The sequence below is a fragment of the Streptomyces sp. NPDC096339 genome (assembly GCF_044762985.1).
GTDB lineage: Bacteria > Actinomycetota > Actinomycetes > Streptomycetales > Streptomycetaceae > Streptomyces.
In genome coordinates, this window is record NZ_JBIWFI010000041.1 from 7,286 (window position 1) to 61,537 (window position 54,252).

Consider the following 54,252-nt stretch of genomic DNA (forward strand, 5'->3'; position numbering starts at 1 on the left):
CGGCTGCGCCGGACTCCGTCCGTCGGACGGAGCCGGAGCGCACGTCTCAGCGCTTGCGCTCGACTCGCCGCTCGTCCCAGACGGGCTCCGCAGTCCGTTTCCCCACGCCCCCCTCGCACCCCTCGGCCCCGGAGGGCCTCACGGGCTTCGGGCGGCTGCGCCGGACTCCGTCCGTCGGACGGAGCCGGAGCGCACGTCTCAGCGCTTGCGCTCGACTCGCCGCTCGTCCCAGACGGGCTCCGCAGTCTCTCGTACCACCCCGTCCGAACCGAAGACCAGGTAACGGTCAAAAGTCCGGGCGAACCAGCGGTCGTGCGTCACGCACAGCACCGTGCCCTCGTACGACTCCAGGCCGTCCTGCAGGGCCTCGGCGGACTCCAGGTCCAGGTTGTCCGTCGGCTCGTCCAGCAGCAGCGCCGTGGTGCCCGCCAGCTCCAGCAGCAGGATCTGGAAACGCGCCTGCTGCCCGCCCGAGAGCTTCTCGAAGGGCTGCTCGGCCTGGCGCTCCAGCTCGTAGCGGCGCAGGGCGCCCATCGCCTGGCCCAGCGGCTTGGCCGCCTCCGTCCACAGGATGTCGACGAGGGTGCGGCCGAAGAGCTCCGGGTGCGCGTGCGTCTGCGCGAAGTGGCCCGGGACCACCCGCGCGCCCAGCTTCCAGTCACCGGTGTGCTTCACGTCCTCGCCGGCCAGCAGCCGCAGGAAGTGCGACTTCCCGGAGCCGTTCGAGCCGAGGACCGCGACCCGCTCCCCGTAGAACACCTCCAGGGAGAAGGGCTTCATCAGCCCCGTCAGCTCCAGGTTCTCCACGGTCAGCGCCCGCACGCCGGTCCGGCCGCCCTTGAGCCGCATCCTGATGTCCTGCTCCCGCGGCGGCTCCGGCGGCGGTCCGGCCTCCTCGAACTTCTGGAAGCGGGTCTGCATCGCCCGGTAGCGCGAGGCCATGTCGGGGCTGGAGGCGGCCTGGTTGCGCAGCCGCAGCACCAGGGCCTTCAGCCGGGCGTGCTCCTCGTCCCAGCGCCGCTTGAGCTCCTCGAAGCGCGCGAAGCGCTCCTTGCGGGCCTCGTGGTACGTCCCGAAGCCCGCGCCGTGCACCCACACGTCGCTGCCCATCGGGCTCGCCTCCAGGCTGATGATCTTCTGAGCGGCCTGGGTGAGCAGTTCCCGGTCGTGGGAGACGAAGAGCACCGTCTTGCGGGTGGTCTTCAGCTGCTCCTCCAGCCACCGCTTGCCGGGGACGTCGAGGTAGTTGTCCGGCTCGTCGAGGAGCAGCACCTCGTCGGGGCCGCGCAGCAGCGCCTCCAGGACGAGCCGCTTCTGCTCACCGCCCGACAGGGTGCGCACCTCGCGGAACTGCGCCCGGTCGTACGGGACGTCCAGCGCCGCCATGGTGCAGACGTCCCACAGGGTCTCCGCCTCGTAGCCCTGTACGTCGGCCCAGTCGCTCAGCGCCTGCGCGTAGGCCATCTGCGCGGCCTCGTCGTCCACGGTCAGGATCAGTTGCTCGGCCCGGTCCACGGCCTTCGCGGCCTCCCGGATCCGCGGCTGCGCCACCGAGACCAGCAGGTCACGGACGGTCGTCTCGTCCCGTACGGAACCCACGAACTGCGACATCACCCCGAGCCCGCCGCTGATGGTGACCCCGCCGCCGTGCGGCTGGAGCTCGCCGGAGATCAGCTTGAGCAGGGTGGTCTTGCCGGCGCCGTTCGCGCCCACCAGGGCCACCACCGACCCCTCTCCCACGCGGAAGGAGACGTCGGGGAGCAGGACCCGCCCGTCGGGAAGGTAGTACTCCAGGTGGTTGGCTTCGAGATGTCCCATGCCGGGCATTGTCCCCGCCCGGCACGGCCGGACCCAAACGGGTTAGCGGTCAGCAGCAGCCCTTGCCCGGCAGGGTCCGCATGTTGCGCGCTTCCTTGCTGCGGGCGGCCAGCAGCTCGTCCGCCGGGTAGCCGACCTCCTCCAGGGTCAGCCCGTGCGGCTTGACCACGTGCACGGAGGAATCCCGTACGGCCGCGTCCAGCACCTGCCCGGGCCACTCCACGGGCCGGTGCCCGTCGCCGACGTGCAGCAGGGCCCCCACGAGCGAGCGGACCATGTTGTGGCAGAAGGCGTCGGCCCGGACGGTCGCGGTGACGATCCCGTCCTCGGCCCGCTCCCAGCTGAGCTGCTGGAGCGTACGGATCGTCGTGGCGCCCTCGCGCTTCTTGCAGTACGCGGCGAAGTCGTGCTCGCCGAGCAGCGGGGCGGCCGCCCGGTTCATGGCGTCCACGTCGAGGGGCCACTGGTGCCACAGCACGTGCCCGCGGCGCAGCGGGTCGACCCCGCCCTGGTGGTCGCCCACGCGGTAGGCGTAGCGGCGCCAGATGGCCGAGAAGCGCGCGTTGAAGCCCTGGGGGGCCTCGGCGACCTTCCACACCCGGATGTCGTGCGGCAGGCGGCCCGCGAGCCGGCGCAGCAGCTTGTCGTGGTGCTCGGCCCACACCTCGTCGGCGATGTCGAACTGCGCGACCTGCCCGCGGGCGTGCACGCCCGCGTCCGTACGCCCGGCCACGGTCAGCTCGACCGGGTCCCCCAGTCGCATCACGGTCTGCAGCGCGCTCTCCAGCTCGCCCTGGACGGTGCGCAGCGTGCGCTGCTTCGCCCAGCCCGAGAAGTCCTTGCCGTCGTACGACAGGTCCAGCCGCACCCGGACGTGCCCGGGCTCCACCTCGTCACTCACCCATGAATCCTCTCAGACATGCAGAACGGGCCCGCCCCAAAGAGGGGCGGGCCCGTTCAGAGCCTTTTCAGCGTGATCCCGGGAGGGATCAGGCCTCCTCGGTCTCCTCGGCGGCGGGAGCCTCGGCGGCCTCCGCCTCCTTCACGGCGCGCTTGGTGGCGGCCTCGGCCTCACCAGTGGCCTGCTGGGCGACCGTCAGGGCCTCGACCAGCTCGATGACGGCCATCGGGGCGTTGTCGCCACGACGGTTGCCGATCTTGGTGATGCGCGTGTAACCACCGGGGCGGTTCTCGTAGCGCGGGGCGATCTCGGTGAACAGCGTGTGCACGATGCTCTTGTCCGTGATCGTCTGCAGCACCAGGCGACGGTTGTGGATGTCGCCCTTCTTGGCCTTGGTGACCAGACGCTCGGCGTAGGGACGCAGGCGGCGGGCCTTGGCCTCGGTGGTGGTGATGCGGCCGTGCTCGAAGAGCGCCTTCGCGAGGTTCGCGAGCAGGTGCTTCTCGTGCGCGGCGGAGCCGCCCAGGCGGGCACCCTTAGCGGGACGCGGCATTGTTACTCCTTCAAATCTGCACCGGCCGTGTCAGGTACCGGTGTCAGTTCCCCCGAGGCGGATGCCCCGGGAAAGTTCAAGCCCGGCCGGCGACCCAGGCCAAAGACCTCAGCCGCCGGCAACGGGAAGAATCAGTACTGCTCGGTCTCGACGAAACCCGCATCGGCGTCGTCGTCCGCGCCGAACGCGTCGGCGGCGGCGGTCGGGTCGAATCCGGGCGGGCTGTCCTTGAGCGCCAGGCCCATGCCGGCCAGCTTCGCCTTGACCTCGTCGATCGACTTCGCACCGAAGTTGCGGATGTCGAGCAGGTCGGCCTCGGAGCGGGCGACGAGCTCACCCACGGAGTGGATGCCCTCGCGCTTGAGGCAGTTGTACGACCGAACGGTGAGCTCGAGCTCCTCGATCGGCAGCGCCAGGTCGGCGGCCAGGGCGGCGTCCGTCGGGGACGGGCCCATGTCGATGCCCTCGGCGTCGATGTTGAGCTCGCGGGCCAGACCGAACAGCTCGACCAGGGTCTTGCCGGCGGACGCCATGGCGTCGCGCGGGCGCATGGCCTGCTTGGTCTCGACGTCGACGATGAGCTTGTCGAAGTCGGTGCGCTGCTCGACTCGGGTCGCCTCGACCTTGTAGGTGACCTTGAGGACCGGGCTGTAGATGGAGTCGACCGGGATGCGGCCGATCTCCTGGCCCAGCTGCTTGTTCTGGACGGCGGAGACGTAGCCGCGACCGCGCTCGACGGTCAGCTCCATCTCCAGCTTGCCCTTGCCGTTGAGCGTGGCGAGGACGAGGTCCGGGTTGTGCACCTCGACACCGGCCGGGGGCGCGATGTCGGCGGCGGTGACCAGGCCGGGACCCTGCTTGCGCAGGTACATCACGACCGGCTCGTCGTGCTCCGAGGAGACGACCAGCTGCTTGATGTTCAGGATGATGTCGGTGACGTCTTCCTTCACACCCGGCACGGTGGTGAACTCGTGCAGGACGCCGTCCACGCGGATGCTGGTGACAGCGGCACCCGGGATCGAGGACAGGAGCGTACGGCGCAGGGAGTTACCGAGGGTGTAGCCGAAGCCCGGCTCCAGCGGCTCGATCACGAACCGCGAGCGGTACTCGTCGACGACCTCTTCGGTCAGCGAAGGACGCTGAGCGATAAGCATGTCTGTGTTCCTTCATTCGTGGACGCCCACTATTTGACGCCCGACGGGACGCCGTACCGGAGTACGGCTACTGCAAGGGTACGGGCGGCACGGCCCCCGAAGGGGTCGTACCGCCCGGACACTCAAGAACGCACAGGTGCGTCCGCTGCGTCAGACGCGGCGGCGCTTCGGCGGGCGGCAGCCGTTGTGCGGGGTGGGGGTGACGTCCTGGATCGAGCCGACCTCGAGGCCGGTGGCCTGCAGGGAGCGGATCGCGGTCTCGCGGCCGGAGCCCGGACCCTTCACGAAGACGTCAACCTTGCGCATGCCGTGCTCCTGCGCGCGGCGGGCGGCCGACTCGGCGGCCATCTGCGCGGCGAAGGGGGTGGACTTGCGCGAGCCCTTGAAGCCGACGTGGCCGGCGGAGGCCCAGGAGATCACGTTGCCGGACGGGTCCGTGATCGAAACGATGGTGTTGTTGAACGTGCTCTTGATGTGGGCGTGCCCGTGAGCGACGTTCTTCTTTTCCTTGCGGCGCACCTTCTTGGCAGCGCCCTGACGACCCTTGGGGGGCATCTAAATCTCCTACGGGAGGTGGTCGGTCCTACAGCGCAAGACCGCTGAACAGGACTACTTCTTGCCCGGCTTCTTCTTACCGGCGATCGCGCGACGCGGGCCCTTGCGGGTACGCGCGTTGGTGCTGGTGCGCTGACCGTGCACCGGGAGGCCGCGACGGTGGCGGATACCCTGGTAGCACTGGATCTCGATCTTGCGGCGGATGTCGCCCTGGATCTCGCGGCGGAGGTCACCCTCGGTACGGAGGTTGGCGTCCACGTACTCGCGGATCTTGACGAGGTCCTCTTCGGCCAGGTCACGAACGCGGGTGTTCGGGTTCACGCCGGTGGAGGCGAGGATCTCCTTGGACCGGGTGCGCCCGATACCGAAGACGTAGGTGAGTGCGATCTCCACGCGCTTTTCGCGCGGGATGTCAACACCGGAAACGCGTGCCATTCAATGGCTCCTGTGTGTTCGGGGGTCTTCCGCAGAACCGATCCCGACCGCCGACCGCCCGAGTGGGAGGTGGTACGTCCGGGTCCCCGGCCCCCGCCGGAGGTGCCGCCGGCCCCTTGCAGGGCTGGGCGGGTTCTGCGTATGTACGTTTTTCTTACGTCGCGCGAAGAACTGCGGAAGGCAGGTCGGTCGGCGTGCGTCAGCCCTGGCGCTGCTTGTGGCGCAGGTTGTCGCAGATGACCATGACCCGGCCGTGACGGCGGATCACCTTGCACTTGTCGCAGATCTTCTTGACGCTCGGCTTGACCTTCATGTTGGTGAGGTTCTCCGGGTCAGTGCCACCACCCGCACCGGGACGGATGCCCAGGCAGGAGTGAGAGCAAGATCTACTTGTATCGGTAGACGATCCGGCCACGCGTCAGGTCGTACGGAGACAGCTCCACAACGACCCGGTCATCAGGGAGGATGCGGATGTAGTGCATACGCATCTTGCCGCTGATGTGCGCGAGGACCTTGTGACCGTTCTGGAGTTCCACCTTGAACATGGCGTTCGGGAGGGACTCGATCACGGTGCCCTCGATTTCGATGGCACCTTGCTTCTTGGCCACGCTTCGCCTTTCGAATCGGCTACCTTGATCGGTCTCGCGCTTCGCCATGCGGACATGGATGTGCACGAGAGCCGACGAGTCAGTCTACGTCAGGGCACCCAGAAAGACGAATCCGGAAAGTTTGCCCCAGAGTCTAGATCATTAACCGAGGGGGTCCGGAGCCGTCGTCACTCCGTACTCCGCCAGCTTCGCCTTGCCGCAGTCCGGGCTGGTCAGGACGATGGGGCCGTCCTCCGTCAGGGCGATGGAGTGCTCCCAGTGCGAGGACCAGGTGCCGTCCGTGGTGATCACCGTCCAGTCGTCGGACAGTACCTCCGTATGGGCGGTGCCCAGGGAGACCATCGGCTCGATCGCCAGGCAGACGCCCGGGACCAGCTTGATCCCCTTGCCCCGCTTGCGCGAGACGTAGTTCAGCAGGTGGGGGTCCATGTGCATCTCGGACCCGATGCCGTGGCCGCCGTAGTCCTCGATGATCCCGAACTTGCCGAGGCTGTGCTCACCGGTGGAGGGGCGGGGCTGGCGCTTGATGTACGACTCGATCGCCTTCGAGATGTCCACGAGGCGGTTGCCGAGCTTCATGGCGGCGATACCGGCCCACATGGACTCCTCGGTCACCCGGGACAGCTCCACCAGCTCCGGAGCGTGACCGGTGCCCACGAAGGCCGTGTAGGCGGCGTCACCGTGCCAGCCGTCCACGATCGCGCCGGCGTCGATCGAGATGATGTCGCCGTCCTTGAGGACGGTCTTGTCGTCGGGGATGCCGTGGACGACGACCTCGTTGACCGAGGTGCAGATCGTCGCGGGGAAACCGCCGTAACCGAGGAAGTTCGACTTCGCTCCGGCGTCGGCGATGACCTTCCGGGCCACCATGTCCAGATCCCGCGTCGTGGCGCCCGGCACGGCCGCCTCACGGGTCGCCGCGTGGATCGCGGCGACGACCAGCCCCGCCTCGCGCATCTTCGCGATCTGCTCGGGGGTCTTGATCTGGACCATGAAAAACGCCTTCCAGCTTCGGTACGAGTCTTCTCAACAGTACGGCCGCGATGCCCTGGGGACACCGCGGCCGTACCTGCAGAACAGGGGGTACTACTTCTTCAGAGCGTCCATGGCGCGCTGGGTGATCTCCTGCACCTCGCCGAGGGCGGAGATGGTGACCAGCAGGCCCTGCTCCTTGTAGTAGTCGATGATCGGCTCGGTCTGCGTGTGGTAGACCTCCAGCCGGTTGCGGACCGTCGACTCGGAGTCGTCGTCGCGCTGGTACAGCTCGCCGCCGCAGGTGTCGCAGACACCCTCGGCCTTCGGCGCCGCGTACGTGACGTGGAAGACGTGCGAGGAGTCGTTGCGGCAGATCCGGCGACCGGCGATGCGCTTGACGACCTCGTCCTCCTCGACCTCCAGGTCGAGGACGGCGTCCAGCTTCATGCCCTCGGCCTGCAGCATGACGTCGAGCGCCTCGGCCTGCGAGACGTTGCGGGGGAACCCGTCGAGCAGGAAGCCGTTCTCGGCGTCCTTCTGCTCCATCCGGTCCTTGGCCATACCGATGGTGATCTCGTCGGGGACGAGGTCACCGGCGTCCATGAACGCCTTGGCTCGGCGGCCCAGCTCGGTGTTCTGGCTGATGTTGGCCCGGAACAGGTCGCCCGTGGAGATGTGCGGGATCGACAGGTTCTTGGCAAGGAACGCGGCCTGCGTTCCCTTGCCGGCACCGGGCGGTCCGACGAGGACGATTCGCATCAGCGGAGGAACCCTTCGTAATTACGCTGCTGGAGCTGGCTCTCGATCTGCTTCACGGTTTCCAGACCCACACCCACGATGATCAGGATGCTCGTTCCCCCGAAGGGGAAGTTCTGGTTCGCTCCGAAGCCGGCCAACGCCATCGTCGGCACAAGAGCGATGAGACCCAGGTACAGCGAGCCCGGCCAGGTGATCCGGTTGAGCACGTAGCTCAGGTACTCGGCCGTGGGTCGACCGGCACGAATACCCGGGATGAACCCACCATACTTCTTCATGTTGTCTGCAACTTCCTCGGGGTTGAAGGAAATCGCCACGTAGAAGAACGCGAAGAAGACAATCAGGAGGAAGTACGCCGCGATGTAGTACGGGTGGTCGCCCTTGACGAAGTGCTTCTGGATCCAAGTGGCCCAGCCCGCCTGGGATCCGCTGAACTGAACGATCAGTGCGGGGATGTAGAGCAGCGACGAGGCGAAGATGACGGGAATCACACCCGCCTGGTTCACCTTGAGCGGGATGTAGGTCGACGTACCGCCGTACGCGCGGCGACCGATCATGCGCTTCGCGTACTGGACCGGGATCCGGCGCTGGGCCTGCTCGACGAAGACCACCAGGGCCACCATCGCGAGGCCGACGAGGATCACGACACCGAACTCGACCCAGCCGTCGGCGATCTTGCCCTGGAGCTTGATCTGCCAGAGGGCGCCGATGAAGCCGGCGGCGATCGAGATGAACATGAGGATCGACATGCCGTTGCCGATGCCGCGGTCGGTGACGAGCTCACCGAGCCACATGACGACACAGGTACCGGCGGTCATCGTGATGACCATGACGATCGTGGTGAAGATGGACCGGTCCGGGACGATCTGGCTGGCGACCTGGCAACCCTGGAACAGGGCGCCGGTGCGGGCGGTGGCGACGAGGCCGGTGCCCTGCAGGATCGCGAGTGCGACCGTCAGATAGCGCGTGTACTGGGTGATCTTCGCCGTGCCGGACTGTCCCTCTTTTTTGAGGTTCTCCAGCTTCGGGATGACCACGGTCAGCAGCTGCAGGATGATGCTCGCCGTGATGTACGGCATGATGCCGAGCGCGAAGATCGTGATCTGCAGCAGCGCGCCGCCGCTGAACATGTTGACCAGACCGAACAGCCCATTGCTGCTGCCTGCCTGGTCAACGCAGATCTGTACGTTCTTGTAGCTCACGCCGGGTACCGGGATGTGGGACCCGAGCCGGAACAGCACGATGATGCCGAGCGTGAAGAGCAGCTTCTTGCGCAGGTCGGGCGTCTTGAACGCCCGGGCGAACGCGGTGAGCACGGTGCCTCCTGCGACCCCCGCGCTACTGCGTCAGAGGTGACGGTCTGAGGGATCGACGTATACGACAAAGCAAAGGTGCACGCCACCTTACCGGCGAGTGTGCCCCCCGTGGAACGACCAACCGGGGATGCCCCATATGTGAGGCATCCCCGGTCGGGTTTCGAGCTATTTAGTCACTTGATCGTCTTAGACGAGCTCGGTGACAGTGCCGCCGGCAGCGGCAATCTTCTCCTTGGCGGAGGCGGAAACGGCGTCAACCGAAACCGTCAGCGCCACGGAGATCTCGCCCTGGCCCAGGACCTTGACGAGGCTGTTCTTGCGAACCGCGCCCTTGGCGACCAGGTCGGCCACCGTGACCTCTCCACCCTCGGGGTAGAGGGCACCGAGCTTGTCCAGGTTGACAACCTGGAACTCGGTGCGGAACGGGTTCTTGAAGCCCTTCAGCTTCGGCAGGCGCATGTGGAGGGGCATCTGCCCACCCTCGAAGCGCTGCGGAACCTGGTAGCGGGCCTTCGTACCCTTGGTACCACGACCAGCCGTCTTACCCTTCGACGCCTCACCGCGACCCACACGGGTCTTCGCGGTCTTGGCACCGGGGGCGGGACGGAGGTTGTGAGCCTTCAGCGGGCTGTTCTCAGCCATGATTAGTCAACCTCCTCAACCGTCACGAGGTGGCGGACGGTGTGCACCATTCCGCGGAACTCGGGGCGGTCCTCCTTGACGACCACGTCGTTCAGGCGCTTGAGCCCGAGCGAACGCAGGGTGTCGCGGTGGTTCTGCTTGCTGCCGATGTACGACTTCGTCTGCGTGATCTTGAGGCGAGCCATTACGCGACACCCGCCCCGGCACGCGCACGAAGCAGAGCCGCGGGGGCGACGTCCTCGAGGGGCAGACCACGGCGAGCCGCGATCTCCTCGGGACGCTGCAGGCCCTTCAGGGCCTCCACGGTCGCGTGCACGATGTTGATCGCGTTGTCGGAGCCGAGCGACTTCGACAGGATGTCGTGAACGCCGGCGCACTCCAGAACGGCGCGCACCGGGCCACCGGCGATAACACCGGTACCGGGGGAAGCAGGCTTCAGCAGGACGACGCCCGCCGCCTTCTCACCCTGGATCGGGTGCGGGATGGTGCCCTGGATGCGCGGAACCTTGAAGAAGTTCTTCTTGGCTTCCTCGACACCCTTGGCAATGGCCGCGGGAACTTCCTTGGCCTTGCCGTAACCGACACCTACGGTGCCGTCACCGTCACCCACCACGACGAGCGCGGTGAAGCTGAAGCGACGACCACCCTTGACAACCTTGGCGACACGGTTGATCGCGACAACGCGCTCAACGTAAGCGGTCTTCTCGGCGGCAGGGCCACCGTCGCGACCCTTCCGGTCCCGCCGCTCGCCGCCACCGGCACCGCTTCCGCGGCGCTGGGGTCCAGCCATTGGATTACCTCTCTCTGTTACGTCCGTGAGTCCCGGAACCGGGGCTTAGAACTTCAGCCCGGCTTCGCGGGCGGCGTCAGCCAGAGCGGCAATGCGCCCGGCGTATCGGTTGCCACCGCGGTCGAACACGACGGTCTCGACACCCGCGGCCTTGGCACGCTCGGCGACGAGCGCGCCGACGGCCTGGGCCTGAGTGCTCTTGTCGCCTTCGCCACCGCGGATCGAAGCGTCCAGGGTCGACGCGGACGCCAGGGTGTGGCCCTGGAGGTCGTCGATGACCTGAGCAACGATGTTGCGGTTCGAACGCGTCACGACGAGGCGCGGACGCTCCGCCGTACCCGAGACGTTCTTGCGGATGCGGATGTGGCGGCGAGCCTTGGCAGCGCGCTTGTACGCGTCGCCCTTGGCGATCTTCACACCGTATGCCATGGCTACTTACCAGCCTTTCCGACCTTGCGGCGGATGACCTCGCCGGCGTACTTGACACCCTTGGCCTTGTACGGGTCGGGCTTCCGCAGCTTGCGGATGTTGGCGGCGACCTCGCCGACCTTCTGCTTGTCGATGCCCTCGACCGAGAACTTGGTGGGCGACTCGACCTTGAAGGAGATGCCCTCGGGCGCCTCGATCAGGATCGGGTGGCTGTAACCAAGCTGGAACTCCAGACCGGAGCCCTTCGCGGCGACGCGGTAACCGACACCGCTGATCTCGAGAGCCTTCACGTAACCCGCGGTCACGCCGGTGATCATGTTCGCCACCAGCGTGCGGGACAGGCCGTGGAGGGCCTTGTTCTGACGCTCGTCGTTCGGGCGGATGACGTTCAGGACGCCGTCCTCACCCTTGGCGACAGCGATGGGCGCAGCGACGGTGTGCGTGAGGGAACCCTTGGGGCCCTTCACGACGACCGTACGGCCATCGATGGTGACGTCCACGCCGGCGGGAACCGGGATGGGGAGCTTGCCGATACGAGACATAGCTTTTCCTCCGTTCCCGACTACCAGACGTAGGCGAGGACTTCCCCACCCACGCCCTTCTTGCCTGCCTGCTGACCGGTCAGGAGACCGTGGGACGTGGAGATGATCGCCACGCCCAGGCCGCCGAGGACCTTCGGCAGGTTGGTGGACTTCGCGTACACGCGCAGACCGGGCTTCGAGATCCGCTTGATGCCCGCGATGGAGCGCTCACGGTTCGGCCCGAACTTCAGCTCGAGGACGAGGTTCTTGCCGACCTCGGCGTCCTCGACCTTCCAGCCGGTGATGAAACCCTCCTGCTTGAGGATCTCTGCGATGTGCGACTTGATCTTGCTGTGCGGCATCACGACAGAGTCGTGGTACGCCGAGTTAGCGTTACGCAGACGCGTGAGCATGTCTGCGATCGGGTCAGTCATGGTCATGAAGTGGCCTTCGGCCTCTCTCGCCGGGGTTTCCTGTATGCGCCATCCCTCTCCCCACTCAGTGGCGGGACGGGTGCGGTGCGGGGACCTACGGCGTAGTAAGTCGATAGGGCGGCGGACGCCCAACCCCACAAGCCTACGGCATGCGGGCAGGGCGGTCCGCCGACCTGATGCTTACCGAGAGCGTCTGGAAAACCTCAACACCCAAAGGGCGGGAGGATTTACCAGGAGCTCTTGGTCACGCCCGGCAGCTCGCCACGGTGAGCCATCTCACGAAGGCAGACGCGGCAGAGGCCGAACTTGCGGTACACGGAGTGGGGACGACCGCAGCGCTGGCAGCGGGTGTACGCACGCACACCGAACTTGGGCTTGCGGGCAGCCTTCGCGATGAGAGCCTTCTTCGCCATCTCGCTTACGCCTCCTTGAAGGGGAAGCCGAGGTGACGAAGGAGCGCGCGGCCCTCAGCGTCGTTGGTCGCCGTGGTGACCACGGTGATGTCCATACCCCGGGTACGGTCGATCTTGTCCTGGTCGATCTCGTGGAACATGACCTGCTCCGTGAGACCGAAGGTGTAGTTGCCACGGCCGTCGAACTGCTTCGGCGACAGACCACGGAAGTCACGGATACGCGGCAGCGCGAGCGACAGCGTACGGTCCAGGAACTCCCACATGCGGTCACCACGGAGGGTGACGTGGCAGCCGATCGGCTGACCCTCACGCAGCTTGAACTGCGCGATGGACTTGCGGGCCTTCGTGACGGCCGGCTTCTGACCGGTGATCGTCGTCAGGTCGCGGATGGCACCGTCGATCAGCTTCGAGTCACGGGCGGCGTCGCCGACACCCATGTTCACGACGATCTTGACGAGGCCGGGGATCTGCATGACGTTCTCGTAGGAGAACTCCTCACGCAGCTTGCCCGCGATGTCCTCGCGGTACTTCGTCTTCAGACGCGGAGTGGTAGCCATCAGATGTCCTCACCCGTGCGCTTGGCAACGCGGATCTTGTTGCCTTCGTCGTCGAAGCGGTAACCGACGCGGGTGACGACCTTCTTGCCGTCCTTCTCCACGACCAGCTGCACGTTGGACACGTGGACCGGGGCCTCGGTGATCACGATGCCACCGGCCTGGTTCTGCGCGGCCTTGGTGTGCTTCTTGACCCGGTTGACACCCTCGACGAGGACGCGGTTCTCAGCGGGGAAGGCAACGATGACCTTGCCCTGCTTGCCCTTGTCCTTACCGGTGATGACCTGAACCAGGTCGCCCTTCTTGATCTTCATGCTTACAGCACCTCCGGCGCGAGCGAGATGATCTTCATGAACTTCTTCTCGCGCAGCTCACGGCCCACGGGGCCGAAGATACGGGTGCCGCGAGGGTCGCCGTCGTTCTTCAGAATGACGGCGGCGTTCTCGTCGAAGCGGATGTACGAGCCGTCCTGGCGGCGGCGCTCCTTGACGGTGCGAACGATGACCGCCTTGACGACGTCACCCTTCTTCACGTTGCCACCGGGGATCGCATCCTTGACGGTGGCGACGATGACGTCACCGATGCCCGCGTAGCGGCGACCGGAGCCACCGAGAACACGGATGCAAAGGATCTCCTTGGCACCAGTGTTGTCGGCGACACGCAGTCGCGACTCCTGCTGGATCACGTCTATCTCCTGTTTGTCTGCCGGTTCCCGGCCGGGGCTTCAATGAAGCCCCGACCGAGCCTGGCGGAACGAATGCCGAGGGGTCCCTGACGGGAACCTCGACTAATTACTTGGCCTTCTCGAGGATCTCGACGATGCGCCAGCGCTTGCTCGCCGACAGCGGACGCGTCTCCATGATGAGGACGCGGTCGCCGACGCCGGCAGCGTTCTGCTCGTCGTGCGCCTTGAGCTTGTTCGTACGGCGGATGACCTTGCCGTACAGCGCGTGCTTCACGCGGTCCTCGACGGCGACGACGACGGTCTTGTCCATCTTGTCGCTGACGACCAGACCCTCACGGGTCTTGCGGAATCCGCGCTCGGTCTTCTCAGTCACGTTCTCGCCCATCAGACGTTCTCCACCGTCTCGATACCGAGCTCACGCTCGTGCATCAGGGTGTAGATGCGAGCGATGTCCTTACGGACGGACTTGAGCCGACCGTTGTTCTCCAGCTGACCCGTGGCCGCCTGGAAGCGGAGCTTGAACAGCTCCTCCTTGGCCTCGCGCAGCTTGGCAACGAGCTCCTCGTTGCCGAGCTCGCGCAGCTCGGACGCCTTCGTTCCGGCCGCCATCACGACTCACCTGCCTCGCGCTTGATGATCCGGCACTTCATCGGCAGCTTGTGGGCCGCACGAGTCAGAGCCTCACGCGCAATCTTCTCGTTCGGGTAGGACAGCTCGAACATGACCCGACCCGGGTGCACGTTCGCGATCCACCACTCCGGCGAACCCTTACCGGAACCCATGCGGGTTTCGGCAGGCTTCTTCGTGAGCGGGCGGTCCGGGTAGATGTTGATCCAGACCTTGCCGCCACGCTTGATGTGGCGGGTCATGGCGATACGAGCGGACTCGATCTGGCGGTTCGTCACGTAGGCGGGGGTAAGCGCCTGAATGCCGTACTCGCCGAACGAGACCTCGGTGCCGCCCTTGGCCATACCGCTGCGCTTCGGGTGGTGCTGCTTGCGGTGCTTGACCCTACGAGGGATCAGCATGACGGTCAGGCCTCCGTTCCGGTGCTCTCAGCCGGAGCGGCGGCGGGAGCCTCGGCCTTGGGGGCCTCGACACCAGCAGCCTGCTGCGGCTTGCGGCCACCACGGCCGCCGCGCTCGCCACCACGGCCACCACGGCCGGCGGGACGGTCGCCAGCGCCGGCACCACGGGCCGGGCGGTTACCCGCACGGGCCGCAGCGTTCTCGGCGCGAACCTCGGCGATGTTCTTGACGTCGCCCTTGTAGATCCAGACCTTCACGCCGATACGGCCGAAGGTGGTCTTGGCCTCGAAGAAGCCGTAGTCCACGTTCGCGCGCAGCGTGTGCAGCGGCACACGACCCTCGCGGTAGAACTCGGAGCGGGACATCTCGGCGCCGCCGAGACGGCCACCACACTGGATCTTGATGCCCTTGGCGCCGGCCTTCATGGTGCCCTGCATGCTCTTGCGCATGGCACGACGGAAGGAGACGCGGGAGGAGAGCTGCTCGGCAACGGCCTGGGCAACGAGCTGAGCGTCGAGCTCGGGGTTCTTGACCTCGAGGATGTTCAGCTGGACCTGCTTGCCCGTGAGCTTCTCGAGGTCACCGCGGATGCGGTCGGCCTCGGCGCCACGGCGGCCGATGACGATGCCGGGACGGGCGGTGTGGATGTCCACACGCACGCGGTCACGGGTGCGCTCGATCTCAACCTTCGAGATGCCGGCGCGCTCCATGCCGGACGTCATCATCCGACGGATGGCGACGTCTTCCTTGACGTAGTCCTTGTACAGCTTGTCGGCGTACCAACGCGACTTGAAGTCGGTGGTGATGCCGAGTCGGAACCCGTGCGGGTTTACCTTCTGGCCCATTACCGGGAACCTTCCTTGCTGCTGACGACCACGGTGATGTGGCTGGTCCGCTTGCGGATCCGGTAGGCACGGCCCTGGGCACGCGGACGGAACCGCTTCAGGGTCGGGCCCTCGTCCACGTACGCCTCGCTGATGACCAGCGTGGAGGCGTCCGGGTGGTTGTAGTTGTGCGCGGCGTTGGCAATGGCGCTGTCCAGCACCTTGCCGACCGGCACGCTCGCGGCCTGCGGGGCGAAACGCAGGACCGCCTGAGCCTCCGTGGCATCCATGCCACGGATGAGGTCCACCACGCGGCGGGCCTTCATGGGCGTGACGCGGATGTACCGCGCCTGGGCCCTGGCTTCCATGGTTGTCCCTTCGGTGTAAGTCATAGTCGTAACCACCCCGCGATTAGCGGCGCTTCGACTTCCGGTCGTCCTTGACGTGGCCGCGGAAGGTGCGAGTCGGCGAGAACTCGCCGAGCTTGTGGCCGACCATCGACTCGGTGACGAACACCGGGACGTGGGTCTTGCCGTTGTGCACCGCGATGGTGTGACCCAGCATGGCCGGGATGATCATCGAGCGACGGGACCAGGTCTTGATGACGTTCTTGGTACCAGCTTCGTTCTGAGCGTCCACCTTCTTCACGAGGTGGTCGTCGACGAAGGGTCCCTTCTTGAGACTGCGCGGCATCTAAACCCGCTCCTAGCGCTTCTTGTTCGTCTTGCGGCGGCGGACGATGTACTTGCTCGAAGCCTTCTTCGGCGAGCGAGTACGACCCTCCTTCTGACCCCACGGGGAGACCGGGTGGCGACCACCGCTGGTCTTGCCCTCACCACCACCGTGCGGGTGGTCAACCGGGTTCATCGCGACACCGCGGACGGTCGGGCGAACGCCCTTCCAGCGCATGCGGCCGGCCTTGCCCCAGTTGATGTTCGACTGCTCGGCGTTGCCGACCTCGCCGACCGTGGCGCGGCAGCGCGCGTCGACGAGACGGATCTCACCGGACGGCATGCGGAGGTGGGCCATCACGCCCTCCTTCGCGAGCAGCTGCACGGAGGCACCAGCCGAACGCGCGAACTTGGCGCCGCCACCGGGGCGGAGCTCGATCGCGTGGATCGTGGTACCGACCGGGATGTTGCGGAGCGCGAGGTTGTTGCCCGGCTTGATGTCGGCCGTCGGGCCGTTCTCAATCCGGTCACCCTGCTGCAGACCGCGCGGCGCGATGATGTAGCGCTTCTCGCCGTCGGCGTAGTGCAGCAGCGCGATGCGCGCGGTGCGGTTGGGGTCGTACTCGATGTGCGCGACCTTGGCCGGCACGCCGTCCTTGTCGTGACGACGGAAGTCGATCACGCGGTAGGCGCGCTTGTGGCCACCGCCCTGGTGGCGAACGGTCACACGACCGGTGTTGTTACGGCCGCCCTTGCTGTGCAGGGGGCGGACCAGCGACTTCTCCGGCGTGGACCGCGTGATCTCGACAAAGTCGGCGACGCTGGAGCCACGACGGCCCGGGGTCGTCGGCTTGTACTTGCGGATACCCATTTCTCAGTCCTCGTCCGATTCCGGACGACTAGACCTCCGTTAGGAGGCCTGGCCGCCGAAGATGTCGATACGGTTGCCCTCGGCAAGGGTCACGATGGCGCGCTTGGTGTTGGCGCGCTTGCCGAAACCGGTCTTGGTGCGCTTGCGCTTACCCTGACGGTTGATCGTGTTGACCCCGGTGACCTTGACCGAGAAGACCGCCTCGACGGCCTGCTTGATCTGGGTCTTGTTGGCGCCGGGCGCGACGATGAACGTGTACTTGTTCTCGTCCAGCAGCGCGTAGCTCTTCTCCGAGACGACCGGCTTGATCAGCAGGTCGCGCGGGTCGGTGAAGGTCTTGCTGGTAACGGTCGCCTCAGACATCAGGCGTCGCTCCCTTCGGTCTCATCGGCCTTGGGGCCAGACACGAAGGACTCGAAAGCGGCCTGAGTGAAGACCACGTCGTCAGAGACGATCACGTCGTACGTGTTCAGCTGGCCCGGCTCCAGGATGTGAACCTGGGGCAGGTTGCGGGCGGACAGCCACGAGGCCTCTTCGCTGCGGTCGACGACCAGGAGCAGGTTCTTGCGCTCCGAGATCTTGCCGAACAGCGTCTTGGCGGCCTTGGTGGAGGCGGCACCCTCGACCACGCCGGTGACGACGTGGATGCGGGAGTGACGCGCACGGTCCGAGAGGGCACCGCGGAGGGCGGCGGCCTTCATCTTCTTCGGGGTCCGCTGCGAGTAGTCACGCGGCACGGGGCCGTGGACGACGCCACCGCCGGCGAACTGCGGAGCGCGGGTCGAACCCTGACGGGCGCGGCCGGTGCCCTTCTGGCGGTACGGCTTGCGGCCACCACCACGGACTTCGCCACGGGTCTTGGTCTTGTGCGTGCCCTGACGGGCAGCAGCCAGCTGAGCGACGACGACCTGGTGGATCAGCGGAACGCTGGTCTTCGCGTCGAAGATCTCCGCGGGGAGCTCGACGGTACCGGCCTTGTCGCCTGCCGGCGAAAGGATGTCAATGGTGCTCATTACCTCAAGCCCCCTTGGCCGCGGTACGGACCAGGACGAGGCCGCCGTTCGGACCGGGGACCGCACCCTTGATCAGGAGCAGACCCTTCTCCGCGTCAACCGCGTGGATGGTCAGGTTCTGGGTGGTGACGCGCTCGTTACCCATGCGACCGGCCATGCGCATGCCCTTGAAGACACGCCCAGGGGTGGCGCAGCCACCGATCGAACCGGGGGAGCGGTGCTTGCGCTGCACACCGTGACCGGCGCCGAGGCCCCGGAAGTTGTGCCGCTTCATGACACCGGCGAAGCCCTTGCCCTTGCTGTTGCCCGTGACGTCAACCTTGACGCCGGACTCGAACACCTCAGCAGTGATCTCCTGGCCGAGCGTGTACTCGCTGGCGTCGGAGGTGCGGAGCTCCACCAGGTGGCGGCGGGGGGTCACGTCGGCCTTGGCGAAGTGGCCCTTGAGGGGCTTGTTCACCTTGCGCGGGTCGATCTCGCCGAAGGCGATCTGGACCGACTCGTAGCCGTCGATGTCGTTCGTACGGACCTGGGTAACGACGCAGGGCCCGGCCTTGACGACGGTCACCGGGACGACACGGTTGTTCTCGTCCCAGACCTGGGTCATGCCGAGCTTCTCGCCCAGGACGCCCTTGATCTGCTTTGCCATCTTCTCGACGCCTCTCAGAGCTTGATCTCGATGTCAACGCCGGCCGGAAGGTCCAGGCGCATCAGCGAGTCAACGGTCTTGGGCGTCGGGTCGAGGATGTCGATCAGGCGCTTGTGCGTGCGCATCTCGAAGTGCTCGCGCGAGTCCTTGTACTTGTGCGGCGACTTGATGACGCAGTACACGTTCTTCTCAGTGGGCAGCGGCACCGGGCCCGCGACCGACGCACCAGTGCGGGTCACCGTCTCGACGATCTTCTTCGCCGAGGAGTCGATGACCTCGTGGTCGTAGGCCTTGAGCCGGATGCGGATCTTCTGTCCCGCCATGGCTACTCCGTAGTCCTGTCTCTATGTGGAAACGCTCTGGCCCTCGGTCGGCTGCGGGACTTGATCCCGCGGCTTCTCTCCGACCCACGCGGTCGGGCGTGTCGCACACCCTCTACAGAAAATTCCCATACGGAAATTCCCTCATCCAAGGGGGTGCGGTCCCTGTGACCGCGTTTCGGGGGAGAAACACCCACCGAGTGCCTGGTGGGCACCGTGCTGACACTTCCCAGAAGATTCCCGTACGTCCGTCCTCATTGCTGCCCCGAGAGGCAGATTAAGGACGACGAGTACTGTGGGACTCGCTTCCGGTCCTCCCGGCGGGAGGCGCGCAGCATCGGCACTCAGCCGAGCAACTTGAGTAGTCTGCCATACGAGGCACGTACCTGGCCAATCGGGCCGAAGAGAATACCCCGCCACGCTGAGTGGTCAAACCGCCCCACCCATGTCCCCCGCGCGGGGTATTCCCCCGGGTCAGGACCGGGTGCTGGTACCGCACCCTTCGCGCAGGATGTCCTTGCTGCGGTCGTACGGATCCGTGGCGGGCCCCGTGGGCGCCGGACCGCTCGGCTTGTCCTGCGGGAAGTCCGGGTGCAGGAAGCCGTCGGCCGCCTCGCACTCGACGTTCGACCACTCCGAGAAGTACTTGCGCGCCTGGAGCCGGCCCGGCGTGGTCTCCCAGCGTGCCGGGTCGAGCAGGGCCAGGGTGACCTGGCGGCGCACGATGGTCCGCTGCACGCTCGCGCCGCCCTTCGTCACGGGGTGGACGAAGGTGTAGTCCGCCACCACGAGCAGTTCTCCGCGCTCCCCCGGCTCCGCGCGCATGCTGCCGCGCACCTTGACCACGTCCCCGACGGGCTTGATCTCGGCCGGGTCGAAGCGGGTGAAGAGCGTCACCGGGGTGTTCTCCGCGGTGGGGTTCGCCAGGGACCGCTCCAGCCGCTCCACGAGCTGCGGCTGCCGGGGATCCAGGATCGCCAGGGCGGCGGCCGGCCTCTCGCCGCGCAGGGTCGCCGGGTCGAGGTTGGACGCGATCAGGAACTGGCGCGTCTTCTCCAGTGCGCCCGCGACCTGCTCCTTGGACATCCCTCCGACGGCGGCCGCCTCCGGGACCTCGATGCCCGCGGCCCCGTCCGCCCACTGGAGGGCCGGGGAACCGCGGAAAGGTTCCTTCAGGGTCGGCCGGTCCGGGTACTGCTCGGGCGGCGGGGCGGTCGGACGGCCGGTCTCCGCGGCCAGAGGGCCCGCGTTCTTCGCGTCCTCACGGGCCTGGCTCCTGCCCGTGACGCGGTCGATGACCAGCTCCGGCCGTACGGCGATCAGCGCGACCCCCGCGATGACGACGACGGCCAGCGCGGCCTTCAGCCGCCGTCCGCGCCCGCCGCGGCCCCGCGCCTCCCGCGACGTCGGGCCGGTGCGCCAGCCCGGCGGCGGGTCCTGCTGGTGCCGCAGCCGCTCGGTCACCATCCGCGCCCGGGCGGACGGCTCCTTCGGCGCGTTGCCCGCCCCCGTGGCGGCCTGCTCCATGAACCGGGCCCACTCCTCGTCGGAAGGGCTCCGCCCGGCTCGCTGGTCGTCGTCGTTCCTGTTCATACCCCACCCCGTTCGTGAACGCCGGATCGCTTGATGAAACCGATCATGTGCCATCAGCGATCGGCCGGATGCTACTGGCAGCAGATGTCGGGGAGGCCGGCGGGGCATGTCGTCCCGGTGGTGGCTTACCGGGCCGCGCCGAGCACGACGGTGCCCCCGGCCACCCGGTTCGCCGGGGCTTTCATCCTCCGCGGCCCTCCCGGGCGGCTGCGGCCGGTGCGGTGAAGGCGGGGGTCGTGAGGGCCTCGGCCAGCTGCTCCCGCCAGTCGTCGAGCGGGGCGAGTCCCGCATCGGCCCAGCGGTCGTGCGCGAGCACGCTGAAGGCCGGGCGGGCGGCGGGCCGCACGAACGCCTCGGAGGTGGTGGGCCGGATCCGCTCCGGATCCAGTCCGCTCAGCCGGTACGTCTCGCGGGCCAGCCCCAGCCAGGTGGTCCGGCCGCTCGCGGTGCCGTGGTAGATCCCGCCCGGGGCGCGGCCGGCCAGTGCGGCCCGCCCGAGTGCGACGAGGCGGCGGGCCAGCGCGCGGGACCAGGTGGGCTGGCCGTGCTGGTCGTCGACCACGTCGAGGGTGTCGCGCCGGGCGGCCAGCTTGAGCATGGTGGCGACGAAGTTCGGGCCGTGCTCGCCGTACAGCCAGGCCGTCCGGACCACGTAGCCGTCCTGCGGCAACAGCTCGGCGACGGCCTGCTCGCCGAGCAGCTTGGTACGGCCGTAGGCGTTGACCGGGCCGGTGGCGGCGTCCTCGCGGTACGGCTCCGAGGCGTCGCCGGGCAGCACGTAGTCGGTGGAGACGTGCAGCAGCCGCGCCCCGGCGGCGGCGCAGGCCCCGGCGAGGACCCGTACGCCGGTGCCGTTGACGGCGGTGGCGGCCTCCTCGGCCGTCTCCGCCCCGTCGACGTCGGTCCAGGCGGCGCAGTTCACGACCACCGCGACGCCCTCGACGGCGCCCCGGACGGCGTCCGGGTCGGTGATGTCGAGATCTGCGCGGCGCAGGCCCACGGCCTCGACGCCGGCGTCCTTCAGGACGGCCAGGACGTCCTGGCCGAGCATCCCGGCGGCGCCGGTGACGAGCCAGCGCCCTTCTCGCGGTTCGGTGCTCACTTCCGCAGGGCCGCCTTCGCCTTCAGCGGCTCCCACCAGGCACGGTTCTCGCGGTACCAGTCGATGGTGGCCCTGATGCCGTCCTCGAACGTCACCTGCGGGGCGTAGCCCAGCTCGGCGCCGATCTTGCCGATGTCGATGGAGTAGCGCAGGTCGTGGCCCTTGCGGTCCTCGACCTGCTCGACCATGTCCCAGCCCAGGCCGGCGGCCTCCAGCAGGATGCCGGTGAGCTCCTTGTTCGTGAGTTCGGTGCCGCCGCCGATGTTGTAGACCTCGCCGGCGCGGCCCTTGCGCATGGCCAGGTCGATGCCGCGGCAGTGGTCGGAGACGTGCAGCCAGTCGCGGACGTTGCCGCCGTTGCCGTACAGCGGGACCTTCCGGCCGTCCATCAGGTTCGAGACGAACAGCGGGATGACCTTCTCCGGGAACTGGTAGTGCCCGTAGTTGTTGGAGCAGCGGGTGACCACCACGTCCATGCCGTGGGTGCGGTGGTACGCCAGCGCCAGCAGGTCGGAGGAGGCCTTCGAGGCGGAGTACGGGGAGTTCGGCACCAGCGGCCACTCCTCCGTCCAGGAGCCCTCGGCGATCGAGCCGTAGACCTCGTCGGTGGAGATGTGCACGAAGCGGCCGACGCCGTGCTTGCGGGCGGCGTCCAGCAGGACCTGCGTGCCCACCACGTTGGTCATCACGAAGGGACCCGCGCCGGCGATCGAACGGTCCACATGGGACTCGGCGGCGAAGTGCACGACGACGTCGTGCCCGGGCATCACCTGGTCGACGGCTTCGGCGTCGCAGATGTCACCTCTGACGAACGCGTAACCGGGATGCTCGGCGACGGGGGCGAGATTGGCCTCGACACCCGAGTAGGTCAGCTTGTCGAAGACGGTGATCCGGGCCGTGGCATCCGCACCGAGCTGCCGGCGGACGAATTCTGAACCGATGAAGCCGGCGCCGCCGGTCACGAGGATCCGCATGCCACGAAGACTAGTTGTCCGCAGGGGAGTTGGTGGCCGAACGTAACGCTCTCCCCTCCCTTTGGCATGCCCACGCGCATAGGGTGCCCCCATGCGCGGAATCCTCTTAGCAGGTGGCACCGGATCGCGACTGTGGCCGCTGACGCGGGCAGTCTCGAAGCAGCTGCTCCCCGTCTTCGACAAGCCAATGGTCTACTACCCGCTCTCCACCCTGGTGATGGCCGGCATCAGCGAGATCCTGATCATCACGACCCCGGACGACCGCGAGCAGTTCGAGCGGCTGCTCGGCGACGGCTCGCAGTTCGGGCTGCGGCTGGAGTACGCCGTCCAGGAACGCCCGGAGGGCATCGCACAGGCCTTCGTCCTCGGCGCCGACTTCATCGGCGACGAGTCCGTCGCACTGATCCTCGGCGACAACATCTTCCACGGCAGCGGCCTCGGCACCCGCCTCGCGCAGCACACCGACGCGAAGGGCGGCCGGGTGTTCGCCTACCCGGTGGCGGACCCGACGGCGTACGGCGTCGTCGAGTTCGACGAGATGGGCCAGGCCATCTCGATCGAGGAGAAGCCGGCCAAGCCCAAGTCCCGCTACGCGGTGCCGGGTCTGTACTTCTACGACAACCGCGTCGTGGAGATAGCCGGCGGGCTCAAGCCCAGCGCCCGCGGCGAGCTGGAGATCACCGCCGTCAACGACGCCTACCTCCAGGCCGGCGAGCTGAACGTGACCATCCTCGACCGGGGTACCGCCTGGCTCGACACCGGCACGTTCGTCTCGATGGTCCAGGCCTCCGAGTTCGTCCGCGTGATCGAGGAACGCCAGGGCTTCAAGATCGGCTGCATCGAGGAGGCGGCCTGGCGGGCCGGCCTGATCGGCTCCGCGCAACTGCGCGAACTGGCCGAACCGCTGACCAAGAGCGGCTACGGCGACTACCTGCTGCAGCTGCTCGCCGAGGAGGCCCCCCGATGAAGTTCCGCGAGCTCTCCATCGAGGGCGCCTTCGAGATCACCCCGGAGCTGCACGGAGACCCGCGCGGCCTGTTCACCGAGTGGTACCGCTTCGACCGGCTGGCCGAGGTCGTCGGGCACCCGCTGAACCTGGCACAGGCGAACCTCTCGGTCTCCTCGGCCGGCGTGGTCCGCGGCATCCACTTCGCCGACGTCCCGCGCGGCCAGGCCAAGTACGTCACCTGCGTGCGCGGCGCCGTACTCGACGTGATCGTGGACCTGCGCGTCGGCTCCCCGACCTTCGGCACCTGGGAAGGCGTCCGCCTCGACGACGTCGACCGCCGCGCGGTCTACATACCCGAGGGCCTGGGCCACGGCTTCTGCGCGCTCGGCGACGACGCCACGCTCTCCTACCTCTGCTCGGAGACCTACAACCCGACCGGCGAGCACTCCGTCCACCCGCTCGACGCCGACCTGGGCATCGAGTGGCCGGCCGAGGTCCCACTGCTCTCCGCCCGTGACGAGGCCGCCCCTTCGCTGGCCGACGCGATCGCGACCGGGCTGCTGCCCGACTACGCGGCCTGCGAGGAGTTCACCGCGTCGCTCCGCGTGAGCTGACCCGCCGGTTGACCCGTGCGAAGAGGGCCGCATCCCGTGCACCCGGGATGCGGCCCTCCGTCGTACCACCGTCCGACGGGCCGCTGTCCGGCCGATCGCTGTCCGGCCGACCGACCGCTGTCCGGCCGACCGCTGTCCGGCCGACCGCTGTCCGACCGGCCGCTGTCCGGCCGATCGCCGTCCGACCGACCGCTGTCCGGCCGCTGTCCGGCCGATCGCTGTCCGACCGACCGCTGTCCGGCCGACCGCTGTCCGGCCGCTGTCCGGCCGCCGTCCGACCGACCGCCGTCAGTGGACGACGGAGAAGCTGCGCCAGGGCAGACTGCCGGTGGCCGTCACGTTCGAGGTGGACTGCGGGACGTAGATCCCGGGCGCCTTCTCGCTCTTCTGGCAGTCCGGCGTCCGGTACATGATGACGTCGAGCAGGGTGTTGTTCTCGACGTGGGCCGCGCCGCGCGGGAGCGCGATCTTGTGGCAGCCCTGGACCGGCGTGTTCGAGTAGCTGAGCAGCACCGGGGAGTCCTCGGCCCGGAAGGTGAGCTGCCCGACGGTGGTCTTGCCGGTCGAGCAGGCCGTTGCCGTGAGCAGCAGCGCCGCCCCGGTGATGACGCCGACGTACCGGAGCCTGGCTCCTCCGATTTCACGCATGGTGCTCGGTCCTCGTCTGTGCGGTGGTGTCTGCCTCTACCGCAGCCTCACCCGCCGCGCGCCGTCGGGCATCCGCAGCGCACCCGAAGGGATGACCGGGAAGGTGGGGGGCGGTACGTCACGCACGGGCCCGGCCGGGCCGCCGGGGGGGTGGGTTGGTCGGTGCCCGGGCCGGTCGGCAGCCAGAGTGGGTTGGGGGGTTCCCGTCAGTCCCATCGTCCTTCCGCGTCGGGCCAGCCTGTCAAGGGCGCTCCCTTCGGTCGCGTCGCTGCGCGACGGCCTTCGGCCGCCCTTGACAGACCGTCCCGCCACGGAAAGACAAGGACTGCCGGGAACCCCCCAAAGGAACGGGCCGGGCGGAAGAGCCATAAACGGGCCGCCAGAGATGCCCGACCCGGCTCCGGCCCAACGGCCGGGCCCCGCCTCGGGCCCGCCCACCTCGCCCTCCGGCCCGGGCAGACGGCCACCCTCCCCGAAACCCCCACCACAAGCCCCCCGGCGGGTGGAAGGGCGCCCCAAATCGCTACGCGCTCCTCACGTCTCGGCGTCTGACGACCGCCTGGGGCTGGTCTCGCACCGGATCGCTGCGTGCTTCGCCCTGACGGCGTCCACGGTCGTCTTGGGGTGCTCATGGGGCGCCCGCGATCGCCACGCGCTCCTCGACGACGGCGTCCGGCCCCGCCTGGGGCCGTGGTGACCCCCACAACGCCGAAGGGCCCCGGCCCACCGCCGAAGCGGTGGGCCGGGGCCCTTCAGTGGAACTTGGTGCCCGCGTCAGCGAGCTACCAGGTCAGAACACGAATTACTTCGTGATCTTGGTGACCTGGCCGGCGCCCACGGTACGACCACCCTCACGGATGGCGAACTTCAGGCCCTCCTCCATGGCGACCGGCTGGATCAGCGCGACCGACATCTCGGTGTTGTCGCCCGGCATGACCATCTCCGTGCCGGCCGGCAGGGTGACGACACCCGTGACGTCCGTGGTACGGAAGTAGAACTGCGGACGGTAGTTGTTGAAGAACGGGGTGTGACGGCCACCCTCGTCCTTCGACAGGATGTAGGCCTGGGCCTCGAACTCGGTGTGCGGGGTGACCGAACCGGGCTTGATGATGACCTGGCCGCGCTCGACGTCCTCGCGCTTGATGCCACGGAGGAGCAGACCGACGTTCTCACCGGCCTGGCCCTCGTCGAGCAGCTTGCGGAACATCTCGATACCGGTGACCGTGGTGGTGGTCTTCTCTTCCTTGATACCGATGATGTCGACGGTCTCGTTGACCTTCAGGACACCACGCTCGATACGGCCGGTGACGACCGTACCGCGACCGGTGATCGTGAAGACGTCCTCGACGGGCATGAGGAACGGCTTCTCGGTGTCACGCGGCGGGGTCGGGATGGCCTCGTCGACGGCGTCCATCAGGCCGAGGAGCTTGTCGCCCCACTCCTTGTCGCCCTCGAGCGCCTTCAGCGCGGAGACGCGGACGACCGGCAGGTCGTCGCCCGGGAACTCGTACTCGGAGAGCAGCTCACGGACCTCGAGCTCGACGAGCTCCAGGATCTCCTCGTCGTCCACCATGTCGGCCTTGTTCAGGGCGACAACGATGTACGGAACGCCGACCTGGCGGGCCAGGAGCACGTGCTCCTTGGTCTGCGGCATCGGGCCGTCGGTGGCGGCGACCACGAGGATCGCGCCGTCCATCTGCGCGGCACCGGTGATCATGTTCTTGATGTAGTCAGCGTGACCCGGGCAGTCGACGTGGGCGTAGTGACGCGCCTCGGTCTGGTACTCGACGTGCGCGATGGAGATGGTGATACCGCGCTGGCGCTCCTCAGGAGCCTTGTCGATCTGGTCGAACGCCGAGGCCGCGTTCAGGTCCGGGTACTTGTCGTGCAGCACCTTGGTAATGGCGGCCGTGAGGGTCGTCTTACCGTGGTCAATGTGACCGATGGTGCCGATGTTGACGTGCGGCTTAGTCCGCTCGAACTTCGCCTTCGCCACGGGGTCCTCCTGAGAGTGGTTCTGTACGCCTTAACTCATCGGCGCCAGGTGATCTTTGCTGGATAGCCGGTTCCCCCGGGGCAACGGGAGTGTGACTCCTGTTGCCCCAGAGGCTCCGGTGGCAAGCCTAAAACGTGAACTCGGAAGAGTTACTCGCCCTTGGCCTTCGCGATGATCTCCTCGGCGACGTTCCGGGGAACCTCGGCGTAGGAGTCGAACTGCATCGAGTAGCTGGCGCGACCCGAGGTCTTGCTGCGGAGGTCGCCGACGTAGCCGAACATCTCCGAGAGGGGCACGAGGCCCTTGACGATCTTGGCTCCGTGACGGTCCTCCATGGCCTGGATCTGGCCACGGCGGGAGTTGATGTCACCGATGACATCGCCCATGGACTCCTCGGGCGTGGTGACCTCAACGGCCATCATCGGCTCGAGCAGAACGGGCGAAGCCTTGCGCGCGGCCTCCTTGAAGGCCTGCGAGCCGGCGATCTTGAACGCGAGCTCGGAGGAGTCGACCTCGTGGTAGCCACCGTCGAGAAGCGTGACGCGAACGCCCGTCATCTCGTAGCCGGCCAGGATGCCGAACTGCATGGCCTCCTGCGCACCGGCGTCCACCGAAGGGATGTACTCCTTCGGCACGCGGCCACCGGTGACCTTGTTCACGAACTCGTACGCCGGACCGTCGGCCTCGGTGATGGGCTCGATCGCGATCTGCACCTTGGCGAACTGACCGGTACCACCGGTCTGCTTCTTGTGGGTGTAGTCGTGACGCTCGACGGCCTTGCGGATCGTCTCGCGGTAGGCCACCTGCGGCTTGCCGACGTTGGCCTCGACCTTGAACTCGCGCTTCATACGGTCGACCAGCACCTCGAGGTGCAGCTCGCCCATACCGCCGAGGATGGTCTGGCCGGTCTCCTCGTCCGAGTGAACGTGGAAGGAGGGGTCCTCCTCCGCGAGACGCTGGATGGCGACACCCAGCTTCTCCTGGTCACCCTTGGACTTGGGCTCGATGGCGACCTGGATGACCGGAGCCGGGAAGTCCATGGACTCCAGGATCACGGGCTGCTTGTCGTCACAAAGCGTCTCACCGGTGGTGGTCTGCTTCAGGCCCATCACGGCGACGATGTCGCCGGCGCCCACCGAGTCGATCTCCTCACGCTTGTTCGCGTGCATGCGGTAGATCTTGCCGATGCGCTCCTTCTTGCCCTTGACGGAGTTCAGCACCGCAGTGCCGGCCTCCAGGCGGCCCGAGTAAACCCGGACGAAGGTGAGCTTACCGAGGTGCGGGTCGCTCATGATCTTGAACGCGAGCGCGGCGAGGGGCTCCTCGTCCGACGGCTTGCGCTTCACGACCGTCTCGGCGTCGCGGACGTCGTGGCCCTCGATGGCCTCGATGTCCAGCGGCGACGGGAGGTAGCGGACGACGGCGTCGAGCAGGGGCTGAACACCCTTGTTCTTGAACGCCGTGCCACAGAACACCGCGGTGATCGTGGGCTCGCCCTTGCCCTTGCCGGAGCCCAGGATGATGCGGCGCACGGCGGCGTGCAGCTGCTCCTCGGACGGCTCGTCGCCGTTGAGGAAGAGCTCCATGACCTCGTCGTCGTTCTCGGCGACGGTCTCGACCAGCTTGGCGCGCCACTCTTCGGCGACCTCGGTGTGCGAGGCCGGGATGTCGACGATGTCGTACATCTCGCCCTTGGTCGCCTCGGCGGACCAGACGAGCGCCTTCATGCGGACGAGGTCGACGACACCCTGGAAGTCGGCCTCGGCACCGATGGGGAGCTGCATGACGATCGGAACCGCACCGAGGCGGTCCTTGATCATGTCGACGCAGCGGTGGAACTCGGCACCCGTGCGGTCGAGCTTGTTGACGAAGCAGATGCGCGGAACGCCGTAGCGGTCGGCCTGACGCCAAACGGTCTCGGACTGCGGCTCCACACCGGCGACACCGTCGAACACGGTGACGGCGCCGTCGAGGACGCGGAGCGAACGCTCCACCTCGACGGTGAAGTCAACGTGACCCGGGGTGTCGATGATGTTGATGGTGTGGTCGACGTCCTCGAGCGGCCAGTGGCAGGTCGTCGCGGCAGACGTGATCGTGATGCCGCGCTCCTGCTCCTGCTCCATCCAGTCCATCGTGGCAGCGCCGTCGTGGACCTCACCGATCTTGTACGACACACCGGTGTAGAACAGGATGCGCTCGGTGGTGGTCGTCTTGCCCGCGTCGATGTGAGCCATGATGCCGATGTTGCGCACCTTGGCAAGGTCAAGCGAAGTGGTAGCCATATCGGCTCAGTCTTCTCTCGGTCTCGATGTGGGTTCGGACTACCAGCGGTAGTGCGCGAAGGCCTTGTTGGACTCGGCCATCTTGTGCGTGTCCTCGCGCTTCTTGACGGCCGCACCGAGGCCGTTCGAGGCGTCGAGAAGCTCGTTCATCAGGCGCTCGGTCATGGTCTTCTCGCGGCGGGCGCGGGAGTAACCCACGAGCCAGCGGAGGGCCAGGGTCGACTGACGACCCGGCTTGACCTCGACGGGAACCTGGTAGGTCGCGCCACCGACACGGCGGGACTTGACCTCGAGCGACGGCTTGACGTTCTCCAGCGCGCGCTTCAGCGTGATGACCGGGTCGTTGCCGGTCTTCTCGCGGAGGCCTTCCATGGCGCCGTAAACGATGCGCTCGGCGGTGGAGCGCTTGCCGTTCAGGAGGATCTTGTTGATGAGCGAGGTCACCAGAGGAGATGCGTAGACCGGGTCGATGATGACCGGGCGCTTCGGGGCGGGGCCCTTACGAGGCATTCTTACTTCTCCTTCTTGGCGCCGTAGCGGCTGCGGGCCTGCTTGCGGTTCTTGACAGCCTGGGTGTCAAGCGCACCGCGGATGATCTTGTAACGAACACCCGGCAGGTCCTTCACACGGCCACCACGCACGAGCACGATCGAGTGCTCCTGCAGGTTGTGTCCCTCACCCGGAATGTAAGCGGTGACCTCGATGCCGGAGGTCAGACGCACACGCGCGACCTTACGGAGCGCCGAGTTCGGCTTCTTCGGGGTGGTCGTGAACACACGCGTGCAGACGCCACGACGCTGAGGCGAAGCCTCGAGCGCGGGGGTCTTTGTCTTCTCGACCTTGTCCTGCCGGCCCTTACGGACCAGCTGCTGGATCGTAGGCACTACTTCTCCGGTTTCTGTGTGCCGTGTAGTGAAGCTAACCTGGAACTTTGCCGACCCACGCGGTCGGGTGTGTCGGATCCTGCACGCCTTCACCGAGGTGAAAGAGGGCGCGAATCGCGGTGTGGTCTTCTCGGCTCACCGCGGCGTCTCAAGCGCGCGCGGGAGCCCAGGGCACACCCCAGGCACAAGGTCAGAGCGTACCTACCTCACAGAGGTAGGTCAAAACAAATGCCCAGCACGAAAACACACCGGACGCAAGGTGTACGGACCGGCCAGTTCCGCCGGACCGCTCATCAGTGGCACGATGCCCGAACTCCGCAGGTCAGTCCCGGGGGCGTCGGCGGGCGTCCAGGCCGTACTGCCCGGCCGGCCGTGCGCGGAAAGGCCGTACGAAGCCCATCACGAACCCGCTTCGACGCCCTGGAACGCTCCCGCCGGCCACTCGCCGGTGTGACGGCGCTCGCGGCGGTCTCCGCGGTGGCCGTGACCGCCTGGCAGATCAGCGGCCGGTAACCCCCTCCAACCCGCGCACCGGGGCGGCCCGCCCGGCGGGCCGCCCCCCGCCCACGACCTAAACTGGCGGCTTGCCATCGAGGAGCAGGGAGCAGGGCATTGGGCACCGTGGCACCGGAGACGACCGCAGTCGGCTCTCCTCCCCCCGGCCCGAATGAGCGCTCCCCCCTCCGCTCCTCACGCCGCGCCGCCCGGCTCCGCGGGCCCCTGCTCGCCTTCCTCGTCACCTCGGCCGCGTTCTTCACGGCCTGGGTCGCGCGCGGCACCTTCCCCTTCGGCAACACCGGCCGGGCCATCAACGACCAGGCCAACCAGTACGTCCCCTTCCACCGGGCGCTGTGGGACCTGGTCCACGGCCAGGCCGCCGGTGACCTGCTCTTCACCTGGCGCGGCGGCTTCGGCCAGCAGTTCCTGTCCGACTACTACACGTACCTCGGCAACCCCTTCTCCTGGCTCGCCGTCCTCGTCCCCCGCGCCCACGTGGACCTGGCGGTCTTCGCGATCACCCCGATCACGATGGGCACCGCCGCCGCGGTGATGACGGTGTACCTCGGCAAGCTGCACTCCGGGCCGTGGTGGCAGCGGGGCGTGCTCGGAGCCACGTACGGCCTGTGCGGCTGGGCGCTGAGCGACGCCTCCTACATCCCGATGTGGCTGTGGGGCCTGGTGGCGCTGCCCATGCTCGGCATCGCCGTGGAGTGGTGCCTGGAGCAGCGGCGCTGGCCGGGCGTGGCCCTGCTCGTCGCGCTCGCCTGGTTCGGGAACTTCTACACCGCGATGATGGCGACGATGGCCGCCTGCGTCCTGCTGGCCATCCGTCTGATCACCCTCGACATGACGGGGGCCCAGCGGCTGCGCGCCCTGTGGCGCGCCGCGACAGCCGCCGCGACGGGCATCCTCCTCACCCTCCCGTTCCTCCTCCCCTCCTTCCTCTCCAGCGGCGCGGCGCAGCCCACCCGGGCCAGCGCCTTCGACCCGGTCCGGATCGAGCTCTTCCTGGCCGGCATGCTCCCGGCGACCCACCTGTGGGGCGGCCGCCCCCGCCTGTACGTCGCCTCCCTCGGGCTGATCCTGGCGGGCTCCTTCCTCCTCAACACGCGCATCGCGAAGAAGACCCGCCTGGTCTGGGCCGCGGCGACGGTCCTCGTGGTCGTCTCGTTCCAGTTCCCGCCCACCCAGTACGCATGGCACGGCCTGGCGGTCCCGAACGGCAATCCGTACCGCGAGACCTTCGTCTTCAGCGGCATGGTGGTGATCGTCGCCTGGCTGGCCCTGGCCAACCGGCCGCGCCCCCTCCACCTGGCCCTGGTCACGGCCCTCCTCGTCCTGGCCACCTTCGTGCTGCGGCGCGCCGACGACTTCGGCGGCTGGACCTGGCCCGCCGTCCTGGGCGGCGGCGCGGTGTCCCTCCTCGCCCTCGTCCTCCTCGCCCTGGGCCACAAGCGCCGGCGTCTCCTCCCCATCGCCGCGGCGCTGATGATCGTCGTGGTCTTCGCCGAATCCGCGGCCGCCGCCTACAACGCGGACGCCCGCCGCGCCCGCGAGCGCTGGGCGAAGCCCGTGGCCACCTCGAACCGGTCGGTCACCGAGCACTTCGACGCCGTCCGGCGCGTGGACGGCTGGCCCGCCTACCGGACCGACTCGGGCGCACCCCGCACCTCGTACAACGACGCCCTCGCCCTGCGCGCCGAGGGCCCGCAGTACTACAGCAGCTACCTGCCCGAGGCCACCTTCCAGGCTCTGGAACCCCTCGGCTACGGCTACAAGAACGACGGCCGGACCTTCTTCGGCGCGGACAACCCGGTGCTCGACGCGATCTTCTCCATCGGCGCCCGCGTCCGCCCCGGCGCCGCCCCCGGCACCTGGACGGGCTCCACCTTCCCCGCTCCCCCCCTCGTCACCGTCCGCACCACCCCCCACACCTCGACCAACCCGGCGGACAGCGTCTGGGCCCGCCAGGAGAACGTCCTCGGCGCGACCGTCTACCAGGTCCCCGAGGTCACCCGCGGCGGCAGCGCCACGGAGCAGACGTACGCCGCCCAGTGCACCCCCGGCTCCGAGGTCTTCTGGTACTCCCCCGCCCTCCACGGCACCCTCGCCACCGGCGGCACCGAGCAGCCCCTGGAGGACCTGATGACCGGGGTCACCCCCCTCGGCCCGGTCCCCGCCTCGGGCCGGCTCGACGTCACCGTCCGCACCCAGACCAAGGACGCCACGGCCGGCGCCCACCCCCTGGGCTGCCTGAACCGCGCGGCCCTGGACACGAGGGTCCGCCACCTCACCACCACGGGCGCGACCAAGGTCGACGTCAGCGGCCACGGCATCGAGGCCACCCTCCCCCACGGCACCGACGGCACCGCCGTCCTGGCGATGACGAACGTCCCCGGCTGGCAGTGCTCCGCCCCGATCCGCGACTTCCACGGCCTGGTCTCCCTGGACCTCCCCGCGGGCACGGACAAGCTGTCCTGCACCTTCACCCCGAAGGGCCTCGCCCCGGGCCTGGCGGGCGCCACCTTGGCCCTGCTCACGCTGGCCTCGGTCACGATCACGGCCCGGCGCCGCCGCCGCGCCTAACCGGCGGCCGCGGCCCGCGCTTCCAGCCGGAGCATCCGGGCGCGGGCGGATTCCAGCTGGGCGGCGTCCGCGGCGGGCTGAGCGGCCCAGAGCGCGATCAGCTCGCGGCCCATCCGCATCCCCTCGACGGGGTCGGTGACCTTGAGCCAGGCGGCAGCGGCGTTCAGCACGCTCGCCATGGCCTGCGGGTCGTCGCGGCCGCTGCGGATGCGGGCGATCTCGATGGAGCTCTGGAAGGCCCGGCGGCTGTCCCCGGCGACGAAGGCGACGTAGGCGTTCAGCTCGCGCAGCTGGAGCACCTCGGGCGACTCCCAGCCGAGGCGCTCGGCGGCGGCGTTCACGCTCTGCTGGGCGAGGGTCGCGGCCCACTCGATCCGCCCGAACCGCAGCGCCTCCTGGATCCGCGCCACGGGAGCGCCGACGAGGTCGTCGACGGGGTGCGCGGGCGCGGGGGGCGCCGGAGGCACGGGTGGGGCCGGGGGAACCGGCGCGGGCGTCGACTGCGGCGCAGGTACGGGCTCGGGTGCAGGTGCGGGTGCGGGTACAGGCACGGCTGCGGGCACGGGCTCGGGCGCGGGCGCAGATGCAGGCGCAGGTGCGGGCGCAGATGTGGGCACGGGCGTGGGCGCGGGCTGAGCAATCGGCTCGGGCGCGGTTTCCACCACGACCTCCGGCACCGGCACCGGCACCGGCACGGTTACGGGAGCCGGGACCGGCGTAGGCGCCGGTACGGGCGCGGGGGCCGGCACGGCCTCCACCACCGGCGCGGCATCCACCACCGGCACGGGAGCAGGCGTGGGCGCCGGTGCGGGGAGCGGCGCGGGCCCGGGCGGGACCGCGCCGGGAATCGGTTCGGGCTGGGCGGTGAAGGCGCTGGAGCCGTCCTCCCGCACCTGGATGCGTACGACGAAGGCGATGCGCTCGTCCCGTACGGTCGCCAGGACCGGCGCACCCGTGGACAGCACCTGCCGGTGGAGGTAGTCGAGGACGGCGTCCTGCGGTTCTTCCCCGACACCCGCGACGACGGGCCTGCCCGCCACCTCCGCGTACCCGGCACCGGTGATCCGTACGTCCACGGACACGGGGGCTGCGTAGCCGGGAGACGGGGCCGGCTCCGGCTTCCGGCCTCGGCGACTGAATAGGGACATGGGTTCCTCGGCTCTGCTCAGCGTGCGGGTGTGGAAGATGGGGAAGTGGACGTACCGGTCGGGACGGCGCCGGGCGGGACCGCGGCCGGGGTCACCGTGGCACCCGCGACCTTCCAGCCTGCCGGGCCGGCCACGGTCAGCTTCACCACCGCGGTCAGCCGTGGCCCGGGGCCCGTCCAGCCGTCACGGCCGTGCGCCGTGCCGTCGACGTAGAAGGTGCGGAAGGAGGCACCGGGCGTGCCGCCCGGCCCCTGCTCGTCGTCGTCCTCCGTGATGTCCAGGGTCATCCACGCCTTGTGCTCCGCCCACGTCGCCCAGTCCGAGCCGGTGCCGGCGCCGGGGCGGTAGTCGCGCTCGGCCTTCGCCTGTTCGTCGGTGAGGTAGGCGAGCGCCCGGAGGTTCGCGTCCTGCGGCCCGTTGTCGTACGCCGTGTCGTAGCCGTAGGCCGTCGCCAGCCAGGCCCTGGCCACGGCGTCCGGGTCGGACGGGTCCGGCGCGGGGACGGGCTGCACCTTCGCCTGCCCGTCGAGCGGCTTGCCCGGCGGGACCGGGGCCTTGGCCTCGAAGGACGGGAGCGCGGACGGGGCCGCCGGATCGGCGGCCTTGTCGTCCCGCAGGTCGCGCAGACCGCACCCCGTCAGGAGCGCGACGCCCGTCACCGCCGCGAGAACCGTGCCGAGTGCTCTGCGCACGGTGGTCATCCCCTCCTTCACCTGCCGCCCGCTCATTTGCCGATCCAAGGCGCGGGGTTCACGTATTCGCCGTTCTGCTGGACCTCGAAGTGGAGGTGGGCGCCGGTCGAGTAGCCCGTGGATCCGACGAGCCCGACCACGGTCCCGACGCCGACCTGCTGCCCGACACCCACGTTCAGGGCGGACATGTGGTTGTAGGTCGTTGAGATCTGCGCGCCGCCGATGCTGCCGTGCGAAATGATGACGCGGTTTCCGTAGGCGGGGTTCCAGCCCGCGAAGGTGACGGTGCCCTCCTTGGCCGCCAGCACCGGATTGCCTTCGCCGACGCCGAAGTCCATGCCCGAGTGCAGCTTGTAAACACCGGTCACCGGGTGGACGCGCATGCCGAAGGGAGAGGTCACCGGCGGGTTGCCACGGAGGGGCACGGCCATCTGCTGCCCTGGGGGGATGGTGCCCCCGCCGGGGTCCGTCGCGATCGCCGTGTACTTCGCCATGGCGTTCTTGATGGCGACGACGTAGCTCTGGGTCTCGCGGTAGGGGGGTATGCCGCCGTACTTCTCGATCGCGCCCGGTCCGGCATTGTAGGCGGCGAGGGCGAGGTCGAGGGTGGGGCCGCTGGCTATGCCGCGCTCCTTGTAGCGCTCGACATCCCGGGCGAGGGCGCAGTCGTAGCGCCCCTGGGCCATGATGGCGTCCCCGGGGTCGAACGGGTCTATTCGGCCGTTGCCGTCGTCATCGCGGCCCCAGGTCACCCAGGTCCCGGGCATGAACTGGGACAGCCCTTGCGCACCGACGGGCGACGTCAGACCGTTTCGCCAGCCGGACTCGGCCTCGATCTGTGCCGCGATGACGGGCGGTGTGATCTGCGGGCACATCGAGCCCGCCTTCAGTACCCAGGTCACGTACTCCGGGGGCACGTGCTTCGGGTTCAACGCCCCGCCTCCGGCGACCAGTCCGGTATCGGCTCCGCCGCCACTGACGCCCACGAAGAGGACGAATGGCATCATGACGGCCGCAACTGCGGCGCCGGCCACCCACATGGCCGCGCCGCCCCCCTCTTTTGACATCACTCCCCCGTCGACATGTTCCAATGCCGCTTACCGATGCGAGTCTCCTGGGGGGCCCGCGCGGTCGAGGGTCACGAGACTGTCACAAACAATCCCCAGAGATTCGCACTAAGTTGTCGACGCAGGACGCTACGCGAGTTGGCGTGCACTCGTCGACACGGGGGGAGTTGAAGCCATGAATCAGAAATCACCAGGTGGTCCGGAGATCTGGGTCCGGGGCCCGGTCGGCTCGGCGGCCACACCGGCGGACATCTCCACCGCATCCCCACAACCCTTTGAGAACAACGGACTTCCGGTCCCCGCACCCCTCCCGGACTCCTCCCCCATCAGCTGGATGAACGCCCACGGCGGCGCCGGAGCCACCACCCTGGCCACGGTGTTCGGCGGCTTCGACGCCGGATCCCGATGGCCCGACCTGGCGGCCGGAGCCCCCGGAAGGATCCTGCTCGTGGCCCGCACGCACGCCTCCGGACTCCAGGCGGTGTCACAGGTGCTGGATATGATCAGACGGAATGAACAGCCGTCAGGGACAGTGATTCAGGCGGTCGTTCTCGTCGCAGATGCCCCTGGCCGCCTGCCGCCGGAACTGGCCAAGCGCATCAAGGTGATCAGCTCGGTCGTAGAGATCCACCGGGTGCCGTGGATGTCGACCTGGCGCATGGGCGACCTGTCCGGCCCGGCTCCCAGGGAGACTTCGGCGCTGTCCAAATTGATCAACAGTCGATGACGGCCACCGAGAGGGGAAGCGCAGTGGAGTGGATGCTGGCGGTCGGTGCTAACGTCACCGACCCGCTCAACCAAGTGCTCAGCTGGATGGCCTGGCTCGTGTCGGCGGCCGGGGTCATGGGCGTACTGATCGTCGGCTCCCGCATGGCGATCGCCCTGCGCTCGGGCAACGGGGACGAACACCTCACCCAGCTGGCCACGGTCCTGGGCGCCTGCATCATCGGCGCCACGGCAGGGCCGATCGTCGCCTTTCTGCTCTCCGGCTGAGCCACACCGCCGACCGAACGCGCTCCGGAGTCGGCCACGAGCCGGACTCGACCGGTCACTCCGTGAGCCAAACCTGCCACGATGCGGTCGGCAATCGAATCTCAATACCGTTGACGTTTCGACCATTTGGTCGGCGCAGAAGATTACCCAGGGGGATTCCTCATGCTCAGCAAGGTCCGCGACGCTGCCGTCATTCTCGCGGCCGATGTCCCGAAGCCCGGAATGAACGCCCCGCCGGAGCTCACCAACAAGGTGAACAACGTGCTCGGCATCGTGGCCTGGGCAGGCACCGCGGCCGGCGTCGCCGGTGTCCTGATCACCGGCGCCATGATGGCGATATCGATGCGCCGCGGTGAGGGCTCCGAGCACATGGGCCGCCTCGGCATGGTCCTGGGTGGCTGTGTCCTGGTGGCCACGGCCGGTCCTCTCGTGTCCTTCGTCTTCAACTGACCCGGGAGGCTGACCGATGAGGGCTTCCCAGGGTTCCAGCGGCGAGTGGGAGAAACCGTTCTGGCAGCAACGCGGCTGGCTGATCTCGGCCGCGTTCCTGATTGCGATGGTGCTGATCGGCGGCTACGTCGCGCTCACAGGGAGCGACACCGACGACAACAGTGCATCGCCAAAGAGTCCGGCCAAGACGTCCGCGCCCGCGAACACGCCGTCGAGCCTGCCCTCATCGGGCACGGCAGAGGGACGTCCGGCCGGCTGCAGCACGAACGACGCCGATCAGGCCGTCCCGAAGCAGAGCCCGGCCGACCTGAAGTGGAAGCAGTCGGACACCGATCTGCTGCCGGTGTCGGAGTCGGCCGGGCCGCGCAAGTACGACGGTCCCCTCTGGAGTTGCTACGCCCACACCCCATTGGGCGCCGTATTCGCGGTGCACGGGATTTCCACCCACTTCGCCGGCCCCCGATGGCGCGAGGTGGCCGACCAGCAGATGGCGCGCGGCGCCGGCCGCGACGAGTTCGTCAAGCGGCGTGGAGCCCTGCCCGCCGACGAGGCCAAGAAGGGCGCCCCGGGGAGCAGCGGAACCTACGCCGGCTTCTCCATCCTCAGCTACTCGCCGACCCAGGCGACGGTCATGCTGCTGATGCAGTTGCCCGAGAAGGGCTACGTGTCGGGAACGGCTTCCGTGGTCTGGGAGGACGGGGACTGGAAGCTCCGTCCCACCCTCACCGGGTCACTCCTCGAAGGGGTGGCCGCGGTCGACGGTACGAACGGCTTCGTCATCTGGGGAGGCGGCAGTGCCGGTTAACCTGCCGAGTCCCGGCGATGTCAAGGACTGCGTGCTCCACCCGATCGACTGCGCGGGCAAGGGCGTCGAGAAGATCGGCGGCGCCGTCGCCGACGGCGCCGTCGGGGCCTTCGCCCAGGCGATCGGCAAAGCGGTCAGCGAGATCCTCAAGACCCTCAACGGCGTCTGGCTGAACATCGGCGACGGCAACACGCTCAACCCCCAGAAGGGCACCGGGCTCAACGCCATCATGGGCGAGACCAGCTGGATCGTCGGCTACGTCGCCGTCGCGTCCATCCTCTTCGCCGCGTTCCGGATGGCCTACGAGCGCAAGGGCCAGTCCATGCAGCAGGCGTTCATGGGGATGTGGAAGGTCATCCTGGTCAGCGCCATGGCCCCCTTGATCGCGCAGGCCCTGTACGCGGCCTCCGACGCCTATGCCAAGGAGGTCTACGCCAAGGCCAACCTCGGGGAGAACGCCGAGAAGATCGTCGGCTTCACCGCGCTGGAAAGCCCGGGCACGATCATCATCTTCGGCATCCTCGTCATGCTGTCGAGCTTCATCCAGATCATCCTGATGTACATCAGGCTCGGCGTGCTGATCATGCTGATCGGCACCCTCCCCATCGCCGCGGCGTCCTCGATGACGGGCTGGGGCGACGGCTGGTGGAAGAAGCACATCGGCTGGACCACGGCGTGGCTCCTCTACAAGCCCGCCGCCGCGCTGATCATCTACTCGGCGACATCCATGACGAAGGACGAGAAGAGCCTGGACAGCGTGATCGCGGGCATGGGGATGCTGATCCTCTCCGTCTTCGCGCTGCCGGCGCTGCTCAAGCTCGTCGTCCCCGCGACGGCTGCGCTCGGCAGCACCTCGGGCGGAACCGTCGCCCTGAACTTCGCCAACAGCATCGCGAGCGGCGCCATCAGCATCGCCAGTGGTGGCGGTGGTGGAGGCGGCGGCGGCGGAGGCGGTGGCGGCGGAGGCGGCAAGGGCCCCGAGGGCTCCCCGTCCGCCGGCGCCGGGTCCTCGGCGAGCGGCGCGGGCGGCGCGGGCGGTGGCGCTGCTGGTGGCGCCGCGGCCGCGGCGGGCCCCGCGATGGTCGCGGTCCAGGCCGCCGCGGTGGTCGCCCAGGCCGGTCTGAACGCCGCCAACGAAGTCGCCGGCTCGCTGGACGACAACGACGGTATGAAGGGTCACAACCAGTAGTCCCGTTGCCAGTGGGGTGGTACGCGTCCCGACGCGCACCACCCCACCGCCGTCAGCAGGCCCCTCGAAAGGAATCACCATGCCCGAGAAGCCCTCCCTGCGCGCCTACCTCAAGCGCTACGCCGAAGGCGGTATCCCCCGCGAGGAGATGATCGCCACCGTCTCGGCCTGGGACTTCGAGGAAGAGGACTGGGACGAACTCGTCATCGAACCGGTCCACCAGGACAACACCTTCAGCGTGCTCAGGGGCGGTGTGCTCCAAGGCCGCATCACTCAGGACGAGTACGAGCAGATCATGCTCCGTCGCGGAGCGTACGGCGCATGAACGACGAGTACGGGCAGCTGTACCAGGAGATACAGCGGCGCATGGCGCGAGGGGGTGACCTCTCCCCCGGACCACTGGACACGCTCGCCGCGTTCGGGCGCGACCTCGAATGGGACCGGGCCCGCATGCGCATGCAGAGCGAAGTCCTCGAGCGCTTCAAGGCGGAGAACGCGCACCGCCCGCAAGGTGGTCGCGCCGTCCTGATGACAGCCGGTGCGCCGGGAGCCGGCAAGGGGTTCACCCAGGAGAGGCTCGAGGCCTGGCAGCACGAGAACACCGACCTCGGCCGCGAACTGGCAGCCGCTCACGGCCTGGACCTCAACGACTACGTGGTCCTGAACCCCGACGACTTCAAAGAGGCCATCTTCGAGGCCGGCGGGCTCCCCCGGTTGGACCCTCAGTCGATGGCCCTGCCCTTCGGACGGGAGCTCACCCCGGCGGAACTCTCCGGACTCCTCCACCGAGAGGCCTCGGAGCTGCGGAACCAATTCGAGCAGTGGGCACGGGAGGGCGGCTACAACCTCCTCTATGACGCCACGCTCGCCAACCACACCGCCGCCGCGGACCTGCTCACGGGCCTGCGTAACGAGCAGTACGGGCATCGCGTCATCCTCTCGGTCGAGGTCCCACTCGAACAATCGCTCGCGCAGAACACGAACCGCTGGTACCAGGGGCGCGTCAAATTCGAGCGGGGCGAGGACGCCTACGGCGGGCGCATGTCACCGGATCAGATGATCAAAGCGCTCTACGCCAAGACCACCACCGGCTCCGGGCGCTCCATCGGCCGTGAGAACGCCGAGAAGCTCGCCGACACGGGCCTCGCCACCGCGCTCATCACCACCGACCGCGGCACGTTCCCCCAGGCCACCGCGAACAGCGCACAGGCCGCCGTCTTCCAGCAAGGCGACACCCGCTTGAGCATCGCCGCCGCCGGCCGCCTCCGCTCCACCCAGGGCACCGCCACCCGCGCCACGCCCACGGCCACGGCAAGCGCGCCGCAGGTACCCCGCCACACTCCCCCGGCCCCCGGCCGCACCCGCTGACGCACTCAACCGACGTACCCCGAAAGGAAACCCATGGCCACCGAATCCATGGCGCGGCCTACCTACGGAAACTGGCGGCGCCCCCGCAGGCCCGGCCTCGGGCCGCTCGGTCTGCTCGGGACCGTCGTCGCGTTCGGCGGGCTCGTGGTCGTCCTGCTCGCCTCACTGATCTCGCTCGCCGCCGCCATCGGGGTGCTCATACCCCTCGCGCTCTTCGTCGGACCGCTCGCGCTGCGCACCGCCGACGGCCGGAACGTCTACCAGATGATCGCCGTGCGGATCGGTTGGATGAAGCGCAAGGCCAACGGCTCGCACACCTACGTCTCCGGCCCGCTGTCGCGGCGTACGGGCGGGCACTTCTCCCCGCCCGGCATGCTCGCCCGCGTGAAGATGCTGGAGGGCAGCGACGCCTACGGCCGCTCCTTCGGCGTTCTGCACCACCCGGGCCGCAACCTCTACACCATCGTCCTGGCCTGTGAACCGGACGGCGGTTCCCTCGTCGACCCGCAGCAGGTCGACATCTGGGTGGCTTCCTGGGGCGACTGGCTGGCCCGTCTCTCCCACGAGCCCGGTCTGCGCGGGGCGCAGGTCGTCGTCGAGACCGCGCCCGACACCGGCACCCGGCTCGCCGCCGAGGTCCTGCCGCGGATCGTGCCCGACGCGCCGCCCGCTGCCCGCGCCGTGATGGAGGAGGTCGTGGCCCGCTACCCGTCCGCGTCCTCCGAGATGCACACGTACATCGCCCTCACCTACGGCGCCGTGCCCGGTCCGCGCCGCAAGCAGGAGGACGTCATCACCGACCTGTCGATGCGCCTGCCCTCCCTGCTGTCGGGTCTGGTCGCGGCCGGCGGCGGCTCCGCGTCCCCGCTGTCCGCGGAGCAGATCTCGGAGATCGTCCGCGTCGCCTACGACCCGGCGATCGCCCCGGACATCCTCAACGTCCGCGCGGAGCACGGCGTCACCGGCGTGCAGTGGCACGACGCGGGTCCGGCGGTCGCGGTGGAGACCGTGGACGGCTACAAGCACGACTCCGGGGTGTCACGGACCTGGATGCTGACGCTGGCGCCGCGCGGCACCGTCCGCTCCAGCGTGCTGCGCGGCCTGCTGGAGCCCGCGCAGGGCACCCGCCGCAAGCGGGTCTCGCTGGTCTACCGGCCCATCGACCCGGGCACGTCCGCCCGGATCGTGGAGGCCGACCGCCGCTCGGCCCACTTCATGGCCGGCTCCGAGCGCGGCCTGGTCCAGGCCCGCGCCGCGTCCGAGATGCGCGCGGCCGAGCAGACCGCCGCCGAGGAGGCGTCCGGCGCCGGCCTCGTCGAGTTCTCGATGATGGTCACGGTCACCGTTGCCGACGAGGACCAACTGGCCGACGCGGCGATCACCGTACGCAACCTCCAGGCGTCCTCCCGCATCCTGATGCGCCCCGCGGACCGCATGCAGGCGGCCGCGTTCACCTGCACCCTGCCGGTCGGCCTGCTGCCGTGGGAGCACACCCTCATCCCGTACCAGCTCAGGGAGACGCTGTGAGCAAGAAGCAGCCCCAGCCCCCCCGGCCGCCCCGCGCACCCGTCATCCCGTCGCGCGGCTGGCCCGGCCCGGGCGGCGGGCAAGTCGCCCACATGGACCCGCCGTCGATGTGGCGTTCCACCACCGTGCAGGCGTGTGGGCTGTGGCCGTTCGCCGCGGGTTCCGGCGCGCCCATGACGGGTGTGCCGCTCGGCCAGCACCTGCACACCGGAGCGACGGTGTGCGGGGACCCCATCTCCTGGTTCACCCGGGCCCGGTACATCTCCAACCCGTCGCTGTTCATGCTCGGCATGCCGGGACTGGGCAAATCCACCCTGGTCAACCGGATGCTCATCGGGATGACGGCGACCGGTGTGGTCCCGTTGGTCCTCGGCGACCTGAAGCCGGACTACGCGGACACCGTACGGGCCCTCGGCGGCCAGGTGATCTCCATCGGCCGCGGTGTCGGCGGCATCAACGTCCTCGACCCGGGCGCGATGGGCGAGGCGGCCGAGCGGATCGGCGGGGAGGCCGGGCGGGTGCTGCAGGCCGAGGCGCACGGCCGCGTTCTGAACATGGTCGCGGCGCTGATCACCATCATGCGCGGCCGCCCCATGGACGACCACGAGCAGTCGGTGCTGTCGGCCTGCCTTCACCACCTCAAGGAGCGGTCGACCCCTGGTAAGCCGCCGCTGCTGCCCGACCTCCTGCGCGTCCTCGACGAGGGCCCGGACCGGGTCCGCGCGGTCACCCTGGACCGCGGCAACCAGGAGCGGTACCAGGAAGCCGTCGACCCGCTGCACCGGTCCCTGATCGGCATCCTGGACGGCCCGCTCGGCGACACGTTCGCCACGGAGACGTCCACCCGCATCAACCCCAACGCCCCCGCCGTGTGCGTGGACATCTCCCGCATCGGTGAGGCCGACACCCAACTGACCGCGGCGGCGATGCTCGCCGCCTGGTCGGACGGGCTCGGCACCGTCGCCGCCGCGCACGCCCTGGCCGACGCGGGTCTGGCCCCGCAGCGCTGGTTCTTCACCGTCCTCGACGAGCTGTGGCGGCCGCTGCGCGCCGCCTCCGGCATCGTGGAACGCATCGACGCCCTGACCCGCCTGAACCGCTCGCTCGGACTCGGCGACGCCAAGATCACCCACACGCTCAAGGACGCCGAGGCACTCGGCAGCGAGTCCGACCGCGCGAAGGCCCGCGGCTTCGTGGAGCGCGCCGGGATGGTGGTGTGCGCGGGGCTGCCCCGTACCGAGATGGAGGAGCTCGGCAAGGTCATCGGCATGTCGGAGCGGGAGATCGACCTCGTCTCGTCCTGGTCCTCCCCTCCCGGCTGGGCCAACCCCACGGCCAACTCCGAGCCTCCCGGCCGCGGCCGGTTCCTGATCAAGGTCGGCGGCCGGCCGGGCATCCCCATCAAGGTCGCCATCACCGAGACCGAGAAGAACCTGCACAACACCAACAACCGCTGGACCGAGGCCGACAAGGTGCCGCTGATCAAGCCCAGGGACGGACAGTGACCGCACGTACCCCCCGCAAGAAGGGCGGCGGCTCCGCCGAGGACCTGCTGCCCTGGCTGATCGTAGGTGTCGCCGCCGTCGTCTTCCTAGGCTTCCTGTCCGCCTGGCTGGGCGGCACCCTCGGCGCGGCCGCCGCGGGCGCCGGCTGGAACCCTCCCCCGTTCGCCCTGAGCACCCTCGCCACCCTGGTCCAGGACGGCCCGGCGGCGCTCTGGCCCGGAGTGTCCGGTGCCGTGTCGGGCGCCGGGATCGCGGTGACGTTCGGCGTGCTCCTGGGCCTGGTGGTGACTCTGGTCCTGCTGGTACGCAAGGGTGGCGGTGGCTCCAACGGCCTGGCCGGCCGCAAGGAGCTCGCCACGATGCTCCCCAAGGGGGCGGCCGCCCGCGCGCTGGAGCTGCGCCCGCACCTGAAGAAACTCACCGACGGCGGCAAGCTCACCCCCGACGACACCGGCAACCTCCTCGGCAACCTGGAACCGAACGGCCCCGAGCTGCGCTCCAGTTACGAGGACGTGGAGCTGGACCTGATGGCCCCCCGGGCCGGCAAGTCCACCGGCATCGCGGTCCCCCGCGTCCTGCGCGCCCGCGGCAGCGTCCTGCTGACCTCGAACAAGTCGGACGTGTACAGCGTGACCCGCGCCGAACGCGAACGCGTCGGCCAGGTGTGGACGTTCGACCCGCAAGGCATCGCCCACACGCCCCGCGCCCTGTGGTGGGACCTGCTCGCCGACGCCCGCGACATCGAGGGCGCCCGCCGGCTCGCCGGCCACTTCGTCAGCGCGGTCAACGACGACGCCTCCAAGCGGGACTTCTGGATCTCCGCCGCACAGAACACCCTCACCGCCCTCTTCCACGCGGCCAGCAAGGGCGGCCGTCGTATCGACGAGGTCCTGGGCTGGCTCGCGGACCCCGCCGACCGCACCCCCATCGACCTGCTGCGCGACGCCGGCATGACGGCCCTCGCCGAGCAGCTGCGCGGCACGATCCAGGGCGCCGTCGAAACCCGCGACGGAATCTACGAGACGGCCCGCCAGTGCGTGGCCTGCCTCCTCGACCCGAAGATCGCGGCCTGGGTCAGCCCGGACCCGGTGCTGCCGGAGTTCCGCCCCGACCACCACGTCCTGGGCACCGACACCCTCTACCTGCTGTCCAAGGACGGCGGCGGCTCGGCCGCAGGCGTGATCGCGGCCGTCGCGGACTCCGTCCTGCGTGCCGGTGTCCGCGCCGCGGAACGCATGGGCGGCCGGCTCGAACCCCCGATGACCGCCGTCCTCGACGAGGCCGCGAACGTCTGCCGGATCTCCGACCTGCCGGACCTGTACTCGCACCTCGGCTCGCGCGGCATCAACATCGTGACCCTGCTGCAGAGCTACCGGCAGGGGGCCCGGGTGTGGGGCGAGGCCGGCATGGACGCCCTGTGGGGCGCCTCGACGATCAAACTCCTCGGCGCCGGCCTTGACGACGCCGACTTCGTGGAGAAGATCTCCAAGCTGGTCGGCGAGCAGGACGTCAGCACCGTGAGCGTCTCCCGCAGCAAGGACGGCCGCACCCGCTCGACCTCGTACCGGTTGGAACGGATCCTGCCCGCGGACCAGATCCGCGCCCTGCCCAAGGGCACCGCGCTCCTGATGGCCACGGGCGTCCGGCCCGCCCTGATCCGGCTGCGCCCCTGGTACCTGGAACCGGGCGCGGACCGCATCTCCGCGGCCGCAAAGGCCGAGGTTCAGGCCATCACCGCCCGCGCCGCGAGGGAGCTGTCCCGATGAGCACACCCGCCGACGCCGACCAGGCTCCGCCCTTCATCCTCTACCTCGACGGCAAGGCGTACGAGAAGGAGCTGGAGCTGCTCGTCACCTGGGTCCACGCCCTGCTGCTCCCCGTCTACGGCCGGGAGACGACCTCGTCCACTCCCTGGTGTCCGCGCTGGTGGGAGCACCTGGAAGCAGTGGCCCGGCTGCACGGCCTGTGGCTGGCCTGGCAGGAACACACGGACCCTGCCGCCGGGCCCAGCGGCCCCGCACTCTGGCACCGCGACCACCTGGGCGCGGTCATGGGCGAGCTCCGCAGCCCGTCCGGACCGTTCGCCGGGTGCAAGGAAGGATCCCACCGGGCCAAGGCGGCCCCGGTGGTCGAAACGTTCTGACCACACGAAAGGCAGCGCAGCTGTGCGTAACAGGAACGGGGTGGCGAGCGCGATCCTTGCCGGAGCGCTTCTCGCCGGCTGCGGCAGTGGGGGCGACGGCAAGGCCCAGACCCCCGCGCAGGACGGCACCCGGGCACCCGGGAAGACGGCTGAGCCCGCCCCGGGCATCACGGTCCAGCTGACGGCGCCACCGGCCTACGCGGCCGATCAGGGCTGGCAGCAGACCCTGGCCTGGATGCCGAAGAAGTACAGCTCCAAGCCCCCGGTCGCGGTCGGCGCCCAGACGGATGTCGTCGCGTACGTCACCGTCTCCGAGGACGGCTACGTCACCCAGGCGCGCGAGGCGTCGACCGGAAGGATCCTGTTCACCGGCAAGCCGTGGGAGCCCCCCACCTCCATGTCGCAGGCCGGAAGGTACGGGTACGACGGCGACTGGGTGGAGCTTCCCTCGGTCTCGACGGCCTTCCAGGACGGCCGCGAGTACGTCGTGACCTGGGCGCACGGGATCCTCGGCGAGGACGCCCTCAACAAGGGCAAGGAAGTCGTCCGCCTGGCGGTCTACCCCGCGGACGCCTCCGGCGACACCGTGGCCCCCCAGCGTGAGATCGACATCCCCGTCCAGACTCTCGGCGCGAACCGCGGCAACGACGCGGCCGATCTCCGGGTCGAGGACTACGGCACGGGCCTCCAGGTCCACTGGACGGGGTCCTCCAGCGGCGCCGTGGCCGTGGACCTGGCGACGGGCACAATCGACACGTGCGGCGACTCCTGCGCGAAGGGAGCCGCCGGCGAAATCAGGACCGGCAAGGGCTGGCTGGTCCAGGACACCGTGTTCGGGTCCTTCCAGGTCCCCGGAGCCTGGACCGCCTTCGACGCCATCCCGCCGGGCGCGTCCGCGAAGAAGGGCGAGGTCAGCACGGACGGCGTCTACCGCTCCGTCACGCGCGGCCATGTCTTCTCGTCCTGGCACACCCAGGCCGACAAGATCCTCTCCCCCCTCACCGCCGTCCACGAGGCCGCCACGGGGAAGCTGGAGACGAGCATGCCCTGCGAGATCCGGCACGACCATGCCGTCGCCTCCCCCAACGGCCGCTTCGTCGCCGACGGCACCGTCGCCTTCGACCTCCAGCGCCGCCAGGGCACCTGCCTGAGCAAGAACGAGCAGCGCAAGGAGGACGTCTTCGTCACGGCGGTCACCGATGCGGGCACCGCCTACGGCACCGTCGGCAACGGCCGCGGCGACGCCTCCACCGCGGAGGTCGATCTCGCCGGCGGCACCGGCACCCCCAAGCTCCTCCCGCCCGGCACCGTCGTGCCGTCGTGGGCCCTGAGGGACACCGGCGTCTTCCTGACACCCGGCCCCAGCGGCGGACTGCTCGTCTCCGCCCTCAAACACAAGTGAAACAACCCGCCTGACATGGAGAGGCACATGGATCTACCTCAGATCGCCCAGCTGTTCCGGTGGCGGCACCCGCTCGCCGGCGAGGCCCACGCCCTGCTGCGCGCGGTGTACGACCCGGCCACCGGCCAGGCCGTCGCGGTCGTGTCCGAGCTGGCCGACAACCCGGACGACCGCGGGATCACCTACGACTTCTCGTGCGTAGCCGAGGCAGTCCTGCCCCTGCTCCGCACGAAGCTGAGCCCTCAGCTCAGCTCCGTCCTGTGGATCACGCACTTCGGCGACTTCTCGTACCACTACGTCCCCGGGCCCGAGACGTTCACCGCGGTCTCCCTCGGCGTGACCGGGAACGGCTACACGGACGACTACGAGGGCGACCAGGAGCTGACTGCCGACGAGGTGGCCCGGCTGTTCGGCGGACGCCCGCTGAGGCCCGTACCCGAGGTCCTGGCCGGACTGGATCCCCTGACGTGACGGAACTGGTCTCGGGCCGGGACGTCCTGCGCCAGGCACGCGAGCTCTACGCGCACTACCGCCCGGATGTGCAGCAGGCCGGAATGAAGGTCGCGGTGATCCGCTTCACCCCGAAGGAGACCGACCCACCGGACTGGCGCATCCGGCTGGAGGCGTCCCGGATCTCCGCCGAGCAGAAGATCAAGAGCTTCGAGCACATCGGATTCCAGGCCGACCACGTCGTGCTGCCTCCCGGGATCGACCGTGCCGGCTTCCAGAGGGTCCTGGAGAGCTACAACGCGGACCCGAACACTCGTGCGATCATCGTTCAGTTCCCACCGCCGCCCAACCTCATGCCGGTCGTCGCCCGCCTGGACCCGGCCAAGGACATCGACGCCCTGCTCAAGGGCCGCTCCCCCTACCCGGCCTGCGCAACAGCCGAGGGCATCTACCGGGTCGCGGAACCGTTCGCCACCGACAAGCCCACCATCGCGGTGGTCGGCAGCCAGGGGTTCGTCGGCCAGGGCGTGGTGGGCCTTCTCCAGGCCAACGGGCACGACCCGATCACCCTCGACTACGGCGACGACCTGCGCCGCGTCCGGGACGCCGACATCGTCATCTCGGTCACCGGCAACCCCGGCATCCTCGGGACCGATCACATCCAACCCCACCACCGGGTCGTGATCGACTCCGGCTTCGTGCCACAGGCGGACGGTAGCGTACGGGGCGACATCCGCCCCGAGGCCTCCGCGATCGCACAGAACATCACACCCGTCCCCGGCGGCATCGGACCGGTGGAGATGGCCACGCTCATGGAAAGGGCGATCCGCCAGGAGGTGGACCCGAACGTCACCCCGTGGAAGGTCACCCCCGGCCCGTTCCTGGACCGCGCCGAGTTCGCGGCGGCGGCTGCCTCGAAGGCGGCGACCGCGAACGCCCCCACCTCGCCGGCCAACGCCCCCACGGCCACCGGCATCGCCCCCACCGGCCCGGTCTCGGTCGCCGAGGCCGCCCGGCTGCGCGGCGGCGGAGCCCCGCCGGCCGCCCCCGGGGCCCCGGCCGGACCACCACGGATCCCGGGCCAGCAACCGGCCCCGGCCCGCCCCCAGCAGCCCCAACAGCCCCAGCAGGGCGGCGGCCACACCCGCTGACCCCGCCGGGGCCCGTACGCACGTACACAACGCCGCAGGGCGGCCACCCTCTCGGGTGACCGCCCTGCGGTTACTGCTCGGCTTCGACTCAGCCGTGCTGTGCCTTATGCCGTCTGACTTCGTCAGCCGTTGTACGGGCCGTAGTCGTAGTCCTCCAGCGGGACAGCCTGGCCGGAGCCGGTGCCGAAGGGCGAGTAGTCGATGTCGTCGTAGCCGACGGCCGAGTACATCGCGGCCTTCGCCTCCTCGGTGGGCTCCACCCGGATGTTGCGGTAGCGGGACAGACCCGTACCGGCCGGGATGAGCTTACCGATGATGACGTTCTCCTTGAGGCCGATCAGGGAGTCGGACTTGGCGTTGATCGCCGCGTCCGTCAGGACCCTGGTCGTCTCCTGGAAGGACGCCGCCGACAGCCACGACTCGGTCGCGAGCGAGGCCTTGGTGATACCCATCAGCTGCGGACGGCCGGAGGCGGGGTGACCGCCCTCGGTGACCACGCGACGGTTCTCGGTCTCGAACTTCGACCGCTCGACCAGCTCGCCCGGCAGGAGCTCCGCGTCGCCGGACTCGATGATCGTCACGCGGCGCAGCATCTGCCGGATGATGATCTCGATGTGCTTGTCGTGGATCGACACGCCCTGCGAGTTGTAGACCTTCTGGACTTCGCCGACCAGGTGGACCTGGACGGCACGCTGGCCGAGGATGCGCAGCACGTCGTGCGGGTTGGTGGCACCCATGGTGAGCTTCTGGCCCACCTCGACGTGGTCGCCCTCGTGCACGATGACCTTGGCGCGCTTCGAGATCGGGAACGCCGTCTCGTCGCTGCCGTCGTCGGGCGTGATGACGATCTTCTTCGTCTTCTCGGTCTCCTCGATCCGCACGCGACCGGCGGCCTCGGAGATCGGGGCGACACCCTTCGGGGTACGGGCCTCGAAGAGCTCGACGACACGCGGCAGACCCTGCGTGATGTCGTCACCGGCCACACCACCGGTGTGGAAGGTACGCATCGTCAGCTGGGTACCGGGCTCACCGATGGACTGGGCGGCGATGATGCCGACCGCCTCACCGATGTCGACCAGCTTGCCGGTGGCGAGCGAGCGTCCGTAGCAGAAGGCACAGGTGCCGACCGCGGACTCACAGGTCAGGACCGAGCGGGTCTTGACCTCCTCGACGCCGTTGGCGACCAGGGCGTCGATGAGCACGTCACCGAGGTCGACGTTGGCCGGCGCGATGACCTTGCCGTCGATGACGACGTCCTCGGCCAGCATGCGGGCGTAGATCGAGGTCTCGACGTCGTCGGCCTTGCGCAGCACGCCGTCCTCGCCGCGAACGGCGATCTTCAGCTTCAGACCGCGCTCGGTGCCACAGTCCTCCTCGCGGATGATCACGTCCTGCGAGACGTCCACCAGACGACGGGTCAGGTAACCCGAGTCGGCGGTACGCAGGGCGGTGTCCGCCAGACCCTTACGGGCACCGTGCGTGGAGATGAAGTACTCCAGAACGGTGAGGCCCTCACGGAAGGACGCCTTGATCGGACGCGGGATGGTCTCGTTCTTCGCGTTCGACACCAGACCACGCATACCGGCGATCTGTCGCATCTGCATCATGTTTCCTCGGGCACCCGAGTCAACCATCATGAAGATGGGGTTCGTCTTGGGGAAGTTCGCGTTCATCGCCTCGGCAACCTCGTTGGTCGCCTTGGTCCAGATCGCGATGAGCTCCTGCGTGCGCTCGTCCTTGGTGATCAGACCGCGCTCGTACTGCTTCTGGACCTTCTCGTCCTGCTCCTCGTAGCCCTTGACGATGGCCTTCTTGGCCTCGGGCACGACGACGTCGGAGATGGCCACGGTGACGCCCGAACGGGTCGCCCAGTGGAAGCCGGCCGCCTTCAGGTTGTCGAGCGTCGCCGCCACGATGACCTTGGGGTAGCGCTCCGCCAGGTCGTTGACGATCTCGGAGAGCTGCTTCTTGCCCACCGAGTAGTCGACGAACGGGTAGTCCTCGGGCAGCAGCTCGTTGAAGAGCGCACGGCCCAGGGTCGTCTTCAGACGGAAGCTGTCGCCCGGCTGGAACTCCTGCTCGCCCTCCTCGGCGACCGGCGCCACCCAGCCACGCGGCGGGATGGTGCCCACCGGGAAGCGGATGTCGACGGACGACTGGAGCGCCAGCTCGCCGTTGTCGAACGCCATGGTCGCCTCGGCCGTGGAGCCGAACGCGCGGCCCTCGCCCTTGGTGTCACGGAGCTCACCGTCGGTGGTCAGGAAGAACAGACCCAGGACCATGTCCTGCGTCGGCATCGTGACCGGACGGCCGTCGGCCGGCTTGAGGATGTTGTTCGAGGACAGCATCAGGATGCGGGCCTCGGCCTGCGCCTCCGCGGAGAGCGGCAGGTGCACGGCCATCTGGTCACCGTCGAAGTCCGCGTTGAACGCGGTGCAGACGAGCGGGTGGATCTGGATGGCCTTGCCTTCGACCAGCTGGGGCTCGAAGGCCTGGATGCCGAGGCGGTGCAGCGTGGGCGCACGGTTCAGGAGAACCGGGTGCTCGGCGATGACCTCTTCGAGCACGTCGTACACGACCGTGCGGCCGCGCTCGACCATGCGCTTCGCCGACTTGATGTTCTGCGCGTGGTTCAGGTCGACCAGGCGCTTCATCACGAACGGCTTGAAGAGCTCCAGCGCCATGGCCTTGGGCAGACCACACTGGTGCAGCTTCAGCTGGGGACCGACGACGATCACGGAACGCGCGGAGTAGTCCACGCGCTTGCCGAGAAGGTTCTGACGGAATCGACCCTGCTTGCCCTTCAGCATGTCGCTGAGGGACTTCAGGGGGCGGTTGCCGGGACCGGTCACCGGACGACCACGACGACCGTTGTCGAAGAGGGCGTCGACGGCCTCCTGGAGCATGCGCTTCTCGTTGTTCACGATGATCTCGGGGGCACCGAGGTCGAGAAGGCGCTTCAGGCGGTTGTTGCGGTTGATCACGCGGCGGTACAGGTCGTTCAGGTCGGAGGTCGCGAAGCGGCCACCGTCCAGCTGCACCATCGGACGGAGGTCCGGCGGGATGACCGGGACGCAGTCCAGAACCATGCCCTTGGGCTTGTTGCTGGTCTGCAGGAACGCGGAGACGACCTTGAGGCGCTTGAGCGCACGGGTCTTCTTCTGGCCCTTGCCGGTACGGATGATCTCGCGGAGGCGCTCGGCCTCCTCCTCGAGGTCGAAGGACTCCAGACGCTTCTGCAGCGCGGCGGCGCCCATGCAGCCGTCGAAGTACGTGCCGAAGCGGTCACGCAGCTCGCGGTACAGGAGCTCGTCGCCCTCCAGGTCCTGGACCTTGAGGTTCTTGAAGCGGGCCCACACCTCGTCGAGGCGGTCGATCTCGCGCTGGGCGCGGTCACGGAGCTGCTTCATCTCGCGCTCGGCGCCTTCGCGCACCTTCCGGCGCACGTCGGCCTTCGCGCCCTCGGCCTCCAGCTCGGCCAGGTCGCTCTCGAGCTTCTTGGCACGGCCTTCGAGGTCCGCGTCACGGCGGTTCTCGATCTGCTGGCGCTCGACGGAGACGTGGGCCTCCAGCGACGGCAGGTCGCGCTGACGGCGCTCGTCGTCGACGAACGTGATCATGTACGCGGCGAAGTAGATGACCTTCTCGAGGTCCTTCGGCGCGAGGTCCAGCAGGTAGCCAAGGCGCGACGGGACGCCCTTGAAGTACCAGATGTGGGTGACGGGAGCGGCAAGCTCGATGTGGCCCATCCGCTCACGGCGCACCTTGGCGCGCGTGACCTCGACGCCACAACGCTCACAGATGATGCCCTTGAAGCGGACACGCTTGTACTTGCCGCAGTAGCACTCCCAGTCCCGGGTAGGACCGAAGATCTTCTCGCAGAAGAGTCCGTCCTTCTCGGGCTTGAGGGTGCGGTAGTTGATGGTCTCCGGCTTCTTGACCTCGCCGTGCGACCAGGTTCGGATGTCGTCCGCGGTGGCAAGGCCGATCCGCAGCTCGTCGAAGAAGTTGACGTCGAGCACTGTGCGTCAATCCCTCTTTCGGGGTCGAGTCTCAATCATGGTCTGAACGGTCCCGGGGCGGCCGGGGGATCACTCGGATCCCCCGGCCAGGCCCGTCAGACCTCTTCGACGCTGCTCGGCTCGCGCCGGGACAGGTCGATACCGAGCTCCTCCGCCGCGCGGAAGACGTCCTCGTCGGTGTCGCGCATCTCGATGGACATGCCGTCCGAGGACAGCACCTCCACGTTGAGGCAGAGCGACTGCATTTCCTTGATGAGCACCTTGAAGGACTCGGGAATGCCCGGCTCGGGGATGTTCTCGCCCTTGACGATGGCCTCGTAGACCTTCACGCGGCCGGTCACGTCGTCGGACTTGATCGTCAGGAGTTCCTGGAGCGCGTACGCGGCGCCGTATGCCTCAAGCGCCCACACCTCCATCTCACCGAAGCGCTGACCACCGAACTGCGCCTTACCACCCAGCGGCTGCTGCGTGATCATCGAGTACGGACCGGTCGAACGGGCGTGGAGCTTGTCGTCGACCAGGTGGTGCAGCTTGAGGATGTACATGTACCCGACCGAGATCGGGTCCGGGAACGGCTCGCCGGAGCGGCCGTCGAACAGGCGCGCCTTACCGGTCGGGAGCACCATGCGCTCGCCGTCGCGGTTCGGGATGGTGTGCTGGAGCAGGCCGGCCAGCTCGTCCTCACGCGCACCGTCGAAGACGGGGGTGGCGACGTTGGTGCCGGGGGCGACCTGGTCGGCGCCGATCGCCTGGAGGCGCTGCGCCCACTCGTCCGCGAGACCGGAGACGTCCCAGCCGCGGCTGGCGAGCCAGCCGAGGTGGATCTCCAGGACCTGTCCCGGGTTCATTCGGGACGGGACACCCAGCGGGTTCAGGATGATGTCGACCGGCGTGCCGTCCTCGAGGAAGGGCATGTCCTCGATCGGAAGGATCTTGGAGATGACACCCTTGTTGCCGTGACGGCCGGCGAGCTTGTCACCGTCGGTGATCTTGCGCTTCTGGGCGACGTAGACGCGGACCAGCTGGTTCACGCCCGGGGGAAGCTCGTCGCCCTCCTCGCGGTCGAAGACGCGGACACCGATGACCTTGCCGATCTCACCGTGAGGGACCTTGAGCGAGGTGTCACGCACCTCGCGGGCCTTCTCACCGAAGATCGCGCGGAGCAGACGCTCCTCCGGGGTCAGCTCGGTCTCACCCTTGGGCGTGACCTTGCCGACCAGGATGTCGCCGGCGACGACGTCCGCACCGATGCGGATGATGCCGCGCTCGTCGAGGTCCGCGAGGACCTCCTCGGAG

The 54,252-nt window shown here is 68.7% G+C and carries 62 protein-coding genes (1 of these 62 running past the window's edge); 17 read left to right on the forward strand and 45 right to left on the reverse strand.

Features of this window, described 5'->3' with window-relative positions; translation table 11 throughout:
• Positions 1 to 198 precede the first annotated feature (198 nt).
• From ACIQ5Y_RS34120 to rfbB, 35 genes are all read right to left on the reverse strand, one after another.
• On the reverse strand, positions 199 to 1,818 hold the full coding sequence (locus ACIQ5Y_RS34120; RefSeq protein ID WP_403889523.1) for an ABC-F family ATP-binding cassette domain-containing protein: 1,620 nt from the start codon (positions 1,816 to 1,818) through the stop codon (positions 199 to 201).
• Between the two features lie 49 nt (positions 1,819 to 1,867).
• Positions 1,868 to 2,719 carry a tRNA pseudouridine(38-40) synthase TruA gene (gene truA, locus ACIQ5Y_RS34125; protein WP_403889526.1) on the reverse strand — a complete coding sequence of 284 codons (852 nt, stop codon included), beginning with the start codon at positions 2,717 to 2,719 and terminating at the stop codon, positions 1,868 to 1,870.
• A gap of 88 nt (positions 2,720 to 2,807) precedes the next feature.
• A complete protein-coding gene (gene rplQ, locus ACIQ5Y_RS34130; protein ID WP_366450436.1) occupies positions 2,808 to 3,272 on the reverse strand; it encodes a 50S ribosomal protein L17 in 465 nt (154 codons plus the stop codon).
• Between the two features lie 131 nt (positions 3,273 to 3,403).
• Complete coding sequence (locus ACIQ5Y_RS34135; RefSeq protein ID WP_007265920.1) at positions 3,404 to 4,426, reverse strand: DNA-directed RNA polymerase subunit alpha; 1,023 nt, start codon at positions 4,424 to 4,426, stop codon at positions 3,404 to 3,406.
• Positions 4,427 to 4,576: 150 nt separating this feature from the next.
• Positions 4,577 to 4,981, reverse strand: a complete 405-nt coding sequence (gene rpsK / locus ACIQ5Y_RS34140) for a 30S ribosomal protein S11 (protein WP_003956432.1) — start codon at positions 4,979 to 4,981, stop codon at positions 4,577 to 4,579.
• 54 nt (positions 4,982 to 5,035) lie between these two features.
• A complete protein-coding gene (gene rpsM, locus ACIQ5Y_RS34145; protein ID WP_007265919.1) occupies positions 5,036 to 5,416 on the reverse strand; it encodes a 30S ribosomal protein S13 in 381 nt (126 codons plus the stop codon).
• Between the two features lie 199 nt (positions 5,417 to 5,615).
• Positions 5,616 to 5,729 carry a 50S ribosomal protein L36 gene (gene rpmJ, locus ACIQ5Y_RS34150; protein WP_003956441.1) on the reverse strand — a complete coding sequence of 38 codons (114 nt, stop codon included), beginning with the start codon at positions 5,727 to 5,729 and terminating at the stop codon, positions 5,616 to 5,618.
• Positions 5,730 to 5,802: 73 nt separating this feature from the next.
• Positions 5,803 to 6,024, reverse strand: coding sequence for a translation initiation factor IF-1 (gene infA, locus ACIQ5Y_RS34155; RefSeq protein ID WP_003956442.1), 222 nt, complete (start codon positions 6,022 to 6,024; stop codon positions 5,803 to 5,805).
• A 141-nt stretch (positions 6,025 to 6,165) separates the two neighbouring features.
• Positions 6,166 to 7,017 (reverse strand): type I methionyl aminopeptidase, encoded by an 852-nt coding sequence (map, locus tag ACIQ5Y_RS34160; protein ID WP_403889529.1) that lies wholly within the window; start codon positions 7,015 to 7,017, stop codon positions 6,166 to 6,168.
• 93 nt (positions 7,018 to 7,110) lie between these two features.
• Complete coding sequence (locus tag ACIQ5Y_RS34165) at positions 7,111 to 7,758, reverse strand: adenylate kinase (protein ID WP_403889532.1); 648 nt, start codon at positions 7,756 to 7,758, stop codon at positions 7,111 to 7,113.
• Entirely contained in the window at positions 7,758 to 9,071 is a 1,314-nt protein-coding gene (secY, locus tag ACIQ5Y_RS34170) for a preprotein translocase subunit SecY (RefSeq protein ID WP_403889535.1), read from the reverse strand. The genes ACIQ5Y_RS34165 and secY overlap by 1 nt, the downstream gene beginning before the upstream one ends.
• Positions 9,072 to 9,257: 186 nt before the next feature.
• The gene (gene rplO / locus ACIQ5Y_RS34175) at positions 9,258 to 9,713 is read right to left on the reverse strand and encodes a 50S ribosomal protein L15 (protein ID WP_344163495.1); all 456 of its coding nucleotides are present in this window, start codon (positions 9,711 to 9,713) and stop codon (positions 9,258 to 9,260) included.
• Between the two features lie 2 nt (positions 9,714 to 9,715).
• Entirely contained in the window at positions 9,716 to 9,898 is a 183-nt protein-coding gene (gene rpmD, locus ACIQ5Y_RS34180) for a 50S ribosomal protein L30 (RefSeq protein ID WP_005313525.1), read from the reverse strand.
• Positions 9,898 to 10,503, reverse strand: coding sequence for a 30S ribosomal protein S5 (gene rpsE, locus ACIQ5Y_RS34185; protein ID WP_382642253.1), 606 nt, complete (start codon positions 10,501 to 10,503; stop codon positions 9,898 to 9,900). The genes rpmD and rpsE overlap by 1 nt, the downstream gene beginning before the upstream one ends.
• 45 nt (positions 10,504 to 10,548) lie before the next feature.
• A complete protein-coding gene (gene rplR / locus ACIQ5Y_RS34190; RefSeq protein WP_365042050.1) occupies positions 10,549 to 10,932 on the reverse strand; it encodes a 50S ribosomal protein L18 in 384 nt (127 codons plus the stop codon).
• A 2-nt stretch (positions 10,933 to 10,934) separates the two neighbouring features.
• The gene (gene rplF / locus ACIQ5Y_RS34195) at positions 10,935 to 11,474 is read right to left on the reverse strand and encodes a 50S ribosomal protein L6 (RefSeq protein WP_403889540.1); all 540 of its coding nucleotides are present in this window, start codon (positions 11,472 to 11,474) and stop codon (positions 10,935 to 10,937) included.
• A gap of 20 nt (positions 11,475 to 11,494) precedes the next feature.
• A complete protein-coding gene (gene rpsH, locus ACIQ5Y_RS34200; protein WP_008739698.1) occupies positions 11,495 to 11,893 on the reverse strand; it encodes a 30S ribosomal protein S8 in 399 nt (132 codons plus the stop codon).
• A gap of 221 nt (positions 11,894 to 12,114) precedes the next feature.
• The gene (locus ACIQ5Y_RS34205) at positions 12,115 to 12,300 is read right to left on the reverse strand and encodes a type Z 30S ribosomal protein S14 (protein ID WP_003956452.1); all 186 of its coding nucleotides are present in this window, start codon (positions 12,298 to 12,300) and stop codon (positions 12,115 to 12,117) included.
• Positions 12,301 to 12,305: 5 nt separating this feature from the next.
• A complete protein-coding gene (gene rplE / locus ACIQ5Y_RS34210; RefSeq protein WP_030154702.1) occupies positions 12,306 to 12,857 on the reverse strand; it encodes a 50S ribosomal protein L5 in 552 nt (183 codons plus the stop codon).
• A complete protein-coding gene (rplX, locus tag ACIQ5Y_RS34215; protein ID WP_150258782.1) occupies positions 12,857 to 13,168 on the reverse strand; it encodes a 50S ribosomal protein L24 in 312 nt (103 codons plus the stop codon). The genes rplE and rplX overlap by 1 nt, the downstream gene beginning before the upstream one ends.
• A gap of 2 nt (positions 13,169 to 13,170) precedes the next feature.
• Positions 13,171 to 13,539 carry a 50S ribosomal protein L14 gene (rplN, locus tag ACIQ5Y_RS34220; protein ID WP_003956455.1) on the reverse strand — a complete coding sequence of 123 codons (369 nt, stop codon included), beginning with the start codon at positions 13,537 to 13,539 and terminating at the stop codon, positions 13,171 to 13,173.
• Positions 13,540 to 13,645: 106 nt separating this feature from the next.
• Entirely contained in the window at positions 13,646 to 13,927 is a 282-nt protein-coding gene (gene rpsQ, locus ACIQ5Y_RS34225; protein WP_403889653.1) for a 30S ribosomal protein S17, read from the reverse strand.
• Positions 13,924 to 14,148, reverse strand: coding sequence for a 50S ribosomal protein L29 (rpmC, locus tag ACIQ5Y_RS34230; RefSeq protein ID WP_403889543.1), 225 nt, complete (start codon positions 14,146 to 14,148; stop codon positions 13,924 to 13,926). The genes rpsQ and rpmC overlap by 4 nt, the downstream gene beginning before the upstream one ends.
• Complete coding sequence (gene rplP, locus ACIQ5Y_RS34235; RefSeq protein WP_403889546.1) at positions 14,148 to 14,567, reverse strand: 50S ribosomal protein L16; 420 nt, start codon at positions 14,565 to 14,567, stop codon at positions 14,148 to 14,150. The genes rpmC and rplP overlap by 1 nt, the downstream gene beginning before the upstream one ends.
• A 5-nt stretch (positions 14,568 to 14,572) precedes the next feature.
• Positions 14,573 to 15,412: a 30S ribosomal protein S3 gene (rpsC, locus tag ACIQ5Y_RS34240; RefSeq protein WP_363060139.1), complete on the reverse strand. Its 840-nt coding sequence runs from the start codon at positions 15,410 to 15,412 to the stop codon at positions 14,573 to 14,575.
• Entirely contained in the window at positions 15,412 to 15,759 is a 348-nt protein-coding gene (gene rplV, locus ACIQ5Y_RS34245) for a 50S ribosomal protein L22 (RefSeq protein WP_007265904.1), read from the reverse strand. Before rplV ends, rpsC begins: the two co-directional genes overlap by 1 nt.
• 43 nt (positions 15,760 to 15,802) lie before the next feature.
• Positions 15,803 to 16,084, reverse strand: a complete 282-nt coding sequence (gene rpsS / locus ACIQ5Y_RS34250; protein ID WP_249767356.1) for a 30S ribosomal protein S19 — start codon at positions 16,082 to 16,084, stop codon at positions 15,803 to 15,805.
• Positions 16,085 to 16,096: 12 nt separating this feature from the next.
• Complete coding sequence (gene rplB / locus ACIQ5Y_RS34255; RefSeq protein WP_007265902.1) at positions 16,097 to 16,933, reverse strand: 50S ribosomal protein L2; 837 nt, start codon at positions 16,931 to 16,933, stop codon at positions 16,097 to 16,099.
• A 39-nt stretch (positions 16,934 to 16,972) separates the two neighbouring features.
• Positions 16,973 to 17,296, reverse strand: coding sequence for a 50S ribosomal protein L23 (gene rplW / locus ACIQ5Y_RS34260; RefSeq protein WP_007265901.1), 324 nt, complete (start codon positions 17,294 to 17,296; stop codon positions 16,973 to 16,975).
• On the reverse strand, positions 17,296 to 17,946 hold the full coding sequence (gene rplD, locus ACIQ5Y_RS34265; protein WP_384745026.1) for a 50S ribosomal protein L4: 651 nt from the start codon (positions 17,944 to 17,946) through the stop codon (positions 17,296 to 17,298). Before rplD ends, rplW begins: the two co-directional genes overlap by 1 nt.
• Positions 17,947 to 17,950: 4 nt before the next feature.
• Positions 17,951 to 18,595 carry a 50S ribosomal protein L3 gene (gene rplC, locus ACIQ5Y_RS34270; RefSeq protein ID WP_007265899.1) on the reverse strand — a complete coding sequence of 215 codons (645 nt, stop codon included), beginning with the start codon at positions 18,593 to 18,595 and terminating at the stop codon, positions 17,951 to 17,953.
• Positions 18,596 to 18,609: 14 nt separating this feature from the next.
• Entirely contained in the window at positions 18,610 to 18,918 is a 309-nt protein-coding gene (rpsJ, locus tag ACIQ5Y_RS34275; RefSeq protein ID WP_003948644.1) for a 30S ribosomal protein S10, read from the reverse strand.
• A gap of 471 nt (positions 18,919 to 19,389) precedes the next feature.
• Positions 19,390 to 20,508 (reverse strand): hypothetical protein, encoded by a 1,119-nt coding sequence (locus tag ACIQ5Y_RS34280; RefSeq protein ID WP_403889553.1) that lies wholly within the window; start codon positions 20,506 to 20,508, stop codon positions 19,390 to 19,392.
• A gap of 181 nt (positions 20,509 to 20,689) precedes the next feature.
• Complete coding sequence (gene rfbD / locus ACIQ5Y_RS34285; RefSeq protein ID WP_403889556.1) at positions 20,690 to 21,610, reverse strand: dTDP-4-dehydrorhamnose reductase; 921 nt, start codon at positions 21,608 to 21,610, stop codon at positions 20,690 to 20,692.
• Complete coding sequence (gene rfbB / locus ACIQ5Y_RS34290; RefSeq protein WP_403889559.1) at positions 21,607 to 22,584, reverse strand: dTDP-glucose 4,6-dehydratase; 978 nt, start codon at positions 22,582 to 22,584, stop codon at positions 21,607 to 21,609. Before rfbB ends, rfbD begins: the two co-directional genes overlap by 4 nt.
• A gap of 91 nt (positions 22,585 to 22,675) precedes the next feature.
• Between rfbB and rfbA the strand changes: the two genes are divergently transcribed.
• A complete protein-coding gene (rfbA, locus tag ACIQ5Y_RS34295; RefSeq protein ID WP_403889562.1) occupies positions 22,676 to 23,551 on the forward strand; it encodes a glucose-1-phosphate thymidylyltransferase RfbA in 876 nt (291 codons plus the stop codon).
• Positions 23,548 to 24,147 carry a dTDP-4-dehydrorhamnose 3,5-epimerase gene (gene rfbC / locus ACIQ5Y_RS34300; protein WP_403889566.1) on the forward strand — a complete coding sequence of 200 codons (600 nt, stop codon included), beginning with the start codon at positions 23,548 to 23,550 and terminating at the stop codon, positions 24,145 to 24,147. The genes rfbA and rfbC overlap by 4 nt, the downstream gene beginning before the upstream one ends.
• 288 nt (positions 24,148 to 24,435) lie before the next feature.
• On the opposite strand, the gene ACIQ5Y_RS34305 is transcribed toward rfbC, so the two are convergent.
• The 5 genes from ACIQ5Y_RS34305 to rpsL all read right to left on the reverse strand — a co-directional run bounded on the left by ACIQ5Y_RS34305 (position 24,436) and on the right by rpsL (position 29,957).
• The gene (locus ACIQ5Y_RS34305; RefSeq protein ID WP_403889569.1) at positions 24,436 to 24,795 is read right to left on the reverse strand and encodes a hypothetical protein; all 360 of its coding nucleotides are present in this window, start codon (positions 24,793 to 24,795) and stop codon (positions 24,436 to 24,438) included.
• A gap of 802 nt (positions 24,796 to 25,597) precedes the next feature.
• Positions 25,598 to 26,791: an elongation factor Tu gene (tuf, locus tag ACIQ5Y_RS34310; protein WP_352214024.1), complete on the reverse strand. Its 1,194-nt coding sequence runs from the start codon at positions 26,789 to 26,791 to the stop codon at positions 25,598 to 25,600.
• A 149-nt stretch (positions 26,792 to 26,940) separates the two neighbouring features.
• Positions 26,941 to 29,073 carry an elongation factor G gene (gene fusA, locus ACIQ5Y_RS34315; protein ID WP_403889572.1) on the reverse strand — a complete coding sequence of 711 codons (2,133 nt, stop codon included), beginning with the start codon at positions 29,071 to 29,073 and terminating at the stop codon, positions 26,941 to 26,943.
• Positions 29,074 to 29,112: 39 nt separating this feature from the next.
• Positions 29,113 to 29,583, reverse strand: coding sequence for a 30S ribosomal protein S7 (gene rpsG / locus ACIQ5Y_RS34320; protein WP_007265894.1), 471 nt, complete (start codon positions 29,581 to 29,583; stop codon positions 29,113 to 29,115).
• A gap of 2 nt (positions 29,584 to 29,585) precedes the next feature.
• Positions 29,586 to 29,957, reverse strand: a complete 372-nt coding sequence (gene rpsL, locus ACIQ5Y_RS34325; RefSeq protein ID WP_007265893.1) for a 30S ribosomal protein S12 — start codon at positions 29,955 to 29,957, stop codon at positions 29,586 to 29,588.
• Positions 29,958 to 30,578: 621 nt separating this feature from the next.
• Between rpsL and ACIQ5Y_RS34330 the strand changes: the two genes are divergently transcribed.
• Positions 30,579 to 33,044 (forward strand): YfhO family protein, encoded by a 2,466-nt coding sequence (locus tag ACIQ5Y_RS34330; RefSeq protein ID WP_403889656.1) that lies wholly within the window; start codon positions 30,579 to 30,581, stop codon positions 33,042 to 33,044.
• Here ACIQ5Y_RS34330 and ACIQ5Y_RS34335 read toward each other — a convergent pair.
• From ACIQ5Y_RS34335 to ACIQ5Y_RS34345, 3 genes are all read right to left on the reverse strand, one after another.
• Positions 33,041 to 34,126: a tetratricopeptide repeat protein gene (locus tag ACIQ5Y_RS34335; RefSeq protein ID WP_403889575.1), complete on the reverse strand. Its 1,086-nt coding sequence runs from the start codon at positions 34,124 to 34,126 to the stop codon at positions 33,041 to 33,043. The genes ACIQ5Y_RS34330 and ACIQ5Y_RS34335 overlap by 4 nt on opposite strands.
• Positions 34,127 to 34,209: 83 nt before the next feature.
• Positions 34,210 to 34,920 carry a hypothetical protein gene (locus tag ACIQ5Y_RS34340; RefSeq protein WP_403889577.1) on the reverse strand — a complete coding sequence of 237 codons (711 nt, stop codon included), beginning with the start codon at positions 34,918 to 34,920 and terminating at the stop codon, positions 34,210 to 34,212.
• On the reverse strand, positions 34,917 to 35,951 hold the full coding sequence (locus tag ACIQ5Y_RS34345; protein WP_403889580.1) for a peptidoglycan DD-metalloendopeptidase family protein: 1,035 nt from the start codon (positions 35,949 to 35,951) through the stop codon (positions 34,917 to 34,919). The genes ACIQ5Y_RS34340 and ACIQ5Y_RS34345 overlap by 4 nt, the downstream gene beginning before the upstream one ends.
• A 334-nt stretch (positions 35,952 to 36,285) precedes the next feature.
• Between ACIQ5Y_RS34345 and ACIQ5Y_RS34350 the strand changes: the two genes are divergently transcribed.
• From ACIQ5Y_RS34350 to ACIQ5Y_RS34415, 14 genes are all read left to right on the forward strand, one after another.
• The gene (locus ACIQ5Y_RS34350; RefSeq protein ID WP_403889583.1) at positions 36,286 to 36,678 is read left to right on the forward strand and encodes a DUF6668 family protein; all 393 of its coding nucleotides are present in this window, start codon (positions 36,286 to 36,288) and stop codon (positions 36,676 to 36,678) included.
• Positions 36,675 to 36,944, forward strand: a complete 270-nt coding sequence (locus ACIQ5Y_RS34355; protein ID WP_403889586.1) for a hypothetical protein — start codon at positions 36,675 to 36,677, stop codon at positions 36,942 to 36,944. The genes ACIQ5Y_RS34350 and ACIQ5Y_RS34355 overlap by 4 nt, the downstream gene beginning before the upstream one ends.
• Before the next feature lie 162 nt (positions 36,945 to 37,106).
• Positions 37,107 to 37,394, forward strand: a complete 288-nt coding sequence (locus tag ACIQ5Y_RS34360; protein WP_403889589.1) for a hypothetical protein — start codon at positions 37,107 to 37,109, stop codon at positions 37,392 to 37,394.
• Between the two features lie 16 nt (positions 37,395 to 37,410).
• Complete coding sequence (locus ACIQ5Y_RS34365) at positions 37,411 to 38,199, forward strand: hypothetical protein (RefSeq protein ID WP_403889592.1); 789 nt, start codon at positions 37,411 to 37,413, stop codon at positions 38,197 to 38,199.
• On the forward strand, positions 38,189 to 39,388 hold the full coding sequence (locus tag ACIQ5Y_RS34370; RefSeq protein ID WP_403889595.1) for a hypothetical protein: 1,200 nt from the start codon (positions 38,189 to 38,191) through the stop codon (positions 39,386 to 39,388). The genes ACIQ5Y_RS34365 and ACIQ5Y_RS34370 overlap by 11 nt, the downstream gene beginning before the upstream one ends.
• A 79-nt stretch (positions 39,389 to 39,467) precedes the next feature.
• Complete coding sequence (locus ACIQ5Y_RS34375) at positions 39,468 to 39,713, forward strand: hypothetical protein (RefSeq protein WP_403889598.1); 246 nt, start codon at positions 39,468 to 39,470, stop codon at positions 39,711 to 39,713.
• A complete protein-coding gene (locus ACIQ5Y_RS34380; protein ID WP_403889601.1) occupies positions 39,710 to 40,756 on the forward strand; it encodes a zeta toxin family protein in 1,047 nt (348 codons plus the stop codon). The genes ACIQ5Y_RS34375 and ACIQ5Y_RS34380 overlap by 4 nt, the downstream gene beginning before the upstream one ends.
• Positions 40,757 to 40,789: 33 nt before the next feature.
• Positions 40,790 to 42,283, forward strand: coding sequence for an SCO6880 family protein (locus tag ACIQ5Y_RS34385; RefSeq protein WP_403889604.1), 1,494 nt, complete (start codon positions 40,790 to 40,792; stop codon positions 42,281 to 42,283).
• 92 nt (positions 42,284 to 42,375) lie between these two features.
• Positions 42,376 to 43,788 (forward strand): ATP/GTP-binding protein, encoded by a 1,413-nt coding sequence (locus ACIQ5Y_RS34390; protein WP_403889659.1) that lies wholly within the window; start codon positions 42,376 to 42,378, stop codon positions 43,786 to 43,788.
• Positions 43,785 to 45,554, forward strand: coding sequence for a type IV secretory system conjugative DNA transfer family protein (locus ACIQ5Y_RS34395; protein ID WP_403889607.1), 1,770 nt, complete (start codon positions 43,785 to 43,787; stop codon positions 45,552 to 45,554). The genes ACIQ5Y_RS34390 and ACIQ5Y_RS34395 overlap by 4 nt, the downstream gene beginning before the upstream one ends.
• Complete coding sequence (locus tag ACIQ5Y_RS34400) at positions 45,551 to 45,931, forward strand: DUF4913 domain-containing protein (RefSeq protein WP_403889610.1); 381 nt, start codon at positions 45,551 to 45,553, stop codon at positions 45,929 to 45,931. The genes ACIQ5Y_RS34395 and ACIQ5Y_RS34400 overlap by 4 nt, the downstream gene beginning before the upstream one ends.
• Before the next feature lie 22 nt (positions 45,932 to 45,953).
• Complete coding sequence (locus ACIQ5Y_RS34405; protein ID WP_403889613.1) at positions 45,954 to 47,333, forward strand: hypothetical protein; 1,380 nt, start codon at positions 45,954 to 45,956, stop codon at positions 47,331 to 47,333.
• Positions 47,334 to 47,360: 27 nt separating this feature from the next.
• Positions 47,361 to 47,804: a hypothetical protein gene (locus tag ACIQ5Y_RS34410; RefSeq protein ID WP_403889616.1), complete on the forward strand. Its 444-nt coding sequence runs from the start codon at positions 47,361 to 47,363 to the stop codon at positions 47,802 to 47,804.
• Positions 47,801 to 48,934 carry a tetrahydrofolate dehydrogenase/cyclohydrolase catalytic domain-containing protein gene (locus ACIQ5Y_RS34415; protein WP_403889619.1) on the forward strand — a complete coding sequence of 378 codons (1,134 nt, stop codon included), beginning with the start codon at positions 47,801 to 47,803 and terminating at the stop codon, positions 48,932 to 48,934. Before ACIQ5Y_RS34410 ends, ACIQ5Y_RS34415 begins: the two co-directional genes overlap by 4 nt.
• A 122-nt stretch (positions 48,935 to 49,056) precedes the next feature.
• Here the strand turns inward: ACIQ5Y_RS34415 and ACIQ5Y_RS34420 are convergent, their stop codons facing one another.
• Entirely contained in the window at positions 49,057 to 52,956 is a 3,900-nt protein-coding gene (locus tag ACIQ5Y_RS34420; protein WP_403889621.1) for a DNA-directed RNA polymerase subunit beta', read from the reverse strand.
• Positions 52,957 to 53,051: 95 nt separating this feature from the next.
• Positions 53,052 to 54,252 carry the 3' portion of a DNA-directed RNA polymerase subunit beta gene (rpoB, locus tag ACIQ5Y_RS34425; protein ID WP_385126288.1) on the reverse strand. Its footprint extends 2,282 nt past the window's final position, so only the last 1,201 of its 3,483 coding nucleotides appear in the window; its start codon lies beyond the right edge, outside the window — the gene reads right to left on this strand; the stop codon is at positions 53,052 to 53,054.

What these genes read in the sequence shown, in the direction of transcription:
- ACIQ5Y_RS34120 (WP_403889523.1), bottom strand. Translation starts at nt 1,818, where the DNA reads ATGGGACATCTCGAAGCCAACCACCTGGAGTACTACCTTCCCGACGGG.
- rplQ (WP_366450436.1), bottom strand. Translation starts at nt 3,272, where the DNA reads ATGCCGCGTCCCGCTAAGGGTGCCCGCCTGGGCGGCTCCGCCGCGCAC.
- ACIQ5Y_RS34135 (WP_007265920.1), bottom strand. Translation starts at nt 4,426, where the DNA reads ATGCTTATCGCTCAGCGTCCTTCGCTGACCGAAGAGGTCGTCGACGAG.
- rpsK (WP_003956432.1), bottom strand. Translation starts at nt 4,981, where the DNA reads ATGCCCCCCAAGGGTCGTCAGGGCGCTGCCAAGAAGGTGCGCCGCAAG.
- rpsM (WP_007265919.1), bottom strand. Translation starts at nt 5,416, where the DNA reads ATGGCACGCGTTTCCGGTGTTGACATCCCGCGCGAAAAGCGCGTGGAG.
- rpmJ (WP_003956441.1), bottom strand. Translation starts at nt 5,729, where the DNA reads ATGAAGGTCAAGCCGAGCGTCAAGAAGATCTGCGACAAGTGCAAGGTG.
- map (WP_403889529.1), bottom strand. Translation starts at nt 7,017, where the DNA reads ATGGTCCAGATCAAGACCCCCGAGCAGATCGCGAAGATGCGCGAGGCG.
- ACIQ5Y_RS34165 (WP_403889532.1), bottom strand. Translation starts at nt 7,758, where the DNA reads ATGCGAATCGTCCTCGTCGGACCGCCCGGTGCCGGCAAGGGAACGCAG.
- rplO (WP_344163495.1), bottom strand. Translation starts at nt 9,713, where the DNA reads ATGGCTGAGAACAGCCCGCTGAAGGCTCACAACCTCCGTCCCGCCCCC.
- rpmD (WP_005313525.1), bottom strand. Translation starts at nt 9,898, where the DNA reads ATGGCTCGCCTCAAGATCACGCAGACGAAGTCGTACATCGGCAGCAAG.
- rpsE (WP_382642253.1), bottom strand. Translation starts at nt 10,503, where the DNA reads ATGGCTGGACCCCAGCGCCGCGGAAGCGGTGCCGGTGGCGGCGAGCGG.
- rplR (WP_365042050.1), bottom strand. Translation starts at nt 10,932, where the DNA reads ATGGCATACGGTGTGAAGATCGCCAAGGGCGACGCGTACAAGCGCGCT.
- rplF (WP_403889540.1), bottom strand. Translation starts at nt 11,474, where the DNA reads ATGTCTCGTATCGGCAAGCTCCCCATCCCGGTTCCCGCCGGCGTGGAC.
- rpsH (WP_008739698.1), bottom strand. Translation starts at nt 11,893, where the DNA reads ATGACCATGACTGACCCGATCGCAGACATGCTCACGCGTCTGCGTAAC.
- ACIQ5Y_RS34205 (WP_003956452.1), bottom strand. Translation starts at nt 12,300, where the DNA reads ATGGCGAAGAAGGCTCTCATCGCGAAGGCTGCCCGCAAGCCCAAGTTC.
- rplE (WP_030154702.1), bottom strand. Translation starts at nt 12,857, where the DNA reads ATGGCTACCACTCCGCGTCTGAAGACGAAGTACCGCGAGGACATCGCG.
- rplX (WP_150258782.1), bottom strand. Translation starts at nt 13,168, where the DNA reads ATGAAGATCAAGAAGGGCGACCTGGTTCAGGTCATCACCGGTAAGGAC.
- rpmC (WP_403889543.1), bottom strand. Translation starts at nt 14,148, where the DNA reads ATGGCGGCCGGAACGAAGGCGTCCGAGCTGCGCGAGCTCGGCAACGAG.
- rplP (WP_403889546.1), bottom strand. Translation starts at nt 14,567, where the DNA reads ATGCTGATCCCTCGTAGGGTCAAGCACCGCAAGCAGCACCACCCGAAG.
- rpsC (WP_363060139.1), bottom strand. Translation starts at nt 15,412, where the DNA reads ATGGGCCAGAAGGTAAACCCGCACGGGTTCCGACTCGGCATCACCACC.
- rplV (WP_007265904.1), bottom strand. Translation starts at nt 15,759, where the DNA reads ATGGAAGCCAGGGCCCAGGCGCGGTACATCCGCGTCACGCCCATGAAG.
- rpsS (WP_249767356.1), bottom strand. Translation starts at nt 16,084, where the DNA reads ATGCCGCGCAGTCTCAAGAAGGGACCCTTCGTCGACGACCACCTCGTG.
- rplB (WP_007265902.1), bottom strand. Translation starts at nt 16,933, where the DNA reads ATGGGTATCCGCAAGTACAAGCCGACGACCCCGGGCCGTCGTGGCTCC.
- rplW (WP_007265901.1), bottom strand. Translation starts at nt 17,296, where the DNA reads ATGTCTGAGGCGACCGTTACCAGCAAGACCTTCACCGACCCGCGCGAC.
- rplD (WP_384745026.1), bottom strand. Translation starts at nt 17,946, where the DNA reads ATGAGCACCATTGACATCCTTTCGCCGGCAGGCGACAAGGCCGGTACC.
- rplC (WP_007265899.1), bottom strand. Translation starts at nt 18,595, where the DNA reads ATGGCAAAGCAGATCAAGGGCGTCCTGGGCGAGAAGCTCGGCATGACC.
- rpsJ (WP_003948644.1), bottom strand. Translation starts at nt 18,918, where the DNA reads ATGGCGGGACAGAAGATCCGCATCCGGCTCAAGGCCTACGACCACGAG.
- ACIQ5Y_RS34280 (WP_403889553.1), bottom strand. Translation starts at nt 20,508, where the DNA reads ATGAACAGGAACGACGACGACCAGCGAGCCGGGCGGAGCCCTTCCGAC.
- rfbB (WP_403889559.1), bottom strand. Translation starts at nt 22,584, where the DNA reads ATGCGGATCCTCGTGACCGGCGGCGCCGGCTTCATCGGTTCAGAATTC.
- rfbA (WP_403889562.1), top strand. Translation starts at nt 22,676, where the DNA reads ATGCGCGGAATCCTCTTAGCAGGTGGCACCGGATCGCGACTGTGGCCG.
- rfbC (WP_403889566.1), top strand. Translation starts at nt 23,548, where the DNA reads ATGAAGTTCCGCGAGCTCTCCATCGAGGGCGCCTTCGAGATCACCCCG.
- ACIQ5Y_RS34305 (WP_403889569.1), bottom strand. Translation starts at nt 24,795, where the DNA reads ATGCGTGAAATCGGAGGAGCCAGGCTCCGGTACGTCGGCGTCATCACC.
- fusA (WP_403889572.1), bottom strand. Translation starts at nt 29,073, where the DNA reads ATGGCTACCACTTCGCTTGACCTTGCCAAGGTGCGCAACATCGGCATC.
- rpsG (WP_007265894.1), bottom strand. Translation starts at nt 29,583, where the DNA reads ATGCCTCGTAAGGGCCCCGCCCCGAAGCGCCCGGTCATCATCGACCCG.
- ACIQ5Y_RS34340 (WP_403889577.1), bottom strand. Translation starts at nt 34,920, where the DNA reads ATGAGCGGGCGGCAGGTGAAGGAGGGGATGACCACCGTGCGCAGAGCA.
- ACIQ5Y_RS34345 (WP_403889580.1), bottom strand. Translation starts at nt 35,951, where the DNA reads ATGTCAAAAGAGGGGGGCGGCGCGGCCATGTGGGTGGCCGGCGCCGCA.
- ACIQ5Y_RS34350 (WP_403889583.1), top strand. Translation starts at nt 36,286, where the DNA reads ATGAACGCCCACGGCGGCGCCGGAGCCACCACCCTGGCCACGGTGTTC.
- ACIQ5Y_RS34355 (WP_403889586.1), top strand. Translation starts at nt 36,675, where the DNA reads ATGACGGCCACCGAGAGGGGAAGCGCAGTGGAGTGGATGCTGGCGGTC.
- ACIQ5Y_RS34360 (WP_403889589.1), top strand. Translation starts at nt 37,107, where the DNA reads ATGCTCAGCAAGGTCCGCGACGCTGCCGTCATTCTCGCGGCCGATGTC.
- ACIQ5Y_RS34365 (WP_403889592.1), top strand. Translation starts at nt 37,411, where the DNA reads ATGAGGGCTTCCCAGGGTTCCAGCGGCGAGTGGGAGAAACCGTTCTGG.
- ACIQ5Y_RS34375 (WP_403889598.1), top strand. Translation starts at nt 39,468, where the DNA reads ATGCCCGAGAAGCCCTCCCTGCGCGCCTACCTCAAGCGCTACGCCGAA.
- ACIQ5Y_RS34380 (WP_403889601.1), top strand. Translation starts at nt 39,710, where the DNA reads ATGAACGACGAGTACGGGCAGCTGTACCAGGAGATACAGCGGCGCATG.
- ACIQ5Y_RS34385 (WP_403889604.1), top strand. Translation starts at nt 40,790, where the DNA reads ATGGCCACCGAATCCATGGCGCGGCCTACCTACGGAAACTGGCGGCGC.
- ACIQ5Y_RS34390 (WP_403889659.1), top strand. Translation starts at nt 42,376, where the DNA reads ATGGACCCGCCGTCGATGTGGCGTTCCACCACCGTGCAGGCGTGTGGG.
- ACIQ5Y_RS34400 (WP_403889610.1), top strand. Translation starts at nt 45,551, where the DNA reads ATGAGCACACCCGCCGACGCCGACCAGGCTCCGCCCTTCATCCTCTAC.
- ACIQ5Y_RS34410 (WP_403889616.1), top strand. Translation starts at nt 47,361, where the DNA reads ATGGATCTACCTCAGATCGCCCAGCTGTTCCGGTGGCGGCACCCGCTC.